Origin of the sequence: Allobranchiibius sp. GilTou38 (assembly GCF_017565325.1) — a bacterium.
GTDB lineage: Bacteria > Actinomycetota > Actinomycetes > Actinomycetales > Dermatophilaceae > Allobranchiibius > Allobranchiibius huperziae.
Genome location: NZ_JAGEKN010000012.1, coordinates 57440 through 113899 on the forward strand (window position 1 = coordinate 57440; position 56460 = coordinate 113899).

The 56460-nt window shown below is 70.1% G+C and carries 52 protein-coding genes, 2 tRNA genes and 1 other RNA gene (2 of these 55 only partly in view); 25 read left to right on the forward strand and 30 right to left on the reverse strand.

The features are described 5' to 3' along the window. Positions 1–689 carry the 3' portion of a GuaB1 family IMP dehydrogenase-related protein gene (locus tag JOB34_RS15075; protein ID WP_208053462.1) on the forward strand. The gene continues 772 nt to the left of window position 1, outside the view, so only the last 689 of its 1461 coding nucleotides appear in the window; the start codon falls outside the window, past its left edge; it ends in the stop codon at positions 687–689. Between the two features lie 9 nt (positions 690–698). Here JOB34_RS15075 and JOB34_RS15080 read toward each other — a convergent pair whose 3' ends face one another. From JOB34_RS15080 to JOB34_RS17930, 5 genes are all read right to left on the reverse strand, one after another. Beyond that, positions 699–950, reverse strand: a complete 252-nt coding sequence (locus JOB34_RS15080; protein ID WP_208053463.1) for a hypothetical protein — start codon at positions 948–950, stop codon at positions 699–701. Positions 951–1027: 77 nt separating this feature from the next. Continuing rightward, positions 1028–1436: RNase P RNA component class A (gene rnpB / locus JOB34_RS15085), an RNA gene on the reverse strand. 11 nt (positions 1437–1447) lie between these two features. Beyond that, on the reverse strand, positions 1448–2881 hold the full coding sequence (locus JOB34_RS15090) for an RNB domain-containing ribonuclease (protein WP_208053464.1): 1434 nt from the start codon (positions 2879–2881) through the stop codon (positions 1448–1450). A 57-nt stretch (positions 2882–2938) separates the two neighbouring features. Further along, positions 2939–3799: a sucrase ferredoxin gene (locus JOB34_RS15095; protein WP_243758185.1), complete on the reverse strand. Its 861-nt coding sequence runs from the start codon at positions 3797–3799 to the stop codon at positions 2939–2941. A gap of 95 nt (positions 3800–3894) precedes the next feature. Then, positions 3895–7284 carry a cupin domain-containing protein gene (locus tag JOB34_RS17930; RefSeq protein ID WP_208053466.1) on the reverse strand — a complete coding sequence of 1130 codons (3390 nt, stop codon included), beginning with the start codon at positions 7282–7284 and terminating at the stop codon, positions 3895–3897. Positions 7285–7527: 243 nt separating this feature from the next. On the opposite strand from JOB34_RS17930, the gene JOB34_RS15105 reads away from it, so the two are divergent. Both JOB34_RS15105 and JOB34_RS15110 read left to right on the forward strand, forming a co-directional pair. Continuing rightward, positions 7528–8274 carry a peroxide stress protein YaaA gene (locus tag JOB34_RS15105; protein ID WP_208053467.1) on the forward strand — a complete coding sequence of 249 codons (747 nt, stop codon included), beginning with the start codon at positions 7528–7530 and terminating at the stop codon, positions 8272–8274. A 7-nt stretch (positions 8275–8281) separates the two neighbouring features. Beyond that, entirely contained in the window at positions 8282–9361 is a 1080-nt protein-coding gene (locus tag JOB34_RS15110; RefSeq protein ID WP_208053468.1) for an SLC13 family permease, read from the forward strand. 6 nt (positions 9362–9367) lie between these two features. On the opposite strand, the gene JOB34_RS15115 is transcribed toward JOB34_RS15110, so the two are convergent. From JOB34_RS15115 to JOB34_RS15150, 8 genes are all read right to left on the reverse strand, one after another. Then, positions 9368–10267, reverse strand: a complete 900-nt coding sequence (locus JOB34_RS15115) for a GNAT family N-acetyltransferase (protein WP_208053469.1) — start codon at positions 10265–10267, stop codon at positions 9368–9370. 38 nt (positions 10268–10305) lie between these two features. Beyond that, the gene (locus tag JOB34_RS15120; RefSeq protein WP_208053470.1) at positions 10306–11517 is read right to left on the reverse strand and encodes a bifunctional RNase H/acid phosphatase; all 1212 of its coding nucleotides are present in this window, start codon (positions 11515–11517) and stop codon (positions 10306–10308) included. Between the two features lie 4 nt (positions 11518–11521). Further along, entirely contained in the window at positions 11522–12262 is a 741-nt protein-coding gene (locus JOB34_RS15125; protein WP_208053471.1) for a C4-type zinc ribbon domain-containing protein, read from the reverse strand. Next, positions 12252–13397: a Nif3-like dinuclear metal center hexameric protein gene (locus JOB34_RS15130; RefSeq protein ID WP_208053472.1), complete on the reverse strand. Its 1146-nt coding sequence runs from the start codon at positions 13395–13397 to the stop codon at positions 12252–12254. Before JOB34_RS15130 ends, JOB34_RS15125 begins: the two co-directional genes overlap by 11 nt. 35 nt (positions 13398–13432) lie before the next feature. Beyond that, positions 13433–13505: transfer RNA gene (locus JOB34_RS15135), tRNA-Val, on the reverse strand. A gap of 47 nt (positions 13506–13552) precedes the next feature. After that, positions 13553–14125, reverse strand: a complete 573-nt coding sequence (locus JOB34_RS15140; protein ID WP_208053473.1) for a hypothetical protein — start codon at positions 14123–14125, stop codon at positions 13553–13555. 55 nt (positions 14126–14180) lie between these two features. Beyond that, positions 14181–14651: a peroxiredoxin gene (locus JOB34_RS15145; protein ID WP_208053474.1), complete on the reverse strand. Its 471-nt coding sequence runs from the start codon at positions 14649–14651 to the stop codon at positions 14181–14183. Continuing rightward, positions 14648–15067, reverse strand: a complete 420-nt coding sequence (locus tag JOB34_RS15150; RefSeq protein ID WP_179480175.1) for a DUF3052 domain-containing protein — start codon at positions 15065–15067, stop codon at positions 14648–14650. Before JOB34_RS15150 ends, JOB34_RS15145 begins: the two co-directional genes overlap by 4 nt. A gap of 240 nt (positions 15068–15307) precedes the next feature. Here JOB34_RS15150 and aceE point away from each other — a divergent pair, with 240 nt between their 5' ends. Continuing rightward, positions 15308–18073 (forward strand): pyruvate dehydrogenase (acetyl-transferring), homodimeric type, encoded by a 2766-nt coding sequence (gene aceE, locus JOB34_RS15155; protein WP_208053475.1) that lies wholly within the window; start codon positions 15308–15310, stop codon positions 18071–18073. Between the two features lie 107 nt (positions 18074–18180). Here aceE and JOB34_RS15160 read toward each other — a convergent pair whose 3' ends face one another. Next, entirely contained in the window at positions 18181–19230 is a 1050-nt protein-coding gene (locus tag JOB34_RS15160) for a glycerophosphodiester phosphodiesterase family protein (protein WP_208053476.1), read from the reverse strand. A gap of 151 nt (positions 19231–19381) precedes the next feature. On the opposite strand from JOB34_RS15160, the gene JOB34_RS15165 reads away from it, so the two are divergent. The 6 genes from JOB34_RS15165 (at position 19382) to JOB34_RS15190 (ending at position 25974) form a co-directional block, all read left to right on the forward strand. Continuing rightward, positions 19382–20518, forward strand: a complete 1137-nt coding sequence (locus JOB34_RS15165) for a helix-turn-helix domain-containing protein (protein ID WP_233762539.1) — start codon at positions 19382–19384, stop codon at positions 20516–20518. A gap of 78 nt (positions 20519–20596) precedes the next feature. Further along, entirely contained in the window at positions 20597–21781 is a 1185-nt protein-coding gene (locus JOB34_RS15170) for an acyltransferase domain-containing protein (RefSeq protein WP_208053477.1), read from the forward strand. Continuing rightward, positions 21778–22857, forward strand: coding sequence for a beta-ketoacyl-ACP synthase III (locus tag JOB34_RS15175; RefSeq protein ID WP_347813889.1), 1080 nt, complete (start codon positions 21778–21780; stop codon positions 22855–22857). Before JOB34_RS15170 ends, JOB34_RS15175 begins: the two co-directional genes overlap by 4 nt. 101 nt (positions 22858–22958) lie before the next feature. Then, the gene (locus JOB34_RS15180; protein WP_179480165.1) at positions 22959–23207 is read left to right on the forward strand and encodes an acyl carrier protein; all 249 of its coding nucleotides are present in this window, start codon (positions 22959–22961) and stop codon (positions 23205–23207) included. Positions 23208–23305: 98 nt separating this feature from the next. Then, positions 23306–24550, forward strand: coding sequence for a beta-ketoacyl-ACP synthase II (gene fabF, locus JOB34_RS15185; RefSeq protein WP_179480162.1), 1245 nt, complete (start codon positions 23306–23308; stop codon positions 24548–24550). Further along, the gene (locus JOB34_RS15190) at positions 24550–25974 is read left to right on the forward strand and encodes a carboxyl transferase domain-containing protein (RefSeq protein WP_208053479.1); all 1425 of its coding nucleotides are present in this window, start codon (positions 24550–24552) and stop codon (positions 25972–25974) included. Before fabF ends, JOB34_RS15190 begins: the two co-directional genes overlap by 1 nt. Before the next feature lie 62 nt (positions 25975–26036). Here JOB34_RS15190 and JOB34_RS15195 read toward each other — a convergent pair whose 3' ends face one another. Then, positions 26037–26552 carry a DUF3145 domain-containing protein gene (locus tag JOB34_RS15195; RefSeq protein WP_208053480.1) on the reverse strand — a complete coding sequence of 172 codons (516 nt, stop codon included), beginning with the start codon at positions 26550–26552 and terminating at the stop codon, positions 26037–26039. 154 nt (positions 26553–26706) lie between these two features. Further along, a complete protein-coding gene (locus JOB34_RS15200) occupies positions 26707–28176 on the reverse strand; it encodes an LCP family protein (protein WP_208053481.1) in 1470 nt (489 codons plus the stop codon). Between the two features lie 306 nt (positions 28177–28482). On the opposite strand from JOB34_RS15200, the gene JOB34_RS15205 reads away from it, so the two are divergent. Further along, a tRNA-Ile gene (locus JOB34_RS15205) sits at positions 28483–28556 on the forward strand. 44 nt (positions 28557–28600) lie between these two features. Here the strand turns inward: JOB34_RS15205 and JOB34_RS15210 are convergent. Both JOB34_RS15210 and JOB34_RS15215 read right to left on the reverse strand, forming a co-directional pair. Further along, the gene (locus JOB34_RS15210) at positions 28601–29422 is read right to left on the reverse strand and encodes a trypsin-like peptidase domain-containing protein (RefSeq protein WP_208053482.1); all 822 of its coding nucleotides are present in this window, start codon (positions 29420–29422) and stop codon (positions 28601–28603) included. Between the two features lie 273 nt (positions 29423–29695). Continuing rightward, positions 29696–30316: a hypothetical protein gene (locus JOB34_RS15215; protein WP_208053483.1), complete on the reverse strand. Its 621-nt coding sequence runs from the start codon at positions 30314–30316 to the stop codon at positions 29696–29698. Positions 30317–30595: 279 nt separating this feature from the next. Here JOB34_RS15215 and JOB34_RS18200 point away from each other — a divergent pair, with 279 nt between their 5' ends. Beyond that, entirely contained in the window at positions 30596–31489 is an 894-nt protein-coding gene (locus JOB34_RS18200; RefSeq protein WP_208053484.1) for a M15 family metallopeptidase, read from the forward strand. A 53-nt stretch (positions 31490–31542) separates the two neighbouring features. Here JOB34_RS18200 and JOB34_RS15225 read toward each other — a convergent pair whose 3' ends face one another. Continuing rightward, on the reverse strand, positions 31543–32604 hold the full coding sequence (locus JOB34_RS15225; RefSeq protein ID WP_347813890.1) for a hypothetical protein: 1062 nt from the start codon (positions 32602–32604) through the stop codon (positions 31543–31545). 74 nt (positions 32605–32678) lie between these two features. On the opposite strand from JOB34_RS15225, the gene JOB34_RS15230 reads away from it, so the two are divergent. Both JOB34_RS15230 and JOB34_RS15235 read left to right on the forward strand, forming a co-directional pair. Continuing rightward, positions 32679–33116, forward strand: coding sequence for a MarR family winged helix-turn-helix transcriptional regulator (locus JOB34_RS15230; RefSeq protein WP_208053485.1), 438 nt, complete (start codon positions 32679–32681; stop codon positions 33114–33116). Positions 33117–33399: 283 nt separating this feature from the next. Continuing rightward, positions 33400–34785, forward strand: coding sequence for an HNH endonuclease signature motif containing protein (locus tag JOB34_RS15235; RefSeq protein WP_208053486.1), 1386 nt, complete (start codon positions 33400–33402; stop codon positions 34783–34785). A gap of 127 nt (positions 34786–34912) precedes the next feature. Here JOB34_RS15235 and JOB34_RS15240 read toward each other — a convergent pair whose 3' ends face one another. Next, complete coding sequence (locus tag JOB34_RS15240; RefSeq protein ID WP_208053487.1) at positions 34913–35764, reverse strand: hypothetical protein; 852 nt, start codon at positions 35762–35764, stop codon at positions 34913–34915. Between the two features lie 46 nt (positions 35765–35810). Further along, the gene (locus JOB34_RS15245) at positions 35811–36614 is read right to left on the reverse strand and encodes an ABC transporter permease (RefSeq protein ID WP_208053488.1); all 804 of its coding nucleotides are present in this window, start codon (positions 36612–36614) and stop codon (positions 35811–35813) included. Positions 36615–36661: 47 nt separating this feature from the next. Here JOB34_RS15245 and JOB34_RS18205 point away from each other — a divergent pair, with 47 nt between their 5' ends. After that, positions 36662–38026 (forward strand): HAMP domain-containing sensor histidine kinase, encoded by a 1365-nt coding sequence (locus JOB34_RS18205; RefSeq protein ID WP_208053489.1) that lies wholly within the window; start codon positions 36662–36664, stop codon positions 38024–38026. Here the strand turns inward: JOB34_RS18205 and JOB34_RS15255 are convergent. The 4 genes from JOB34_RS15255 to JOB34_RS15270 all read right to left on the reverse strand — a co-directional run bounded on the left by JOB34_RS15255 (position 38002) and on the right by JOB34_RS15270 (position 40982). After that, entirely contained in the window at positions 38002–38685 is a 684-nt protein-coding gene (locus JOB34_RS15255) for a response regulator transcription factor (RefSeq protein ID WP_179480140.1), read from the reverse strand. The two genes, JOB34_RS18205 and JOB34_RS15255, sit on opposite strands and share 25 nt — an antisense overlap. A 2-nt stretch (positions 38686–38687) precedes the next feature. Further along, complete coding sequence (locus JOB34_RS15260) at positions 38688–39407, reverse strand: phosphatase PAP2 family protein (RefSeq protein WP_208053490.1); 720 nt, start codon at positions 39405–39407, stop codon at positions 38688–38690. 79 nt (positions 39408–39486) lie between these two features. Further along, a complete protein-coding gene (locus JOB34_RS15265; protein ID WP_208053491.1) occupies positions 39487–40209 on the reverse strand; it encodes a GAF and ANTAR domain-containing protein in 723 nt (240 codons plus the stop codon). A gap of 44 nt (positions 40210–40253) precedes the next feature. Continuing rightward, the gene (locus JOB34_RS15270) at positions 40254–40982 is read right to left on the reverse strand and encodes a GAF and ANTAR domain-containing protein (protein ID WP_208053492.1); all 729 of its coding nucleotides are present in this window, start codon (positions 40980–40982) and stop codon (positions 40254–40256) included. Between the two features lie 392 nt (positions 40983–41374). Between JOB34_RS15270 and JOB34_RS15275 the strand changes: the two genes are divergently transcribed. Further along, positions 41375–41704: a hypothetical protein gene (locus tag JOB34_RS15275; protein WP_179480134.1), complete on the forward strand. Its 330-nt coding sequence runs from the start codon at positions 41375–41377 to the stop codon at positions 41702–41704. Next, entirely contained in the window at positions 41701–42504 is an 804-nt protein-coding gene (locus JOB34_RS15280; protein WP_279538965.1) for a sigma-70 family RNA polymerase sigma factor, read from the forward strand. Before JOB34_RS15275 ends, JOB34_RS15280 begins: the two co-directional genes overlap by 4 nt. Here JOB34_RS15280 and nagA read toward each other — a convergent pair. Beyond that, entirely contained in the window at positions 42501–43700 is a 1200-nt protein-coding gene (nagA, locus tag JOB34_RS15285; protein WP_208053494.1) for an N-acetylglucosamine-6-phosphate deacetylase, read from the reverse strand. The genes JOB34_RS15280 and nagA overlap by 4 nt on opposite strands. A gap of 111 nt (positions 43701–43811) precedes the next feature. Here nagA and JOB34_RS15290 point away from each other — a divergent pair, with 111 nt between their 5' ends. Continuing rightward, positions 43812–44189, forward strand: a complete 378-nt coding sequence (locus JOB34_RS15290; protein ID WP_208053495.1) for an MscL family protein — start codon at positions 43812–43814, stop codon at positions 44187–44189. A gap of 244 nt (positions 44190–44433) precedes the next feature. Here the strand turns inward: JOB34_RS15290 and JOB34_RS15295 are convergent, their stop codons facing one another. Continuing rightward, positions 44434–45729, reverse strand: coding sequence for a chloride channel protein (locus tag JOB34_RS15295; protein WP_208053496.1), 1296 nt, complete (start codon positions 45727–45729; stop codon positions 44434–44436). 211 nt (positions 45730–45940) lie between these two features. On the opposite strand from JOB34_RS15295, the gene JOB34_RS15300 reads away from it, so the two are divergent. From JOB34_RS15300 to JOB34_RS15330, 7 genes are all read left to right on the forward strand, one after another. Then, positions 45941–46735, forward strand: coding sequence for a crotonase/enoyl-CoA hydratase family protein (locus tag JOB34_RS15300; protein WP_208053497.1), 795 nt, complete (start codon positions 45941–45943; stop codon positions 46733–46735). After that, a complete protein-coding gene (locus JOB34_RS15305; protein WP_208053498.1) occupies positions 46732–48696 on the forward strand; it encodes an acetoacetate--CoA ligase in 1965 nt (654 codons plus the stop codon). The genes JOB34_RS15300 and JOB34_RS15305 overlap by 4 nt, the downstream gene beginning before the upstream one ends. Continuing rightward, positions 48693–49637 carry a 3-hydroxyacyl-CoA dehydrogenase NAD-binding domain-containing protein gene (locus tag JOB34_RS15310; RefSeq protein WP_208053499.1) on the forward strand — a complete coding sequence of 315 codons (945 nt, stop codon included), beginning with the start codon at positions 48693–48695 and terminating at the stop codon, positions 49635–49637. The genes JOB34_RS15305 and JOB34_RS15310 overlap by 4 nt, the downstream gene beginning before the upstream one ends. Further along, the gene (locus tag JOB34_RS15315) at positions 49634–51136 is read left to right on the forward strand and encodes a long-chain fatty acid--CoA ligase (RefSeq protein WP_208053500.1); all 1503 of its coding nucleotides are present in this window, start codon (positions 49634–49636) and stop codon (positions 51134–51136) included. The genes JOB34_RS15310 and JOB34_RS15315 overlap by 4 nt, the downstream gene beginning before the upstream one ends. Then, a complete protein-coding gene (locus tag JOB34_RS15320; protein WP_208053501.1) occupies positions 51133–52020 on the forward strand; it encodes an amidohydrolase family protein in 888 nt (295 codons plus the stop codon). Before JOB34_RS15315 ends, JOB34_RS15320 begins: the two co-directional genes overlap by 4 nt. Before the next feature lie 20 nt (positions 52021–52040). After that, positions 52041–52526, forward strand: coding sequence for a MarR family transcriptional regulator (locus JOB34_RS15325; protein ID WP_208053502.1), 486 nt, complete (start codon positions 52041–52043; stop codon positions 52524–52526). A gap of 83 nt (positions 52527–52609) precedes the next feature. After that, complete coding sequence (locus tag JOB34_RS15330) at positions 52610–54244, forward strand: MFS transporter (protein ID WP_208053503.1); 1635 nt, start codon at positions 52610–52612, stop codon at positions 54242–54244. A 6-nt stretch (positions 54245–54250) separates the two neighbouring features. Here the strand turns inward: JOB34_RS15330 and JOB34_RS15335 are convergent, their stop codons facing one another. The 3 genes in view from JOB34_RS15335 to JOB34_RS15345 are tightly spaced (each overlapping or abutting the next) and all read right to left on the reverse strand, a layout consistent with a single transcriptional unit that may run on beyond the window. After that, on the reverse strand, positions 54251–55213 hold the full coding sequence (locus tag JOB34_RS15335; protein ID WP_208053504.1) for a PDR/VanB family oxidoreductase: 963 nt from the start codon (positions 55211–55213) through the stop codon (positions 54251–54253). After that, positions 55210–55449, reverse strand: a complete 240-nt coding sequence (locus JOB34_RS15340; protein WP_208053505.1) for a hypothetical protein — start codon at positions 55447–55449, stop codon at positions 55210–55212. Before JOB34_RS15340 ends, JOB34_RS15335 begins: the two co-directional genes overlap by 4 nt. Then, positions 55446–56460, reverse strand: partial view of an aromatic ring-hydroxylating dioxygenase subunit alpha gene (locus JOB34_RS15345; RefSeq protein ID WP_208053506.1) — the 3' portion only. It continues 32 nt past the right edge of the window; 1015 of the gene's 1047 nt are visible here — the last part of the coding sequence; its start codon lies beyond the right edge, outside the window — the gene reads right to left on this strand; it ends in the stop codon at positions 55446–55448. The genes JOB34_RS15340 and JOB34_RS15345 overlap by 4 nt, the downstream gene beginning before the upstream one ends.

Sequence of the window (56460 nt, forward strand, 5' to 3'; positions counted from 1 at the left end):
TCGGACTTGTCCGGGCCGCCCGGGACGCGCACGACGACGCGACCGGCGTACGGATCCCGGTCGCGGCCGGCAACGTCGTGTCCGCACAGGGTGCGCGCGACCTGGTCGCGGCGGGCGCCGACATCGTCAAGGTCGGCGTCGGCCCCGGCGCCATGTGCACCACGCGGATGATGACCGGCGTCGGCCGGCCGCAGTTCTCGGCCGTGCTGGAATGTGCAGCTGCCGCAGATGAACTCGGTGCCTACGTGTGGGCCGACGGCGGCGTGAAGTATCCGCGGGACGTGGCGCTCGCACTCGCCGCGGGCGCGTCCTCGGTGATGATCGGTTCATGGTTCGCGGGCACCTGGGAGAGCCCGGGAGACCTCAACCGCGACGCCGACGGACGGCTCTACAAGGAGTCCTTCGGTATGGCGTCCGCGCGGGCGGTCGGCAACCGCAGCGCGGGCCGCAGCGCCTTCGACCGGGCCCGTCTCGGCATGTTCGAGGAGGGCATCTCCTCCTCGAAGATGTACCTGGACCCGCAGCGTCCGGGGGTCGAGGACCTGATCGACGGGATCGCTGCGGGGGTCCGCTCCAGCTTCACCTACGCCGGCGCGCGCACCATCGGCGAGTTCCGCGACCGCGCCGTGGTCGGCGTACAGAGCGCGAGCGGGTACGACGAGGGTCGCCCCCGCGAGACGTCCTGGTAGATCCGGCGGTCAGACCCAGCGGCCGGAACGGCGCTCGGCGCGCGCGGCGCGACGAGCCGAGCGCGGATCCATGGGGTCCTTCGAGGACGCCTCGAACTCGTCGGGGAAGAAGATGCGCCGCCCGAAGGACCAGTAGGCCGACGACAGCATCACCACGACCACGATCCCCCACCACGGTGCGCCCGCCAGCCCGATCAGCACCGCGTACACGGGGATCAGGAAGCTGATCGCGGATCCCACGGCGTTCGACCTGCTCATCATGTCCCCTCGCGAGCGAACGTCTGATGCAGCGACTTTAGCGGCGGCCGCGGCCCGAGGGCGCGGTATCGGCGAAGAGGTGGACGAGCTGGCCGGTACGCCGGATTCTGTCCGGCGCCGCTGTTACCGGCGGCGCCGTGGCGACCATCCATCTAGGGCCGTCGTTGCCGACGGCCTCGAGCGACCTACCCGCATGCTCGGGCGGGCCGCCCTCGAACGCATGCTGTCTGGTCTTGCTCCGGGTGGGGTTTACCGAGCCGCACCGGTCACCCGGCACGCTGGTGGTCTCTTACACCACCGTTTCACCCTTACCGCCACGCCGCGGCCGGGCCGAAGCCCTGCCGTGTCGCAGACGGCGGTCTGTTTTCTGTGGCACTTTCCCGCGGGTCACCCCGGGTGGCCGTTAGCCATCACCCTGCCCTGTGGAGTCCGGACGTTCCTCGGCGAACAGTCCTTGCGGGTGCTCGACGCGGCCGCCTGGCCAGCTCGTCCACGAGGGGTCACCCTAGCCGGAAGGTGACGGTGTGCGCGCCGACGTCCGTGGCCACCAGCACCACCCGTACGACGTCACCCGGAGCCGCGTCCCCCGGGCAGCTGGCCAGCACCGCGATATCGCGCAGCTGCACCTGGATCGCCTTGTCGTTCCTGGCGACCACGACCGCCTCGAACGTCTCGCCGACGCGCGCACTCAGCACGGCCGCCTCCACCGCGTCGTCGCACGCGTGACCGACCGCGGAGGCGACCTGGTCGCGCGACCGCATGATGTCCGGAAGGGTGGGCAACGCCTGGCGCGCCCAGTCCGGCGGAGCCTGACCGCTGCTGACCGCCTCGCAGATGGCCAACCCGAAGCGGTCCACGAGCCGGCGTAGCGGAGCCGTCACGTGCGCGTACGGCGCGGCGACGGCAGCCTGCCCGGTCTCGGCCGGCACCTCACCGTCGAACGGGGTGTACCCGGCGCCGCGGAACAGCGAGGTCGCGTCGTGGATGAGAGCGAGGTGCTTGGGGTCGGTGCGATCCAGGCCGGCGATGAACTCGCCGTACGCCTGACCCAGCGGCCAGATGATCCCGAGTGCTTCCCCGCGCCGACGGAACGTGTCGATCGCGTCCTGCGGCGGCGCGGGCATCGTGCGCAAGATCCCCACCTTGGCCTCGAGCATCATGGTGGCGGCGCACATCCCGGCGAGCAGGGAGATCTGCGCGTTCCAGTCCTCGCTCGGCACCGGCGGCCGGAACTGCAGGCGGTAGGTGCCGTCCTCGTCCTGTTGCACTTCCTGCTCCGGCATCGGCAGGTCAGCGCCACCGCGTTTGCGCTGCAACGCGATTCGCAGCTCGCCGATCTCCTTCAGCAGTCGCAGACCGTCGGGTGCGTCGGCGCCGATCTGCTGCTGGACACCGTCGTAGTCCAGGCGCGCGATGCTGCGGACCCGCGCCAGGTAGACCTGCGCGGCCCGTACGCCCCCCGACGCGTCCAGCTCGATGTCCCAGACGTACGCCCCGCGCACCTGGTCGGGAAGCAGGCTGGCGGCGTCCTCGCTCAGCACGGTCGGGTGCAGGGGCACCCGCATGTCGGGTAGGTAGACGGTCTCTCCGCGGGCGCGCGTCTCCTGGTCGAGCGCGCCGCCGGGGACGACGTAGGCCGCGACGTCGGCGATCGCGTACCGCACTCGGTAGCCGTCGTCGGTCCGCTCGAGATACATGGCCTGGTCCAGGTCGGTGGACCCGGGCGGGTCGATGGTGAAGAAGGGCACCGCCGTCTCGTCCCTTTCGGGCAATGTCGTTGCCGTGGCAGCTTTCTCGGCCTCGGCGAGAGCCGGCTGCGGGTAGTCCGGAGTCAGCTTGTGCTCGGCCCGGATCGCGGTGAACGCCTGCTCCAGCGGCCCGGGGTCCGCACTCGTCGGATCGGCCTGGGGTGCGCGGACGACACGGGGCAGCATGCCGGTCACTGTACGCAGCGCACCCCCCTCGAGTCCGGACCCGCAGACGCCTTCCGGTCACCCGGCCGACGACAGTGAGACGGCGCGATAGACCCGCGCCCGGGCGCTGGCCGGCCCCATGCAGGTGAGCCGATCCGGTGCCGACCAGGACATGACCACGCCGACCGCGACGTCGCCGTCCGGGCCGCTGACGGTCACGTCCGCGCGATCGTCGACGACCCGGCTGACGCGCCGTACGACCAACGCGCCGCTGGTCGGGAGTGACAGTTCGCGGTGGGCGTGCGCGAGCGCGGTCTGGGCGATCGGCGACATGCCGAACCATCCGCGCAACAGCTCCAGCGAGACCTCTCCGCGCAGGATCCGGTCGACGAGCCCGGGAGCGGCGTCCGGCGTCACTCGCCCGTAGAGCGCACCGGTCGGTAGCGCCAGCAGGTTGGCGGCGAACCGGTCACCTCCGACATGCGTGGTCTCCCACACCCGCCCCGGCAGCAGCCGGTGCAGCATGACGGCAAGTGGGCGACCCCGCAGAGCGCAGCAGGCGTCATGCCGTCCGTGGGTGCAGACAAGGAGCAGCGGATCGGTGTCGACGACCGCGTCGTCGGGGAGCCACCCGTCGTCGAGGGAGTCGGCCGATTCCAACTGACCGACGAGAGTGTCGAGAGAGTCGACCGACCACCAGGTCGTCCGCGCGACGCCGGACCGTACGTCGGCCACCGCCACCCGGTGACCGCCACCGTCGTCAGCGTGGCGACCGGGGCTGCGAATCGCCTGCAACCGCAGGCCCGCCGCTGCAGCGAGGTGATCGATACGGAATGCCACCGCAGGATCGGCATGACTCTCCCGCAGACCTTCTCGACCCCACGGGCCGGGCTGTTCCACGAGTAGGAGCCGAGGGGACGGCGGCGCCGTACCGATCATCGGGTCACCGCGCAGGTCCGCCTGGAGGGCGCATCGCTCGGGTGTCTCGCGCGGCACGGGTACCGCAGGCGGCACGGGCGTCAGCGGCGGCACAGTCACGAAGCGCCGGCGGGCACGACGAGTCCCTCGCGCAGCAACCGGCGCACCAGCGTCACCGCGTCATCTCCCGCCAGGTCCGGCACCTGTCCGACGGCCACGACGCGACCGGAGAGCAGTTCGTGCAGCCCGGCCTCCACCGACGCGGGCAGCGTCAGGGACCGGCCACCGAGGACGAGGGTGATCTTGTCGCCGGCCGGACGCAGCGACCACCGCAGCCCGTGTCGTACGACGACGGCGTCGCCGGGCCCGAGAGACTGCGCCGCCTCGATCTGAGCGAGCGGGGACAGTGGCTGCGGGCGGGTGCGGTCGGCGAGATGGCGACCGACGGCGGCTGCCACCCGCGCGACGTCCAACCGGTCGATCGCGCGGTGCAATGCGTCCTGGGTCGCCTTGAACTCGGTGTCCAACGCTGCCGGGTCGGACAGGTCGACGCCCATCGGCAGCGAACGGCGCAGCTCGACGTCGTCGACCAGGGTCGCCAGAGCCTGCTCGGCGAGGAAGGCGCGCGTGACGGGGTGGACACCCACCGTCAGATGACCTGAGACACCGCCGAGTGCGGTGGCCGAGTGCAGATAGCCGCGAGGCAGGTAGAGCGCATCGCCGGGTTCGAGCACCGTGTCGATGAGCGGCTCGTCGCTCGCACGAGCCTGCACGGCCGCGCGGCGCTGGTCCCATGGCTGGTCGCGCAGCGGCGCGTCGAGGACCGGCTGGTGGACCCGCCAGCGCTTGCGCCCGGCGAACTGCAGCACGAATACGTCGTGCACGTCGTAGTGCGGGGAGAAGCCGGTGTTCTGTGCAGGGGTGATGTAGGCGTTGACCTGGATCGGGTGACCGAGTTGCGCGGAGAGCGCGGCTCCGAAGTCGACGACCGGCGGCCATACCCGGTGCAGTCCCTGCAGCACGAGGGTCGCCCCGTCGGCGAACTCCGTGAGCACTCGGTCATCGGCCACCTGGTCGGCGATCTCAGCGCCCGCACCGCCCCCGCGCGTGAACCGACCGGCAGGGATCACGTCACCGTTCTTGGCCATCCGGAGGAACGGGGTACGCAGCCCCCGCCGCGAGACCAGTTCGTCGACGGCGTCGAGGTCGAGCAGGTCCGCGAACCCGTCACCCGGTAGCTCGGCCGCACGACGGAGAAGGGGCTGCCGCGCCCAGTACATCGCGGCGAACTCCTGCGCCGACAGGCCGGTCACGCGTTGCAGCGGATCGAGCGTCACGGCTGTCCTCCTTGTCGTGCGGACGTGCGTCGGGCGACGAGACGCTGTCCGTCCCGCCGCCCGACGTCCAGTATGAGCGGGCAGATCAGGCGGAGCCGTCCGCGCCGCCATCCTGCTGGCCCGGGGTGCCGGACGCGCCACCGTCAGCGGGGCCCTCGGAGCCACCGCCGCCTGCGCCACCATCGGCGCCGCCGTCCTGCTGGCCCGGGGTGCCGGACGCACCGCCGTCAGCGGGGCCCTCGGAGCCACCGCCGCCTGCGCCACCATCGGCGCCGCCGTCCGCGCCACCGTCGCCGCCTGCGCCACCATCGGCGCCGCCATCCTGCTGGCCCGGTGTGCCGGACGCGCCGCCGTCAGCGGGACCTTCGGAGCCACCGCCGCCCGCGCCACCATCGGCGCCGCCGTCCTGCTGGCCCGGGGTGCCGGACGCACCGCCGTCAGCGGGGCCCTCGGAGCCACCGCCGCCCGCGCCACCATCGGCGCCGCCATCCTGCTGACCCGGTGTACCGGACGCGCCACCGTCAGCCGGCCCCTCGGTCCCACTGTCGTCACTCGTGATGTCACTGTCCTCGAGCATGCCGATTCCTTTCCTCGAGCGTGGGTGCCGAATCCGACACCGCACTTTTCATATTCCCAGATCCGCGCTCTCGCAAACCGTGAACGGAGAAGGAACAGCAGGGGCATTCGCGACCGCGTCTCATGCCGCGCCCCGCCCGGCAACTCGGGTCGCCCCGGCATGAGTCCGGGGGTCGGGTCCCAGGTGACGCCGGTGGGTGTGACGGTGGCGGTGAGCAGGTCGCGGTGGACGATGGTGTGGTGGCGTGAGCAGAGCAGTGCGGCGTTGTTCAGGGTGGTTTCGCCGCTGGCCCACCAGGGGGTGATGTGGTGGTCTCGGGGTCCCCGCGAAGTATCGGAGCGCAGCGGAGAACTTCGTGGGGTGAGGTTCGCGTCGCACCAGTCGGGTGGTCGGTCACAGCCGGGGAAGGTGCAGTGCTGGTCGCGGTGGATGATCGCCGTTCTGAGGCCGCCGGTGAACAGGCGTTTGGTGCGTCCGACGTCCAGGGGTTCGGACTCGGTACCCAGTACTGCGGGGATGAGGTCGGCGTTGCATGCCATCCGGCGCAGGGTGCCCGCGTCGAGCAGGTCACCGTTGATGCTGCGCCCGATCCCGGGTAGGTGGCCGGCGGCCGTGTGCTGGTCGATGAGAGTCTGGTGATCGAGGGTCATGACGATCTTGGCCGATCCGCCGACGGTGCCGCTGTGGTGGGAGCGGTCCCCGTCCAGCAGGCGGGCCGCGGTGTCGGCCAGTTCCATCAGTGCGTCGGCGCGCCGCTTGCCGGGCGTGCGAGCGTCGCGCTCGGCCACCGGCGAGTCGGACTCGGTCGCGCAGGGTGCGGGTGCTGGGGCGGCAAAGGCCTGGATCGCGTGTTTGATGACCGCGGCGTGACCGGTGGACAGGTCCGCGGTCAGCCGGGTCAGTCCGTTGGGCAGGTCGGCCCAGGTCAGGGACTCGCAGGCCTGCTGGTGCTCTTCCTGCGCGACCAACACCTCGGGGGCGAACCGGCCGATGATCCGGGCCGACAAGTCCCGCAACGTGCGGGTCCCGGTATGGGACAGCGCCAGATACCAGCACAGCACCTCATCCCGGTCCGCGCCGGGGATCACCGGCAGCACCTTCGGGACCTCCCGTAACGCCACCCGCGCACAGTGCACGCTCACCACCCCTGCGGCCAACGCATCCGCGACGCCCCGGTTGCGCGGATCGGCACACCCCGTGGCGACCGAGCCGATGCGGCGGCAGACGGCCGGCTCGGCTGTCACGGGCGCACCCGTCATACCGGCGGCGTTGGCTTGGGTGACACACGCATCGACCCAGCCGCCCGCGTCGGTCGCGGTGGAGCTGGCCACGACCCCGCGGGTGACCGCCTCGGTCGTGGCGACCGCCGCGAGCGACTCCGCCCGGGTCGCAAGACCAACCACGCGGGCCACGAACCCACCGAGCTGCGCCTCGCTCAACTGATACAACGCGCCGGGCCAGTCTTCCAACCGGGCCGTCAGCACATCCAGATCCGCCAGCAACCCGGCAGTTGCGCCAGGACCCGCCGGCACCACCGAAGGGGAGGCGGGGAGCGGCGCATCAGGCACCCGTGAGATCCCCTTCACACTCACTCTCACCCACCCCCTCCCGATTTGTCTAGCGGGCCTGCGATCTAGACTCATCGTACGCGCGTTCGAAGCTCAGCGCAAGGGCAGATCAGGCGAATCTTCATATTTGTCAGTATCATTCGATCAACAGTCATCCACATCCCCTCCCCCTGGCAGAGCCTTTCCACACCCGCTCCAGCCACCTTTGACATCCGTGCCTCGTGCCCCTACTTCAGCACTCACGAGCAATCCCTCTAGGGTGCGGTCGTGCTCGCGCTGCTGCCCCCGTCGGAGTCCAAGCGCGGTCGTAGCCGTGGCGCCGCCCTCGATCTCGCCCGCCTCTCCTTCCCCGCTCTGAGCGCTACGCGCGACGCCGTCCTCGACGCTCTCGGCGAGGTCTCGGCCCGACCCGACGCGGCCACCGTGCTCGGCGTCAGCCCCAACCTCACCGACGACATCGCACGCAACGCTCGACTGCGCACCGCCCCTGCCACGCCCGTCGGGCAGCTCTACACCGGAGTCCTCTACGACGCGCTCGATCTGGCCTCGCTCGATCCCGCCGCGCTGCGCCGCGCACGTCGCTGGATCCTGGTGCAGTCCGCTGCCTTCGGCGCGCTGCGGCTCGGTGACAAGGTGCCGCCGTACCGGCTCTCGATGGGCGTGAACCTGCCGGGCCTCGGACCGCTGGCCGGTCTGTGGCGCGAGCCGCTGGAGGCCGAGCTCACCGCGGCGGCCGGGCGGCGGCTCGTCGTCGACTGCAGGTCGAGCACGTACGCCGCCGCGTGGACCCCACGTGGAGCCGTCGCGCGCCGCTGGGTGCGCATCGAGGTGCCGGGTGCGACCCACAACGCCAAGCACACCCGGGGGCTCGTCACCCGCGCTCTCTGCCAGTTCGACGACGAGCCGACCACCCCGCACGCCCTGCGCGAGGCCTTGCAGCCGAGCTTCGAGGCGGACCTCGTCGAGCCCGCATCCGAGGCGAGACCCTGGTCACTCCGGGTCACTGCGCGATGATCAGCCGGTGACGCATCTGATTCATGAGCTCGGGCCGGTGTGGCCGGTGCTCGCCTTCTTGCTCGCGATCAGCGTCGTCGCGGAGGTCTGTCAGACCGCGGGTCTGTTCGAGGTCGCCGCGTTCTGGGCGGCCCGCGCCGGCGGCGGCCGCAGTGTGCGTCTGTGGCTGCTGGTCGTCGCCCTCTGTGTCGCCTGCACCGCCGTCCTCAGTCTCGACACCACGGCGGTGCTCCTCTCCCCCGTCGCCGTGGCTCTGGCCCGCCAGTGCAAGCTGCCGCCTCTGCCGTTCGCACTCACCGCCGTGTGGCTGGCCAACACGGCCTCCCTCTTGCTCCCCGTCTCCAACCTCACCAATCTGCTCTCGTTGCAGACGTTCTCGCACCTCGGTGGCCAGTCGGCGTACTTCCGCACCGCCTGGCTACCCGCTGTGACGGCCGTCGTCGCCACCGTCGTGATGATCGCCGCGCTGCACCCCAGGGTGCTGCGAGGCGGGTACGACATCCCGCAGGCTCCCGCTCCGCGCGACAAGGCGCTCGTGATCCTCACCGGCGCCACCTGCGTGGTGCTGGCACCCCTCTTCGTCAGCGGGATCACCCCCGCGATCCCGGCCGTCGTCGCCGCCATCGTGCTGGTGGCCGCCCTGGCCGTCCGGGACCGCTCCTCGTTGCGCGACCTGACGGTGCCCTGGACCCTCGCCCTCGGGGTGCTCGCGCTCTTCGTCGTCGTCGAGATCGCCCGCCAGCACGGGCTGGACAAGGTCCTGGCGGACCTCGTGGGCGCCGGTCATGGCGTATCGGCCGACTTGCGTCTGGCGGGCGTGGGTGCGGTGACGGCGAACGTCGTCAACAACCTTCCGGCCTACCTCGCGCTGCGCCCCACGGCCGCCGACACTTCGCAGCGCGCACTTGCGCTCCTGGTCGGGGTCAACACCGGCTCGATCGTGCTGCCCTGGGGGTCGCTCGCCACCCTGCTGTGGCGGGATCGTTGCAAGCGGGCCGGTCTGCAGATCAACACACTCCGGTTCATCGGCGAGAGTGCCGCCGTGGCCCTGGTCACGGTCGTGGCGACCACGCTGGTCATCCATTGAGCCGACTCAGAGCGCGCGTCGATAGAAGTCCTCCACGGTCCGGTAGCCGAGCTGGTCGTAGAGCGCGCGTGCCCCTGTGTTGGGTGCGAAGACGTTGAGGCCCAGTCCGGTCCGTCCACTCGCCCGGCAATGTGCGGCTCCGGCCTGCATGATCGCGCGACCCAGGCCACGACGTCGGTGGTCCTCGGAGACCTGCACGTCGTAGACGAAGGCATGCGGCAGGTGCGCGCCGATCCACAGCAGACCGACGGGCACGTCACCGTCGTACGCCGTCCAGAGCCACTGCCCCTCGGAGTCGAGGCCGTCGGGAAGCAGCCGCTCGTACGACTCGCGGGCGTTAGCGGTCGCGACGTCCGGCGGCTCGCCCGCGTCGGCGCGTTCCTGCGCGTAACCCTCGACGGCCTCCGTCCGGTATTCCTCGAACTGGGCGTCCGTCATCGGCCGCAGCTCGACGCCACCACTCACCGGCGGGCCGTCCACTCCGAAGGCCAGGTCCATCTGCGACGCGGAACGCTCAGCGCCGAGAGCGCTGACGAAATCGCCGCCGTGCACGTCCCCGGGCCAGCACACCGCGGTGATCATCCGGGTGCCCACGCGATCCGCGTACGCGGTCACTGCCGTGACAGCCTCCGCCAGGCGACCGATCGGCAGGGTGCAGTCCCCCACCCGCACGCCGCCGTCGCGCGGATCGCGCCGCAGCCAGAGCCAACCACTTGCGAGCGAATCGCCAGCCACCAGAACTTCGTTCGCGAGCGGATCAGATCCCCCCAGCGTCCAGGACGTGTCGACGAAATCGGCCGCAGCCGCTCGTGCGCTGTCGGCATCGTGACCGCGCACCGCGAACTGCCACTGCGCGCGGCGACGCACCTCCGCGTCGCGCCATGACGCGAACTCATCGCTGCGCAACGGGCGCAGAGGGCCTGGCCCACGACTCGCCGACCCGCTCACGGCAGGTGATGGGTCACGTTGAGGTTCTGCACGACAGCACGCCCGTCGGCCCAGACCTGCAGCGTGGTCAGGGACGCGGGATCGGCCTGCAGCATCCACGCGGTCTCTCCCGAGATGCCGAGGATGAGGGCGAGGACGACCATCAGCGGCTTGCGGTGGGTGGCCACGACCACCGTGCCACCGGGGCCCGCCGCGTCCACGGCCCGCCGGAACGCTGTGGCGACGCGAGCGACGAGCTCGGTGTGCGACTCGCCGCCGTCCGGGCGGAAGTCCGCGTCCGACCGCATCTGGGACAGCTCGCCCGGGTGCGCCGCCTCGATCTCGGCGAACGTCAGGCCGTCCCAGGTGCCGACGTCCTGCTCGTCCCAGTCCGCATCGACCTGCAGCGCCACGCCGAGCGCTCGGGCAGCCGACTCCCCGGTCTCTCTGGCCCGTGTGAGCGAGGAGGACACCACGTGCACCGCTCCGGTGAGTCGGGCGGCCAGCTCGTCCGCCGCGGCGGCCGCCTGACGGCGACCCTGCGCATTCAGGCTCGGGTCGGCCCCACCCCGCCCGTCCAGCTTCTGCCCGACCGTGAAGTCCGTGACACCGTGCCGCAGCAGGACGACGGCGGTCGCCGTGGCGGCATCCGGTCGGCGTGCGGTCGTGGGCGCCTGCGGCGCGACGGGTTCGGTGTCGAAGAGCGTCCCGGTGTTGTCCGCCGTGTCCCCAGCGGCCGCAGGGGTGCCTGCCTCGGCAGCGGGTGCGGCATCGATGCCGTCGGGGCTCCACAGATCCCGTACGACGCGCCGACCGTCCATCCCGTCGTTGCTGAGCTTGTCGGCGTCCTTGTTGATCTCGCGCGGTATCCACGTCCAGGTGACGTCGCCGCCCAACTCCCGCCGCCGGCGTACGAAGGAGTTCGCCTCCAGCGCAAGCCTCTTCATGTCCTCGTGCTTGATCTTCCAGCGACCGGCCATCTGCTCGACGACCAGCTTGGAGTCCATCCGCACGGCGACCCGCGCACCGGGGTCGATCGCCTCGGCGGCCTCGAGCCCGGCGATCAGACCGGAATACTCCGCGACGTTGTTGCTGGCCTTGCCGAGAGGTGCGGCCCGCTCGGCCAGCAGCTGCCCGGACGCGGCGTCCCGCACCAGCGCGCCGTACCCGGCCACACCGGGATTGCCCCGTGAACCGCCGTCCGCCTCAACGATGAGTTCGCGCGCCACCGGCTCACAGTCCCGATTCCGCGGTCCGCACCAGGATGCGGCCGCACTCGTCGTGCCGCAGCACCTCGTCGTCTGCCGCCCCGCGGATGCGCGCCAGCTCGGACTGATCGATCTCCAGTCCGCAACCACCGCAACGACGTTGGCTCAACGCGGCCGCACCGATCCCGCCCCGCTGCTCACGGATCCGGGTGTAGAGCTCGAGCAGGTCCTGGCCGACCCCGGCCGCGACATTGGAGCGGTCCGCGGTGATGCGCTCCCGCTCGGTGGTGAGCTCGCGCAGCTCTCCCCCACGCTCGCCCTCCAGCTTGTCCAGGCGGGCGCGACCCGTCTCCAGCTCCTCCTCGCGTCGGGCCAGCGTGGCGCGCAGCTCCTCGGCGCGCTCCATGACCTCCAGCTCAATCTCCTCCAGGTCCCCCTGCCGACGCGCCAGTGCCTCCAGCTCGTGCTGCAGCGCCTGCAGGTCCTTGGCGGTGCCCTGGCCGGCGTCGAGCCGGGACCGGTTGCGCGCCGCACGGTCGCGGACCTGCTGCACGTCGACGTCCGCACGGGTGATCTCACGGTCGACGTCGGACAACGCCGTGCGCGCGAGCACGACCTCCTCCTCGGCGGTGCGGACCTGCTGCTGGGCCTGCTCGACCTCGGCGTTGAGCGGGAGGGTGCGCTCCCGGTGCGCGATCTGGTCCAGGCGGGTGTCGAGCTTCTGCAGGTCGAGCAACCGCCACTGGCGACTGGTGTCAGCTTTCACGGGAGCTCCTGGAGTATTGAGGTGTGCGATCCGGGGTCGGACGTCCCACGGTGAAGTCCCACGGGTCGGTCCGCAGGTCGGAGACGTGCGTGACGATACGTGCCTGCAGCGCCTCCGCGAGACGCGACGCCGCCGCGGCGAGCCACAACTGCTCTGTCGCGTAGTGCCCGGCGTCGATCAGGTACGGCGGTCCGTCACCCGCCTCCTCCCGCGCTTCGAGCGCCGGGTGGTGGCGCAGGTCGGCCGTGACGTAGACGTCGGCGCCGTGGGCGCGTACGTCGCCGAAGCGGTCGTCGCCCGCCCCGCCCATGAGCGCCACGGTCTGCACCAGGGCGCTCGGATCCCCTGCGACACGTACGCCGACCGGCGTCGCCGGCAGCGCGTCGGCCAGGCGGGTCGCGAACTCTCGCAGCGTCACAGCCTCAGGCAGACGGCCGACGCGCCCGATCGGCTGGCCGTCCTCCATGCCCAACGGCGCGCAGTCGTCGGGCAGTCCGGCCGCAGCCGCCAGGGCGTCGTTGACGCCGGGCCGGGCGATGTCGGCGTTCGTGTGCGCGCAGTAGATGGCCAGGTCGGCGACGACGGCCGAGGTGACGACGGCACCCTTGGCGGTGGTGGTGGCGACCGAGTGCACCCCGCGCAGCAACAGCGGATGGTGGGTGACGAGCAGATCGGCCCCGGCCTCGACGGCCTCGTCGACGACCGCCCGGGTCGGATCGACGGCGAAGTGCACGCGGCGTACGGGTTGCGCCGGATCGCCGGTGACCAGCCCGACCTGGTCCCACGACGCCGCCGTCTCCGGCGGATAGAACCCGTCCAGCACCGCCACCACCTGGGCCAGGCTCATGTCGTGCGCACTCGTCGTCATGGCGACCATTCGTACCAGCAGCAGGCCGGGCGGGCGATGCAGGACGTCGGCCCGTCCTGCCGGCAGGTTGTTCGAAGGGAACGCGTGCTCGGCATCGGCTACCTCGGATCCCCCAACCGGCAGAGCATGCTCGACTTCCGGGGCCGCGACCTGGACGCGATGCTCGCGCAGCTGCGCGAGCGTCGAGCCGACGTCACGAATGAGGTGCAGGAGGTGGAAGGGATCGGCCGGTTCGGGTGGGTCACCGACCCCGAGGGGCCACCGCATCGAGCTGTGGCGGCCCGCCTGGGACGAACGATGGGTGGGCCCGGCCGGGCTCGAACCGACGACACCCGCGGTGTAAACGCGGTGCTCTACCAACTGAGCTACAGGCCCCGAGCGACGGAGCGTGGTGATCCTAGACGACCCGCCGCTCGACGGGTTCAGGCGTACTGCTGCTGCCGGTCGTCGTTCCGGTGGTAGTACGCCGAGCTCTCCTTGCGCCAGATCAGAATGACCACGGCGAGCCCGATGGCGAAGGTGAGGACGCTGGTGACGATCCCGATCGACCCGCTACCGCGTACGAGGGTGGAGGTGAGGGCCGAGACCAGACCCAGCGCAGAGAACGCGAACAGCACAGTGGCCACGATGCGTGCCCAGTTGAGACCTTTGCGATTGAGGATCGCCATGACGACCCACAGTGCCACTCCGAGCAGACCGACCACGATGACAACCGCGACCATTACGTGGGCGAGCGTGTCGACGGTACTGGCACTGAGGTGCGCGCTGCCCGTCTTCTTGGCGTTGCTCTTCTCGAGGGCGTCCCGGAAGTTGCTCGTGCTGAACGCGTTGTAGATGACCGTCGCCAGTGCCACCACTGCCCCCAGATACATCAGCTTGACCGCCGTGTCCAGCGGCTTCGGCACGGTGGTGACCGGCTTCTGCCCGCGGACGCCCTCCTGCGGCATCGATGCGTATCCCTCGGCCGAACGGCCCTGTTCCCCTTGATGACTCATGGGCCGAAGCTTCCCAGATCGGACGCCGAATCGAGCGGACGAACAGCGGATCTGTTCAGAGCGTCGCGAGCACCTCGTGGAACACGCTGAAGTCGCGTGCCTCGCCCGGCCCGTTGACCAGGGTCCAGCGCACGACACCGTCGGTGTCGATCAGGAAGGTGCCCCGCACCGCCATACCGGCCGGCTCCAGGAAGACGTCGTACGCGCGCGCGACCTCGCCGTGCGGCCAGAAGTCCGACAGCAGCGGGAAGCTGAATCCCTGGTCGTCGGCCCAGGCCCGCTGGGTGTACATCGGGTCGCACGAGATCCCGGCGACCTGCACGTCGGGGTTGACGAAGCGGGAGATGTCGTCGCGGATCTCGCACAGTTCACCGGTGCAGATACCTGAGAACGCGAAGGGGTAGAAGACCAGCAGCACGGCCCGGTCGGCGTGCAGGGACGCCAGCGAGGTGTCCTGGCCGAACTGGTCCTTGAGGGTGAAGCCCGGAGCCTTCGACCCGACTGCAATGGTCGTGGGGTCGCTCATCGCTGTTTCGCGGTGCCGCCCTGGACGAGTTTGGTCGCGATCCAGTCGGCGCCCGCCTTCACCGGCGCGGACGCCTTGAGACCGGCGGTCTGCGCTGCTTCCTCGATGTCCGCCGGCTCGACGGTGTCCGGGTGCCCGCTGCGGGGAGAGAGCAGCACGACGAATCCCTTGTCGGCCAGCCCGGACAGGGCGTCGACGCAGTCGTCGATCAGGTCACCGTCACCCTCGCGCCACCACAACAGCACGGCATCGACCACACCGTCGAAGTCCTCGTCCTCGATCTGCGAGCCGATGACGCCTTCGATCGCCTCGCGGAAGCCCTCGTCGGCGTCGTCGTCCCAGCCGATCTCCTGCACGATCTGTCCGTCGGTGAATCCGAGGCGTCCGCCTAGCGTCGCCTCTCCATCTCGGGCCACAGCCGTCCTTTCTGCGCCAGCCCAAGGGGCCTGCTGTCGGTGATGTCCTGCACGGTTCGGGGATGTCGCGGCTTAGTCCACCTGCAACGGCCTGCATTTGCAACCGATCCGCGATACGTGGACGGCGCGAACCGCCCTGATGGCCCCCACCCGCTCGTACCCGAAAGTAACCGACCGCGAGTCGCAGTCGGTGACTGCGCAGGTAGAAGATGTCGGTTACGCACATGAGAGGAGCCACTCGTGGCACGCGAAGAAGCAGGCCCGATCCTGAACGGGATTCCCAGCCAGCTGCCGGACATCGACCCCGAGGAGACCGCCGAATGGCTGGACTCCCTGGACGCCGTGATCGATGAGGGCGGACAGGCGCGGGCACGCTACGTGATGCTCAAGATGCTTGAGCGCGCCCGCGAACGGCAGATCGGGGTGCCGTCGCTGACGGCGACCGACTACATCAACACCATCCCCGCCGAGTCCGAGCCGTGGTTCCCCGGCGACGAGGAGGTCGAACGCCGCTACCGCGCCTGGATGCGCTGGAACGCCGCGATCATGGTGCACCGCGCGCAGCGGCCGGACGTCGGTGTCGGCGGCCACATCTCGACGTACGCCTCGGCCGCCACGCTCTACGAGGTCGGCTTCAATCACTTCTTCCGCGGCAAGGACCACCCGGGCGGCGGCGACCAGGTCTTCATCCAGGGACACGCGTCCCCGGGCATCTACGCCCGCGCGTTCCTCGAGGGGCGCCTCACCGAGGACCAGCTCGACGGCTTCCGGCAGGAGCAGTCCCACCGGATCGACGGTCGGCGGATGGGCCTGCCGTCCTACCCGCACCCGCGCAACATGCCGGGCTTCTGGGAGTTCCCGACGGTGTCAATGGGCATCGGCCCGATGAACGCCATCCACCAGGCGCAGTTCAACCGTTACCTGCACGGCCGCGGCATGAAGGACACCAGTCAGCAGCACGTCTGGGCCTACCTGGGCGATGGTGAGATGGATGAGCCGGAGTCGCGCGGCCTGCTGCAGCTCGCGGCGGTCGAGGGCCTGGACAACCTGACCTTCGTCATCAACTGCAATCTGCAGCGCCTCGACGGACCGGTGCGCGGCAACGGCAAGATCATCCAGGAGCTGGAGTCGTTCTTCCGCGGCGCCGGCTGGAACGTCATCAAGTGCATCTGGGGCCGCGGCTGGGACACCCTGCTGGGTGCCGACCGTGACGGTGCGCTCGTGCATCTGATGAACACCACCCCGGACGGCGACTACCAGACGTTCCGCGCCAACGACGGCGCCTACGTGCGCGAGCACTTCTTCGGTCGCGACCCGCGCACGCGCGACATGGTCAAGGACTGGTCCGACGACGACATCTGGTGGAAGCTCAAGCGCGGCGGACACGACTACCGCAAGGTGTACGCCGCGTACCGGGCCGCCATGGAGCACCACGGTCAGCCGACGGTGATCCTGGCGCATACCATCAAGGGCTACTCGCTCGGCACGCACTTCGCAGGGCGCAACGCCACGCACCAGATGAAGAAGCTGGCGCTGGACGATCTGAAGAACTTCCGCGACTCGCTCGAGATCCCGGTGACCGACCAACGGCTCGAGGACGATCCCTACCTGCCGCCGTACTACCACCCCGGCGAGAAGGACCCCGCGATCGAGTACCTGCGCGAGCGGCGTACGAAGCTCGGCGGCGGGGTGCCGAGCCGGCGCACCGAGGGCGTCTCGCTCAAACTGCCCGGCGACAGCGCCTACGCGTCCTCGAAGAAGGGCTCGGGCAAACAGCAGGTCGCCACGACCATGGCGTTCGTCCGCGGGCTGCGAGACCTGATGCGCGACAAGGACTTCGGCAAGCACATCGTGCCGATCATCCCCGATGAGGCACGCACCTTCGGGATGGACAGCTTCTTCCCGACCGCGAAGATCTACAACCCACACGGGCAGAACTACACCTCGGTGGACGCCGAGCTGATGCTGGCCTACAAGGAGTCCACCGACGGGCAGATCCTGCACCTCGGCATCAACGAGGGCGGCTCGGTCGCGGCGTTCACGGCGGTCGGCACGTCGTACGCCACGCACGGCATCCCGATGGTGCCGATCTACGTCTTCTACTCGATGTTCGGCTTCCAGCGCACGGCCGACTTCATCTGGGCGGCTACGGACCAGATGGCGCGCGGCTTCCTCATCGGAGCCACCGCCGGACGCACCACGCTGACCGGTGAGGGCCTGCAGCACGCAGACGGCCAGTCGCACCTGCTGGCGTCGACGAATCCCGCTGTCGTCGCTTATGACCCGGCGTACGCCTACGAGACGGCGCACATCATGCAGGACGGCATCCGTCGGATGTTCGGCGACAACCCCGAGAACGTCATCTACTACCTCACGGTCTACAACGAGCCGATGCAGCAGCCGGCCGAGCCGGAGGACGTCGACGCCGAAGGGATCCTGCGCGGCATGCACCGCATCACCGAGGGCGGCAGCACCGAGGGCGTCGGCGACGACGCTCCCCGGGTGCAGCTGCTCGCCTCCGGTGTAGGTGTGCCGTGGGCGCTCGAGGCGCAGCAGTTGCTCAAGGACGACTTCGGCGTCGTGGCCGACGTGTGGTCGGTGACCTCGTGGAACGAGCTGCGCCGCGACGGGCTGGACTGCGACGAGCACGCCTTTCTGCATCCGGACGAGGAACGCCGCGTCCCCTACGTGACGAAGCGGCTGCAGGACGCACCCGGCCCCGTCGTCGCGGTCTCGGACTGGATGCGTGCGGTGCAGGATCAGATCCGCCAGTGGGTGCCGGGCGACTACGTGACGCTGGGCGCCGACGGGTTCGGCTTCAGCGACACCCGACAGGCGGCTCGCCGCTTCTTCCACATCGACGGACCGTCGATGGCGGTGCGGGCGCTGCAGGCCCTGGCCGACCGCGGCGAGATAGATGCGTCGAAGGCACGCGAGGCCGCCGAGAGGTACAAGCTGCTCGACGTGACGGCGGGTGCCTCGGGCAACGCGGGCGGCGAGGCCTGATCGCGCAGCCGCGACGGTGACTCAGGTATGACCGAGAGGCACAGGCCGACCTGTGCCTCTCGGCTCCTACTGCGCCACCGTCACCGTGCGCATCGGCGTACGCCGTCTCAGGACGGCTGGCGGCTGAGCACCTCGTCGCGCGCGAGCACGGCGATGTCGGGCTGATCGCAGATGAGCGCGTCGACCCCGGCGCGCAGGAACCTGCGCATCTCACCGAGTACGTCGCCCCAGTCCGCCTCGCGCCAGCCGCGCCGCATGTCCTCGGCCAGGAAGGCGTTCTCGGCGCGGAAGGTCCAGACGTGCACGCGCAACCCGGCGGCGTGCGCGTCCCGGATCAGCCGGCTCGGCATCCCGAGCGTGCCGTCGGGCCGCCGAGGGAAGACCCTCGCCTTGCTCGGTCCGATGCCGTCGATCCAGCTCGACAGCAGCCGCAGCCCGCGGGCGGTCAGCATCTCGTCGTACGTGCCGTGATCCGCGCCCTCGCCGAAGCCGGGCGGCACGCCGCCGTTCTCCAGCAGGAAGATCAGCGGCAGCGTCACCCCGAGCTCGTCGCGCAGCCGGATCAGGCTGTGCAGCTCGAAGGACTGCAGGTAGACCGGCACGCTGCCGTCGACCGCCCCGCCGCGTCGTAGCCCGTCGAGCACGGCCCGCTCCATGTCCATGCCCATCGCGCGGTAGTGCGAGGGGTGCTTCAACTCCACGCTCAGGCCGATCTCGCGGCCGAGCTCGCGCGACACCTGAGCGCGCACCCGCAGCAGGTCGTCGAACGACGCCACCCGGCACCGACCGTGGTAGATCGTGTTGGACGGTCGCAGCTGCGCGAGCCGCTCGGTCGCCCACAGCGTCCCGATCTCGGCCAGCGTGAAGTCGTCGGCGAACCACCCGGTGACCTCGATGCCGTCCACCTTGCGCGTCGTACGCCGGTCGGCGAACTCGGCGCGGTTGGCCACGTCCGTCGTACGGGACAGCTCCGGCTCGTGGCGGCAGATCAGCTGCCCGTCGGAGGTCATCACCAGATCGGGCTCCAGGGAGTCCGCGCCGAGTCGGGCGGCGAGCCGATACGACTCCACCGTGTGTTCGGGGCGGTAACCGCAGGCTCCGCGGTGACCGACGATGAGGGGTTCACGTCCACCGGCGCCGCCGGCCTCGAGGCTCATGCCCCCACGCGATCACCCGCGTACGACGTGCCGGTGGAAGCGACATGCCGGGCCCGTGTCGAGGTCGTGAACGGCGGGCAAACCGGCCCCGCGGCACATCGCGGCGACCGATTGTCCTCGGTTATCGAGGTCATACAAATACCCTGGGCACGTGAGTACCCCCACACACCGTCGCCTGGAGCAGCACGCGGGTGAGCTGTCGACCGCCGCCGTGCACCAGATGGAGACGTCCTACCAGTGGTACCAGGAGCTGTCGGCGTCCGACCGGTCGTGGGTGGGCCTGGTCGCGCAAGCGGGCATCGCGGCGTTCATCTCCTGGCACAGCGATCAGTCGGAGGCGCCGTCGGTGGCCACCGACGTCTTCGGCAGCGCCCCGCGCGACCTGATGCGCACCGTCACCCTGCGGCAGACCCTCGACCTGGTCCGCACGGTCATCGACGTGGTCGAGCAGCATGTCGGCATGCTCGCGGCACCTGGCGAGGAGACCCGGCTGCGCGAGGCAGTGCTCACCTACTCCCGCGAGATCGCCTTCGGCGCGGCGCAGGTGTACGCCGCTGCCGCCGAGAGCCGCGGCGCCTGGGACGCGCGCCTGGAGTCCCTCGTGGTCGACGCGATCCTGCGTGGTGAGGCCGATGAGTCGCTCACCTCGCGGGTGTCGGCCCTGGGGTGGGACGAGGTGCACGACATCGTGGTCGTCGTGGGCACAGCACCTGCCGGTCCCGGTGCCGAGACAGTGGATTCGCTGCGCAGAGAAGCTCTACGACGCGACCTGCCGCTGCTCGCCGCGGTCCAGCGACGACGGCTGATCGCGATCATCGGCGGGGTGGACGACGTCCTGGCCGCCGTCAGCGCCATCACCTCGCAGTGGGCCGACGGCCCGGTCGTCATCGGGCCGAAGGTGCCGCACCTGTACGCCGCCGGCCGCAGCGCGCGCGCCGCGCTGGCCGGGCAGAGCGCCGCACCTGCATGGCCCGAGGCGCCGCGACCCTGTCTGGCGGACGAGCTGCTGCCGGAGCGGGCCCTCGCCGGTGACACGCGGGCGCGGCGCCGCTTGGTGGACAAGGTCGCGCACACCCTGGCCGACCACCCGGCGCTGCACGAGACCGCCACCGCCTACCTGGACCAGGGCAGCCTCGAAGCCACCGCGCGCCTGCTCTTCGTGCACCCCAACACGGTGCGCTACCGCCTCGGCCGGATCCACGGCCTCACCGACTGCGACCTGACCCGGCCGCGCGAAGCCTTCACGGTACGGCTCGCCCTGGCCATCTCGCACCTACCGGACTTGTAGCAAACCTCCAAAACCAGGGGGGCAACTTGGTCCGATGGGCACCCAGGATCTCAGGCCCCGTCGCGGCACGATGAACGAGTGCTAGCGATCGTGTGCCCCGGACAAGGCTCGCAGACCCCAGGATTCCTCGCCCCGTGGCTGGAGGTGCCGGGCTTCCCCGAACGACTCGCCTGGCTCTCCGCGGTGGCCGGGATGGACCTGGTGGCCCACGGGACCACCTCCGACGCCGAGACCATCAAGGACACGGCCGTCGCCCAGCCCCTGATCGTGGGGTCCGGGCTGCTGTGCCTGCTCGCCCTCTTCGACCACCCCGCCGACGGCTTCCGCCTGGTCGGCGCCGGCGCGGGCCACTCGGTGGGCGAGATCACCGCCGCCGCCGCGGCCGGTGTGCTCTCCGCCGAGCAGGCCATGGTCTTCGTCCGCGAACGCGGCGCCGCGATGGCGCAGGCGAGCGCGGCACGCCCGACCGGCATGAGCGCGGTCCTCGGTGGCGACCCCGACGAGGTGCGCGCGTCGCTCGACCAGCACGGCCTCACCGCGGCCAACATCAATGCCGCCGGCCAGGTCGTGGCCGCGGGCACCATGGAGCAGTTGAGCGAACTGAAGGCGGCGCCGCCGACCAAGGCACGCGTCGTGCCGCTGCAGGTCGCCGGGGCGTTCCACACCGAGCACATGGCCTCGGCCGTCGACCGCCTCGCTCACCTCGCGAACGCGATCTCCACCCACGACTCACGAATCCCACTGGTGAGCAACAAGGACGGCCAGGTCGTGCACCAGGGCCGCGAAGTGCTCGGCCGGATCGTGTCGCAGGTGCGCAACCCCGTGCGCTGGGACCTGACGATGGACACGCTGGCCTCTATGGGGGTCACCGGACTCATCGAGATCCCTCCGGCCGGCACGCTCGTCGGCCTGGCCAAGCGCGGGATGCCGGGCGTCGAGACGCTGGCCCTGAAGACGCCCGACGACATCGACAAGGCGATCCGGATGGTCGGCGAGCACGGCGAACCCCACGACGGCGGGATCGCACCGTCCTGGCGCCTCGTGATCTCCCCCAGCAAGGGCACGGTGTCGCTCGACACCAGCGCGGTCGGCACGACCGTGCATCCTGGCGACACGATCGCGCAGATCTCGACGCTGCGCGACAGCTACCCGGTGCTGTCGCCGCACGGCGGTCAGGTCGTCGAATGGCTGGCCGAGGACGGCGACCCGGTCGCGCCCGGGCAACCGCTGCTACGCCTGCACCCGACCGAGGCCTCCCGGTGAGCACGGTCCCCAAGGGCACCGGCACTCTTCAGCCCTCGGTCGGTGCGCGGTACGCCGGCATGCTCGGCGTCGGCGGTTACCGCCCCGAGCGGGTCGTCACCAACGAAGAGGTCTGCACCTGGATCGACTCCTCCGATGCGTGGATCCGCGAGCGCACCGGCATCATCTCCCGCCGCTGGGCGGGCGAGCACGAGACGATCGTCGACATGGCCGCTCAGGCGGCCGCTCCGGCACTCCAGATGGCCGGTATCACCGCGGATCAGCTGAGTGCGGTCATCGTGGCGACCGTGACGCACACGATGCAGACCCCCGCCGCAGCACCGATGCTCGCTACCCGCCTGGGCGTCAAGGACGCGGCGGCGTTCGACGTCTCGGCCGCCTGCGCCGGCTACTGCCACGGCATCTCGCTCGCCTCGGACATGGTGCGCGGCGGCAGTGCGGAGTACGTCCTGGTGGTCGGCGTGGAGAAGCTGTCCGACATCACCGACAAGCGCGATCGCGGATCGGCGTTCATCTTCGCCGACGGGGCCGGCGCCGCAGTGATCGGCCCGACAGACACCCCCGGCATCGGCCCGACCGTGTGGGGCTCGGACGGCGAGAAGTGGGAGGCCATTTCCCAGCGGGTCCCGTGGGACCGGATCGTCGCCCTGCAACTGGAGGAGGCGACCACCGGGAAGCCGGCCGACTGGGCCGCTGCCGGGGCGATCGACGCCACGGAGGCCTCGACCCTCAAAATGGCCGGTCAGACGGTCTTCCGCTGGGCCGTCTGGTCGATGGCGCCGGTCGCGCAGCGGGCCATCGAGGCCGCGGGCATCACCGCCGCCGACCTCGACGCGTTCATCCCGCACCAGGCCAACATGCGCATCACCGACGCGATGATCAAGCAGCTCAAGCTCCCCGCCGACATCCCGGTGGCACGCGACATCGCCGAGACCGGCAACACCTCCGCGGCCTCCATCCCGTTGGCCACAGAGCGCATGCTGCGCGAGCAGGAGGTGCCCCGGGGCGGGCTCGCCCTGCAGATCGGCTTCGGCGCCGGACTCGCGTACGCAGCCCAGGTCGTCCGGCTGCCCTAGGCCGACCACAGATATCCAACAGAACACCCGAGGCTCGGCGGGAAATCCGGGTCAGCCCAGATGAAAACCGTTGTAGCACAGCCCAATCAAAGGAGAACAGCATGGCGCAAGACGAGCAGCAGGTCCTGTCCGGACTCGCGGAGATCGTGAACGAGGAGACCGGGGTGGACGCGGCCGACGTGCAGCCGGACAAGTCCTTCACCGAGGACCTCGACATCGACTCGCTGTCGATGATGACGATCGTGGTCAACGCCGAGGAGAAGTTCGGCGTGACCATCCCCGACGACGAGGTCAAGAACCTCACCACCGTCGGCGACGCCGTCAAGTACATCCAGACCGCACAGGGCTGACCACGACCTCCGGGTGGCCCGCCGACGCGGGCCCCCCGGACCGGTCGCACCCTTCGCGCGCCTTTCGAGCAGCACTGATCTTCAAGGAGTTTCATCCCATGACCGCAGACCGGCGCATCGTCGTCACCGGACTCGGTGCGACCACTCCCCTGGGTGGCACCATGACGCAGACCTGGGAGGCGCTGCTCGCCGGCGAGTCGGGCGCCCGCCCGCTGCCGCAGGAATGGCTGGACCGCTACGACCTTCCCGTCACCTTCGCCGCGACCATCAAGCAGCACCCGTCCGAGGTGCTGAAGAAGGTCGAGATCCGCCGGATGGACCCGTCGGCGCAGTACGCGATGATCGCCTCCCGTGAGGCCTGGGCCGACGCCGGCACACCGGAGGTCGATCCCGAGCGTCTCGGTGTCGCGATCGGCACCGGCATCGGCGGTGTGCACACCCTGCTCGACCAGTACGACGTGCTGAAGGAGAAGGGTCCGCGCCGGATCTACCCCCTGACCGTCCCGATGCTGATGCCCAACACCGCCTCCGGAAACGTGTCCCTCGAGCTCGGCGGTCGCGCCGGGGCCCATACCACCGTGTCCGCGTGCGCCTCCGGCGCAGAGGCCATGGGCTACGCCGCCGCCATGATCCGCGACGGCCGCGCCGACGTCGTCGTTGCCGGCGGCACCGAGGCCGCGATCCACCCGCTGCCGATGGCCGGCTTCGCCGCGATGCGCGCGCTCTCACCCCGCAACGACGACCCGACCCACGCCTCGCGTCCCTACGACGTGGACCGCGACGGCTTCGTCATCGGCGAGGGTGCCGGCGTCCTGGTGCTGGAGTCCTACGAGCACGCCACGGCCCGCGGCGCCCGCATCTACGCGGAGCTGGCGAGCATCGGTATGTCGGCCGACGCGTTCCACATCACCGCCCCCGAGCCGGAGGGCGCGGGGGCCTCCCGCGCGATGCTCGAGGCCGTCGAGCGGGCCGACCTGTCGCCGCGCGACATCATCCACATCAACGCGCACGCCACCTCCACCCCGGTGGGCGACATCGCCGAATCCAATGCCATCCGACGGGCGTTCGGCGACGCAACCGACGACATCTCGATCACGGCGACCAAGTCGATGACCGGGCACCTGCTCGGTGCGGCGGGCGCGTTGGAAGGGCTGATCACCGTGCTCAGCCTCTATCACCGGATCATCCCGGCGACCACGAACGTCGACAACCTCGACCCCGAGATCTCGCTCGACGTCGTGCGCGGTGAGCACCGCAAGCTGCCGGACGGCGACATCGCCGCCCTCAACAACTCCTTCGGATTCGGCGGCCACAACGTGGCCCTGACAGTGAAGAGCATCTGATGACGTCCACCGACCACGCACCCGCCCCGGCACCCGTCGAGGAAGCGGACCCGCGCGACCCCCTGACCCGGCTCACGACCTTCTTGGACGACGGCTCGCTGCAGCTCATCTCGGCACAGGACCGCAGCGGCATGCTCGCTGCCACCGGCACGGTGCGCGGCGTCCCGACCGTGGTCTTCGCCGCGGACCCCCGCATCCAGGGCGGAGCGCTCGGCGCCGAGGGCTGCGGCGTGATCGTCGCGGCGTACGAGCGTGCGCTGGCTGATGATTCGCCGATCGTGGGCCTGTGGCACTCCGGCGGCGCGCGGCTGGCCGACGGCGTGGTCTCCCTCAACGGGATGGGCGAGATGTTCGCGATCATGACCCGCGCATCGGGCAAGATCCCGCAGATCTCCGTAGTGCTCGGCGCGGCCGCCGGCGGCGCGGCGTACGGCCCGGCCCTGACCGACATCGTCATCCTCGGCCCGGACGGGCTGATCTTCGTTACCGGGCCGGACGTCGTGCGTTCGGTGACCGGGGAGAACGTCACCGCCGCTCGGCTCGGCGGCGCCGAACCGCACGGCCGCCGTTCGGGCGTGGTGCACGTGGCCACCGAGACCACCGAGGAGGCGTACGACCGCGGTCGGCAGATGGTCAGCCTGCTGTCCGACCAGGGCCGGATGGACGTCGCCTCGGTGCAGGACCGCGATCTCGCCGCGACCTTCCCGGAGTCGGCCAAGCGCGCGTACGACGTGCACCCCCTGATCGCGGACGTCGTCGACGACGTCGAGGACTGCATCGAGCTGCACCCGCGCTGGGCCCCGTCCATCGTGACCACCCTCGGTCGCCTCGGCGGCCGCACGGTCGGCGTCATCGCCAACAACCCGCTGCGCCTCGGCGGCTGCCTCGACGCGACGTCCGCGGAGAAGGCCAGCCGCTTCGTGCGGATGTGCGACGCGTTCGGCATCCCCCTCGTGGTGCTCGTGGACGTGCCGGGCTACCTGCCCGGTGTCGGCCAGGAGTGGGACGGCGTCGTGCGACGCGGCGCCAAGCTGCTGCACGCGTTCGCCGAGGCCGTGGTGCCCCGGGTGACGCTGGTGACCCGCAAGACGTACGGCGGCGCCTACATCGCGATGAACTCCCGCTCGCTCGGTGCGACCCGGGTCTTCGCCTGGCCGACGGCCGAGGTCGCGGTCATGGGCCACGTCGCCGCCGTGCGGATCCTGCACCGGCGCCGCCTCGCGGAGGTCGACCCGGCCGAGCGCGTGACGGTCGAGAACGAGCTGGCCGAGGAGCACGCGGTCCTCGCGGGCGGTCTGCCGCGCGCGGTCGAGATCGGCGTGGTCGACGAGGTCATCGAGCCGACCAGCACCCGCACTGCTCTCGCCACCGCCATCGCGGCAGCCCCGCAGCGACGCGGGGACCACGGCAACATCCCGCTCTGATCCCGCACCCCTCCGTCGAGGGGTACGGAAACGCCACCCCTCGATGAGCAGGTGGCGCCGGGTCAGGACACCCGGTGCAGCCAGCGCACCGTGGCGCCGTCTCCGGCGTACCGGAAGGGCTCCAGCTCCTTGTCCCACGCGGTCCCGAGCAGTTCGGCCATCTCGGCACGGAACACCTCAGGGTCTCCCCCGCACTGCGCGAGGGCCGACCGGAGCCGGTCCTCGTGGATGACCGCGTCCCCCGACGTCGAGGTCCAGGTGTGGTGGATCCCGAGATTCGGGGTGTGCGCCCAGCGTGAGCCGTCGACTCCGGGGCTGGCTTCCTCGGTGACCTCGTATCGCACGTGGTCCCAGCCCCGCAGCGTGCTGGCCAGCCGGGCACCGGTGCCCGGATCGGCCATCCAGGACAGCTCGGTGCGCACCATGCCGGACGCGACCGGCTGCGCGGTCCATTCGAGCGCGACGGACTGGCCTAGCACGCTCTCCAGCGCCCAGGCGATGTGCGGGCACAGCGCGGTGGGGGCCGCGTGGATGAACACGACCCCGCGCGCGACGGCGCGACTACTTGCCACGGACATCCGAGCCTCCTTCACCATGAGGGACGTCTTCCCCAACGACCTACGGTGAAACGAGCCGACGGCATGCGCGGCGTACTGCGGATTCAATTGCCGCTCATTGTGCCCCATTCGTCACATGAGCACCAGGTTTAACGTCCGCTCGTTCTCCGGGCGGTCACGGCGCCGAATCGGGCACGTTCGGTGACGCGGCGTACGCCTGGATGGGAGTCATCGCGATTCCGTTGATCTGCACGGTCGCCACTTGGGCCACCTGGGCGCAGCCCACCGCCTTGTCGACCGTGGTGGCGTAGTCGGTGCCGCTGCCGGTAGCGCCCGTGGTGGGCGTCGTGCCCTCTCCAGGCGTCGTGCCACCGCCCGGCGACGGGGTCACGGTCGATGAGGATCCCGGCGTCGATGAGCTGCCACCCGTCGGGGTCTTCTCCGGCGAGGCGGTGAGCGACGTGTCCGACTTGATTTTCGCGAAGAGTGCGGCCGCGTTGCTCGCCGGCAAGACCTCGGCCTGGTTCTGCGGGTCGGGGATGTTCGGCATCGTGGTGAACGTGATGCGCTTACTGGGGATCTTGTTCAGCTCCTTGGCCAGCCCGGTGAGCTTGCCGATGTCGCCCAGACCGTTGTCGACCGTGACTGCCTTGGTCGCCGCATTCGCGAGGTCGTAGAGACGGACCGGGTTCGCCAGGGTCGACGCGCTCTCCATCTGACGCAGCATCGCGGACAGGAAGAGATGCTGGGCCACGGTGCGACCGATGTCGCTACCGTCGCCGAAACCGTGCCGCGTCCGCAGGAACTCCAGGGCCGACTTGCCCTTGAGGGTGTGCGAACCCTTCTTGAGCTTCAGGTGGGAGTAGGTGTCGTAGACGTCGTGGTTGACGCACACGTTCACTCCGCCGACCGCGTCCGACATCGTGACGACGCCGGAGAAGTCGATGACCGCGAAGTGGTCGATCGGCACCCCCGTCAGGTTGTGCACCGTCTTCAGCGTGCAGCTCGGGCCGTACTGCAGGGAGCTGTTGATGCGCTCCCGGTGTGCGGCGACGGGCTGCCCGGTCGCTGGGTCCGTGCACTCGGGGATGTCGACCACGGTGTCCCGCGGGATGCTCATGATCGTGGCGTTGCTGCGGTCGGCGGAGATGTGCACGAGCATCTCGACGTCGGCGTTCGCTGCCAGCGACGTGGCGCTCTTCCCCGACGCCGTGCTCGTCGATGCCTGACATCCCCCACCGATGGCGCAGTCGGCCGAGCTGCCTCTGGTGTCCGACCCCATGACGAGGACGTTGATCGGGGCGCGGCCCTTCGCGTCAGTGGTCTCGGTGCCCACCAGGCCCTTGGGGATCGCGACCGTGCGGATGTTGCCGTTCAGATGATGTACGACGAGCGCACCGGCCGCGACGATGACGACCATGACCGCGGCCAGACCGAGCAGGATGCGCCGCCTCAGATGGGTACGCCGCAGCGCGGCCCGCTCAGCCGCCGCGGACCGATTACCGGTGGCGCCGGCGGGCCGGTCCTCCCGCCGTACGCCGTCTCGCGGTGCACCGCTCGGCCGGCCCGCCGACTCACCGCGGGGGCGGGGCAGCCGCGCGCCCGGCCCCTGGGCGTCCGGTCCCTTGCGTCCGTCGTCACTCATCGGCGACCCACCGCCGTCGGCAGCGGGTCAACGAGATGTCCGCGTGGGCGCGGGCGGGAGATCATGAATGCGGTGCTTCCTGGCAGAGGTCGATGAGCAGTGGCGTGAGCCCTGGGCACGATAACCATCGAACCTTTCCGTGGCTCTCAGGTTGGCGGCGGTTCGCGAACGCTTCGTGCGCGATGCCGCGGGATTACGCAGGAGCGAGGGTGACAGGGCTCACTCCCGAAGCCCTGTACGCCCGCCGTGCGCACCCTGAGCACGGCCACCGCGTCGGGTGCCCCGCCGGGTAGGGTGCGTGCGCTGGGGGCGGTAGCTCAGCTGGTCAGAGCAGCGGACTCATAATCCGTCGGTCCTGGGTTCAAGCCCCAGCCGCCCCACTCGGATGTGCGCGCAGAACAGATCCCACCTGCGCGTCGGGCTGTCAGCAGCCGTCGCTGCCGGCTGGCGTCACCGTGTCGGGCGCCGAGCCGGAGACGGCGCGGTTGTACACCGCGTACACCTCGGACGTGAAGGACGAGCTGTAGGACGTGTAGGAGTAGCAGCCACCCTGGTGCAGGCCGCCGATGACACCCCGGACCGCCTTCAGCTGTGAGCCGGGGATGGCGGACAACCACGGGCTGCCACTGCTGCCGCCGACGTAGCCGTCACAGTCGAAGGCGGGATAGCCGTCGGTGAGATAGGTCGGCACGGTGCAGCTGACCGGTCGGCTGGCTCCGCCGTTGTAGGCCACATCGGTGATCTCGGTGCCGGGTTGCGGAGCCGTGGAGAGCACGTTGCCGCCGGTGAGGTCCTGCACCTGCACAGTTCGCCAGCCATGGCGCTGCCCCGCGACCTGCAGGATCGCGTAGTCGTACTGCGTGTCGTGCACGCTCTTCCAGCGCGGTGCGACGTAGGCGCGCTCGACTCTCCACACGCCGTACGGCGCCGGCCGGATCGCGGACGTCCCGTCGTAGGCGGGCACGAACAGCCACCCGGCCGCGGTGCCAGATACGCAGTGGCCGGCCGTCAGCAGCAGGTCATGGGTCGGGCTGGCGATGACGCTCGCCGTACAGCTGTGGCCTCCAGGGAATCCGTCGGTGAACAGCGTGCCGACGGTGGGTACGCCCGGGGAGGTGCTCGCCGTCGGCGTCGTGGAGCGTGCGGAGGGCACGGAGGGCGCGGCGGACGCCGGTGCGGTCGCCGCACCGAGCACAGTCCCCGCGGCGCCGAGCCCGGCCGCGATCGTTGCGATCACACGCTTCATCGGTGTGCTCCTGTTCAGGTACACGGACGGCCGCCCCGACTCGGGCTGCCCCTGAGGGCAGTCGGGAGTACTCATCGAGCAATGGGCATGACGAGGCGAGTCTCCCGCAGTCTGCGGCCGAAGCGTGGGAAATGGGCAGGTTGATCGCGCCTGAAATCGCGAGGAAGAGTTCTCGACGCCGGCTTGTCCGACGTGCACGTCGCGACCGAGTCGTCGATGTGGTGGCAGAGCAGCCCATGTTCCGGGCTGCTGCTCGGCGTTTCGCGCGGGGGCTCAGCCCTGCGAGGCCTTGCTCTCGTCGGTGGATTCTGTGATCCCGAGGCCATGCTTGTTGCCGGTGCTCAGGATGCCCGAGAGCGTGCTCTCCAGGGTGGTCAGCGATCCGTAGTCACCGCTGGTGATCTTGCCTTCGAGGTTGGTGAGACTGGTGACCGCGCTCTGGATCGGCGCGGCCAGGTCCTTGCACAGGGTCGGGTTCGCCTCGACGTTCTTCTTGGCGTTGTTCATCAGATGCAGGTCCAGCCCGGCCACCGCGGCGCCCTTGACGACCGCCCGGATCCGGCCATGGGAACCCTTGTTGAACGTCCCGGCCTTGTACGGCTTCCAGATCCAGCGGTGGAAAGTGCCGACGGTCAGGCCGATATCGGTGACGAAGCGGGTCTTGGCGAACGAGCGTGTGTTGGAACTCGGACAGCTGGCAGCCGCATTCGTGGGGCTCGCCGCTGAACTGGCGGCAGTGCTCGAGCCGCTGGAGCTCGTGCTCGACGCGGCCGAGGAGCTGGTGGACGAGTCAGCTGCTCCCCCGGAGGACGACCCGGAGCTCGAGTTGTTGCAGCCGGCGACCAGGGCGAGGCCGAGGAGGGCCGGTACGGCGACGACGCGGGAAAGAGGCATGATCAGCTCCCTGTTCGGCCTGGACTTGTTCGAACCGCACTGCGTAGGTGCTTCGGACGTTAGAAGTCACCCCTGAGCGAAAGCTGCGAACGGAGCAGTCGGCCGGTGGCAATCCGGGCCCGGGGACACAGACCGGTTGGGCAGGACCCGCCCAGTCGATCGGTGCCGTCATGAGGCGGAGACGTCCGATCGGTCTACCGTGTCGTTGGTGACGGCCTCCTGCCGAGGCCTGATGTCCGGTCATCACCCTGACCGGGTCGCATGAAAGGTCCAGCAGTCGTGAAGCGTCGACTCACCACATCCCTCCTCGCGGCGCTCATCGCCGTCCCCGCCACCCTGGCCGTGTCGGCACCGAGCGCCCGAGCCGCGAGCACCCTGCCGTCGATGTCGGTGGCCCCCTACGCGCTCCTGCCGACCAAGACCGCTCTCTGGGTGAGCGTGCCGTCCGGCACAGTCGTGACGGTGCGGCACGCGGGCGGCTCGGTCATCGGATCCAGCACCTCGGTGACAGGCCACGCCCTGCTCGTCCTCTGGCAGCCGACCGGGTCGCGCAGCTCGTACGTCGTGACCGCGCCGGGCTACGCCCCGTCGACCGTCGAGGCGAGTACGTCGGCCACGTCCTTGGCGGGCGCGCTGTGGCGAATGACCAACAAGCGCAACGCGTTGCCGTCGACCTACGTGCCGTCAGGGCTGCAGACCGTCGGCTCGCGCCAGCTCACCGCCGGCGCGGCGACCGCCGTGAGGCAGCTCATCGCCGGCGCCGCGGCCGCGGGGCTGACCACGGGGGTCAACAGCGGGTACCGCTCCTACGCATCGCAGCGCTCGCTCTACGACCAGGACGTGAAGCAGTACGGACAGAAGGTGGCCGACGACCTCGTTGCGCGCCCGGGGTTCAGCGAGCACCAGCTGGGCCTGGCCGCCGACCTCACCAATGCCCCGTGCACGAATGCTTCATGCACCACGACCACCGCCACGGGTCGGTGGATCGCGGCCAACGCGTGGCGGTACGGCTTCATCCTCAGCAACGCGGTGGGGAAGACCGCGATCACCGGATGGCAGTCCGAGCCGTGGCACGTGCGATACCTCGGCACTTCCCTGACCGCCTACGTGCACGCACGCCAGATCCTGACCGAGGAGGACCTGTTCGGACTGCCGGCCGCCCCGACGTACTGATCCCGACGCGCCGGGATCGGCACGTCGGGGTCGGGGATAATGGAGGTCGAAGCTCAGACGGCGACGTCCTCTTCCAGCTCCTCCTCGGTGGCGGAGTCCAGCCGACCGGTGGAGCGGTCGACGTCCGTGCCGGTCGCCGTACAACGCGCCCGGCGCTGCTCCACGGCGTACCCGAGGCCCAGGCAGGCGATGCCGAGCACGAGCCATCCGAACAGGATCGCCAGCGGACCGCCGAGGCCGACGGCCGGGAAGTAGAACATCCGGCGCAGCGTCTCCACGAACCCGGCACCGATCCAGAAGTGGTGCAGCCAGCCGAAGAACGCCGGCTGCAGGACGGGTGAGAAGACTCCCCCGGAGCTCGTGAAGTTCAGTGCGACGAAGACGGCGGAGTAGAGCAGCGTGCTGAACCGTCCGACCAGCGGGTGCAGTCCGACGCCGACGAACATCACGGCCGCCGTGTAGAGGATCGACAGACCCCAGACGGCCGGGACGTGACCGCCGAACATGTCGTAGCCGAAGTGGGCGACGGCGAGCTCGGCCGTCGAGAGCACGACGGCGGCACCGGCGGCAAGGCCGACACGGTCCCGGAAGCGCCGGGAGGCGGCTGCCGCACCGATGGCGATCGAGGTCGCGTAGGCGCCGACGGTGAGCGCGACGAGGAAGAAGAAGCCGTTCTGACCGATCGGGTCGCCCGCGGTCACGGGTGCCACGTCCTTGACCGACAGCGGCACACCCTGTTTGAGAGCGACCGGCGAGAAGACCTGCGTCACCACGGTCTTCGTGCTGTCTGAGGCGGCCGACCCGGTCAGGAGGACTGCCTGGTGAGCTCCGGGCACGTACGCGCCGGAGAGGTCGAGGTGCTGGATCTCGCGGGTGGCTTCGGCCGTGTTCGGCACGACCCGCACCGTCGCCGCGTCACCGACAGCATGCTGCAGCGCGTCGGCGATCGGCTGCGCCTGCTGCGTCGTCCCCACGACGGCCAGCGGCACGTTGTGAGGTGCTGGCTTGTGGAAGCCGCCGAGGTACGCCGCCGCCATCACGAGGCCCATCACGATCGGCACCAGCACATGGGACAGCACCGTCTTCATCGGCACCACCTGCTGCGGTCTGCTCACCTTCACCGTTCTCCTTTCTACTACCGTCCGAATCTGAAGTTGGTAGATGCAACTTCTGTATCTATAGTAAGCCTATGGAGACGGAGAGCAAATCGCGCGACGAGCCATTGCGGGTCGTGCTCGTCGAACTACGTTCGTTCGCAAGGAGATTGCGGCGCGAGTGGAGCATCAACGTGCCGGAGATCACATTCGCGGAGGCCACGTTGATGTCGGCGGTCACCGCACGACCGCACCCGACCGCAGTCGACGTGGCGGCCGATCTGCAGATCGACAAGTCCACGGCGAGCCGGCAGATCGCCGTCCTCGAGCAGCGCGGACTCATCGAGCGGGAGGCCGCTCCCGGTGAACGCCGCGCGCAGTGGCTGAGGCTCACCCCCGAGGGCCGCAACATCCTGCAGCAGTCGGACACGGTGCGGATCGAGGCGATCCGGGACCGTGTGGGTGACTGGACGGACGCCGAGGTGACCCAGTTCGCCGACCTGCTGAGGCGGTTCAACGCGCGGCCCAGCTGACCGTCAGCATCCGCGATCGGCCGACTGCGCATTTTCATGTACCCCAGATGGCACACCCGTCACATCCGTCTCGCACCATGCGCAGTCGGCGGGTGGGGGCGATTGGTGCGGTGTGGACAGCCCATAGAACCCATACCGCGGAGGAGGGGATGTGGACAACCTCGGTTCGAATAAGCAACATTCGCAGTTATATTCGGCGAATTCACCCTTGCACTTCGGTTCGAACACGCGTATGATCCATGGTATACGGATGACGTGAGGATCAGCAGCTCGAGGAGGGGCCATGGCGCAGTCGACAACCGACACACAGGCGCCCGCCGGGCCGGGGACCGGTGCCCGGTTGATGGGCCTGCTGAGTGAGTTCAAGACCGCGTTGGATGAGTGGCCCGGTGCGCTGTACCAACTGGATGAGACCGAGCTGGGCGAGGTCGTCGGTTCGATGCTGCAGATCGGAGCACGGGGAGAGAACGTCGCCGCCCTAGCGACTGCGGACGCCCTCGGTCGGGGCACGGTCGCCAACTCCACCGCCACCGGGGCACCGGCCTGGGTGGCCCAGCAGGCCCGCGGTGTCGACCCCGTGGTCGTGCGCCGGGTCGGGACTGTCGGGGTGGACTGCGCCGACCCCCGCAACACCGTCGTCGCCGACGCCCTCGCGAGCGGGGCGGCGACGGTCCCGGTGGCGGCGGCCGCACTGCGGGAACTCCCCCAGATCCTGCCGCAACTGCCGTGCGCGGACCGCGAAGACCTGCTGGGCCGGTACCTGTCGCTGAGCAGCTTCGGACCCCGCGCCCTCCGCGAGCTCAGCACCCGGATCCGCGGCGAATACGCCCCCGACCACCTCGTCCGCGATGAAGAACGACAACAGGACTGCGAATCGGTGCACTGGGCCGACCTACCCGGTGGACTGACGAGGTTCGTCGCCGAACTGTCCGGCGGGCACGCCGCCGCCGTCAAACACGCCCTCCGCGCCTTGTCTGCGCCGACAGCGCAGCCCTGCCCGGACGCACAAGACCTTTGCAGCCCTGACCGCGACTTGCGGACACCGGCCAAACGACGCGCCGACGCCCTGGTGCGGCTGATCGACACCGCGGCCGGCGTGCTGGACAGCACCGCACCACGACCGGTCGGGGACTTCGGCGGGACCGCGAAGATCCTGGTCACGATGGACTACGCGACCTTGTACGAAGGTCTTCAGGCCACCGGCCGACTCGGCCAACACAGTTCGAACAACGGCCAATCCGCACCGACGTACCTCCCAGGCATCGGAATGACCACCGACGGGGAGTACCTCGACGCGGGCACCCTGCGCAGGCTGGCCTGCGACGCCGACCTCATCCCCATCGTCTTGGGTGGGGAGTCCGAACCATTGGACGTCGGCCGCGCGAAACGCCTCTTCACCGGAGGCCTACGGACCGCGATCATCCACCGAGATCAGCACTGCACCTTCCCCGGCTGCGACCGACCGCCCGACTGGTGCGACGCACATCATGTGACGCCCTGGTGGGCCGGCGGAGAAACAATCCTGACCAACGCGGCGCTGTTGTGCGCACGGCACCACACCATCGTCCACCGCGACCTGCTCACCGCCCAGGTCACCACCACCGGCGTCACCTGGGACCCCACCCCAGGCAAGATGCCCACTCGACCCGGCCAAGACCCGGCAGCATGACCGGCCAGCACTGCCGGACCGAACGACCTCCGGCAGGGTTCACACCCAGCGGTCCGCCGATCGTGGTCGGGCGGAGCAGCCATAGCGATCACCACGCTGCCGCTGTCCATGGTGGGCGCCTCGGGGATCAGACGGCGTCGCCCTCCGCCACGGCGTGGGCGACCGGCAGGTCCTGGGCGGCGGTCGCATCGAGCTGGCCGGCCTGCACGTCACGCCGACTCGCCGCGAGATAGGCGACCAGCACCACGATGAGCAGGGTGAGCATTCCGGTGACGACGCCGTCGCCGTACCCCAGGCCGGCACCGAACGAGTGCGGTTTGCCGAACCAGTCGGCGAAGGACGCCCCCAGCGGGCGGGTGAGGACGTACGCCGTCCAGAACGCCGCGATGGCGCCCAGCCCGAGCCGCCACGCCAGCAGCACCACGAGGATCGCGGCGCCGAAGAGCACACCGGACGCGAAGAACCCGAGATGCATCGTGGTCGCGGTCAGGTCACCGGCGGCGGTCCCGAGGGCGAAGGTGAGCAGCACGGTCACCCAGTAATAGGTCTCCCGTCGCTTGGTGGTGATGCTGTGGATCGACAGCGTCCCCTCGCTGCGTTGCCACCGGAGGAAGACGAACGCGAGCGCGAGCGCGTAGACCGCCGTGGTCACCGTGTACGGCAGCGCCAGGACGATGTGCAAGCCGTCGGCCGCCATCGTGCCGAACAACGCGACCATCGCGACCGCGAACCAGTACGTCCACGCGCGGTAGCGGGTGCTGCGCAGCTGCAACGTCATGCCCAGCGCGAATCCTCCGACCCCCAGCACACCGGCGAGGACGAGGCTGATGCCGCCGAACCAGTCGGACGCGGCCTCCCCCATGCCGGTGGTGAGTACCTTCACGACCCAGAAGAGTGCGGTGATCTCGGGGACCTTGGCGGCGATCGGATCGGGCCTGCGGAAGACGGTCGGTCGCGTACGGGGCTGCGGTGTCGGCACGCGCAGAAGGTAAGCGGCCCCGACTGAGAGATCACTGGGTGATCTCTCAGTCGTGCGGAGCCGCCGGAAGCACCTGCGGGGCGCCGATCAGCCAGGCGAGCAGCGTTGCGGTGATCGACTGCGCGCACAGCAGACCCACCAGGACGACGATCTGAAACCGAGCGGCGCTCTCGGCGCTGGCTCCGCCGAGCAGCGCGCCGACGAAGGCGCCGGGCAACGTCACCAGACCCACCGTGCGGGTCTGGTCCAGGGCGGGCACCAGCGCCTCGTAGACAGAGGTACGCGCGACGTCCCGCGCCGCCTGTCGCGGTGTCGCGCCGATGGACAGCCACGCCTCCACCTCGTCGCGCCGATCGTGCAGCCCGCGGGCGAACCTGCGCCCGGTCAGCGTGGCCACGGTCATCGCGCCGCCGATGACGATCCCGCAGACGGCGACCAGGGTGCGCACATCGCGGGTCAGCGTCGGCATCCCCACGATGATGGCGACCGCCACGGACACCCCCGCGCCGATCGAGGCGACGACAGCCCGCATCGCGTTCAGCTGGCCTCGCAGACGACGTCCGGCCGTCCAGCAGGCCACCGTGAACATCACTGCTATCACACCGATCACGGTGATCGGCGCCGCGAAGACGCCACGCAGTGCCAGTGCGATGAGGGCCAGCTGCACGACCGCCCGCGCGGACGCGGTCACCACGCCGCGGACGTGTGGGATCGCAGCCTGTCGCAACACGACGCACGCGATGGACAGCAGCAGGATCAGGCCGAGCGCGAGTCGCCCGTACTCCCCCACGTAGGAACCCGGCGTGCCCAGGACGAGGTGTGGCAATCCCTGCAGGGTCTGCAGCGTCATGCGGCGATCTCAGCCGATGCGCAGGCGCACCACGCGAAGATGGTCCGGTGATCCGGTTCCCGCGTGGCATCCGCAGCCGCCTGACGATCCTGGCGGCCGTCGTCACCGCGCTGCCGCTGCTGATCGGTGTCCTGGTGGTCGCCAACCTGCTGCAGCGGTCCCTGACCGCCAACCTGCAGCACGAAACCCAGCACACGGCTGCCGCGGTCACCTCGGCCGTCGCCCGGTCGGGGCCATCCGGGGTGGCGGGAACGACCTCGAGTGTCAGCCCGGGCACCACCGTGCACGTCTTCGGCTCCGACGGTCGCGTGGTGGCGGAGTATCCCCGCGAGAGTCGCTGGACCGGCGAGGTCGTCCCGGGCGACGGCACCATCGTCCGGGGCAACAAGGGCTACTGGCTGCCCGGTGATCTCGATCAGCCGCTCAGTGTGCAGGCACGCACGACGTACGGCGGGCAGCAGTTCACGGTCCTGGTCCAGGCGTCGCAGGAAGCTCAGCACGAAGCGGTCAGCGAGGCGGCCAAGCTCGTCCTGATCTGCATCCCGTTCCTCGTCGGTGGGGCGGCCGCCCTGGCGTGGGTGCTCACCAGCCGGACGCTGCAGCCGGTCGAGGCAATCCGGCGGCAGGCCGAGCGCATCACGGCCCGCAACCTGGACGAGCGCCTGCCCGTCGGACCGGTCAAGGACGAGGTCGCGACCCTGGCCACGACCATGAACGAGATGCTGCACCGGCTCTACACCGCGCAGGAGTCGCAGCAGCGGTTCGTCGCGGACGCCAGTCACGAGCTGCGCTCCCCCGTCGCGACGCTGCAGGCCGCACTGGAGATCGCCGCCACCGACGGCCACCGGGTCTCGACCGAGAACGCCGGTCTGATGCGCCGCGAGGCGGACCGTCTGCAGGAGCTGATCGACGGGTTGCTGCTGCTGACCCGCAGCGACAACAGGGGTCTCGTGCTGCGCGATCGCGACGTCGACCTGGACGACATCGTCTTCCACCACGCCACCCGGCTGGCGTCGACGACCGATCTCACGGTGGAGTCGCAGCTCTCTCCGGCGCGGCTGCAGGGCGACCCCGAGCGACTCGACCAGGTCGTGCGCAACCTGACGGACAACGCGGCCCGGCACGCCCGCTCCTGGTTGCAGGTGCGGACGGTGGCCGGCGACGACCACGTGCTGCTCACGGTGGGCGATGACGGCACGGGCATCGCAGAGGAGGATCGCGCACGCGTCTTCGAACGCTTCGTGCGTCTGGACGAGAGCCGCACCCGCGAGGTCGGCGGCTCCGGGCTGGGACTCGCGATCGTCCGGGAGATCGTGCGCGCGCACGGCGGGACCGTGCAGGTCGATCGCAGCGCGCGCGGCGGGGCGCAGTTCACCGTGCGGTTGCCCTATACGTCGGCGACGAGGCGGTAACCGACGCCGCGCACCGTCTCCAGGGTGTGCAGGTCGAAGGGTGTGTCGATCTTGCGACGCAGGTAGCCGATGTAGACCTCGACGATGTTGCCGTGGTCGGCCAGCGGCAGATCCCACACGTCGTCCAGGATCTGCGACTTGGTGAGCAGCTGCCCAGGGTGCCGCATGAAGAACTCCAGGAGCGCGAACTCTCTTGGCGTCAAGTCGATCTCGCTCTCCGCGCGGTGTACCCGATGCTGCGCGGAGTCCAGGCGCAATCCGCCGACCCGCAGCGGCGCGTCCACCCCTGCACCGCCGCGCCGGGCCAGGGCGCGGAGCCGGGCGACCAGCACCACGAAGCTGAACGGCTTGGTCAGGTAGTCGTCGGCCCCGAGCTCGAACGCGTCCGCCTGATCCCACTCGCCGTCCTTGGCCGTCAGCATCAGGATCGGCGTCTGCGCATCGTGCTCGCGGATCGCGCGCACCACGTCGTACCCGTTGAGACCGGGCATCATGATGTCCAGGACGATCACGTCGTACGCCGTCTCGCGCGCCCGCCAGACCGCGTCCCTGCCGTCGTGCACGGTATCCACGGTGAAACCGCGTTCGCGAAGTCCGTTGGTGACGACGGTGGCGAGGCTCTGTTCGTCCTCGGCGAGCAGCACGTGGAGGTGGGGCACCGTCACATCCTGGACCCACGCGGCAACCGGGCGCCGTCGAAACGACCACGGACCCGATCTTCGACCGGCCGCAGCAGACCGGCCGCGAGCAGGACCGCGCCACCGGCGATGAGCGGAGACCCCACCACATCCCCGAGATAGTGCGCACCCAGCAGCAGTCGGGTCAGGCCGACCAGCGCGATCAGTGGGATGCCGACCAGCGGCACCCACGACCGAACGGCGCGGTTGCCGCGCACGGCGACCGCTGCGCCGACCACGATCCCGGCGGCGAGAGCGGTGTGACCGCTGGGGAAGCTGTCGGCGCCGTGCTCCACGACCAGCGCGTGGATCGCGGCAGTCGGTGGCCGGTGGCGATGGAAGGCCACCTTGCACACCGTGACCGAGAACCAGCCCACGATCGCCAGTCCCAGGAACCAGGCGGCGGTGCCGCGATCGATCAGCCACCACAGGACAGCCGCGAGTGCGAGCAGCAGGAACGGCCCCACCAGGGGCGAACCGACGACGTCCACCAGTCGGGCGAGCGCGACTCCGGCGACGTTGCGGTGCCGGGACAGGTCTGCATCCAGCGCGTATTCGCCGGTGTGCCGCGCACCGGTCGAGGTCACCCAGACGCCGATCAGCAGACCGAGAGCCACCATCGAGGCGCCCCAGGCCAGGAGCCTGCGGTCGATACGCTCCGGCGCGGGGCCGGGGCGTCGACGAGCGGGGACGAGGAGCAGCACTCCGTCAGATTGCCCCGGTGCCCCTGTGGGGTACCTGAGCATCCTCGGGGTGACGACCGACGACCGGGAAGGGCGAAGGTCAGGTGACCCGCAGCTGCGCCTCGTCCAGGCTGCCGTCGATGATCTCGACGGCGACATGCGATAGCGACCGGCCGTTGCGGCGGGCATACGTGCGCATGGCCGCGAAGGCGTCGAGCACGGACACGCCGTGGCGTGCGGCGAGCATGCCCTTGGCCTGCTCGATCACGACGCGGCTGTTGAGCGCCCCCTGGAGCTGCTCGGCGAGGATCTGCTGCTGCTGTACGGCGCGTTCCTGCAGCAGTCCGATGGTGGCGATGTCCGCCAGACCCTGGCCCAGTAAAAGGTCCGCATTGGACAGATCGCCAGGTCTCGCCAGGAAGAGGTTCATGGCGCCGATCACCTCATCGCGCAATCGCATCGGAATGGCGTGGACCGAGGTGAAGTTGCCCGCCCGTACGGCGGCCCCGAATGCCGGCCAACGCTCCTCGGCCGTTGCGGGGTCGATGTTGGTGACCGGCTTGCCCTCGCGATAGGCATCGAGACAGGGGCCCTGATTGTGCTGCAATTCGAACAGTTCCAGGGTGCGCGTCTCGTCCGATGAGGCGGCGAGCAGGTGCAGCTCCCCCCGCTGGTCGGCCAGCATCAGACCTGCTGCGTCCGCGTCGAGGAGTTCGACGGTCGTACTGGCCAGAGAATGCAGGAAGTCGATGACGTCGAACTCTGCCACCAACGTATCGGCCAGATCGACGAATGCCTCGACGAGGCGTTCCTGGGTGACCATGGGGGGCCGCCTTTCATGCGGGGTACGCGGTTCAATGATCTCACTCATGAGTCCTCGCCATCCGGCTCGAAGCGAAGGTTTCCGGAGACGACGTCGCGTGCGAGGTCCACGATGCTGCGTCCGTCGCTGTAGGCCCGGGCGCGGAGAACGAGCAGCGCCTCGGCGAGACCCACTGCGGCCTGGACGGCGATCATGCCGGTCGCCTGATGCACCTCGGGACGGTTGTGGTGGGTCAGCAGCAGATCGGGGTGCAGTTCGCCCTGATCGTTCATCTGCTCCTGCAGGTAGAGCAGCAACCTGGTGGCGGCGTCGCTGAAGGAGAGGGCGTCCCGGAGGGTCTCGGAGCTGAGCGGACCGGGGACGTCGCGGTAGAGGTCGAGCACACCCAGGCGGATCGCACCGACCTGCAACGGGAACGCGAAGATCGCCTCGATGCCGGCCTCCAGCACCGCGGGCCCGAACGCCGGCCACCTCGCGGACGCGGTCTTGCGCAGGTCGGGTTGCAGCACCGGACGCATGGCGGCCGATGCGTCGACGCAGGGCCCCTCGCCAAGGTCGAACTGCAGGTCCTCCATCGTCTTCGCCAGCCCGTCGGTGGCCGCGACCAGGCCCTCCGGACCGCGCTCACTCATGAGGGCCAGTCCGACGCCGGTGACCTGCAGTGATGTCGCGCAGGTGGCGCAGAGGGCCTCCGGAAGGGTCGCCCTACCGTCGACGGTGCTGGCGGTGGACTGCAGGTCGGCCAGGATGCGCTGCACCTTGTCCATCTGCACCCCAGTCTTCTATCGGCGTCATCTGTTCCGGTCGAACCGACGCCAAGGACCGGGGTCGTCACTACGTGCCCCGGAGACTAGTCCGCTCACTATGTTTGTCGTGGCTCGGGTGGGTCCTTCCTGGATCAACGGTTGACACACCCTGGATGCGGTGCAGACTTGACAGCGAGGTCACATATCGCGTGGCCTTCCTGCCCCGGACCCGGCAGCCCTCTTTCCACGGCAAGCCAGACGGGGAATCGCCGATCCTTCGACCGAATTCGTCATTCAATTCGGTGCCTTCGACGCGTCTATCCATCCGCTGACTGCCGCGGCAAGGCGCCTCTCGACGAAGGACAGTCCATGACAGAGCACTGGCTCACGACATCGGCTCCACCACCCCGCCCGTCACCATGAGCGGCCAGTCCGTGCAGGTCCTCACCCCCGGTGCGAGGAACGGACCACAGCGGGTCGAGGTCATCGCGCAGGCGGTGCTCGCCACCCCTGGCGTGCAGGGGCTGCACGCCGGCAAGGAACACGTCGTCACCTACCTTCCGACGCGCCAGGTGCGGGGCATCCGCGAGGTCGAGTACGGATACGACGTGCACGTGGTGCTGGCCCGGGACTGCCACCTGCTGCTCACGGTGGAGGCCATCCGAGCCGCGGTGCAGGCGCTGGCTCCCGGTCGCGTCGACGTGACCGTCGAGAACGTCACCGCGCGACGTCGGGCGTCGTCCCGATGAGGTGCCCACCGGCGTCTGCTCATGCCTCACGTGAACGCGAGGTGCGCACCTTCGCGTTGCTCCAGCGTGCGTCCAGGACGGCCAACACCCGCGTAGCGGAGAGACTGCGGTCGGATGCGATCCAGGAGAACCTTGCGTTGGCGCACGCGATCGCCCGCCGCTACACGGGGCTCGGTGCCGAACTGGAGGATCTGCAGCAGGTCGCGTCGCTGGCCCTGGTCATGGCGGTGGCACGCTTCGAACCGTCCCGAGGGTCACCGTTCGCGCCGTACGCCCGGGTCACCATCGACGGGGAGCTGAAGAGATATCTGCGCGACCACGGCTGGGCGGTGCGCCCGCCCCGCAGCCTGCACGACACCTACCACGAGGTGCGGCGTGCGACCCAGGACCTGACCCAGTCTCTTGGCACGACACCGACAGTAGGGGACATCGCCGAGCATCTGCACATCAGCCCCGAGGTCGTGCGTGACGCGCAACGGGTGGGATCGTCCTACACCGCCACCTCGCTCGACGCACTCCTCGGTGTGCACCCGGACTCCCAGCCCGGCGGCCAGCTCAACCTGGGCAGCGTCGGCACTGTCGACGCCCTGCTCACCGCGCTGGTGCTCAGGCAGAGCATTCACGAGCTGCCGCCCCGCGACCGGTTGATCCTGCAGCTGAGGTTCGAGCAGGAGATGACCCAGTTGCAGATCGGGAATTGTCTGGGCATCAGCCAGATGCAGGTCTCGCGCACGCTCGCCGCGATCATCGAGAGGCTGCGGGTGTGCCTGGACGAGGACGCGGAGCGGGTGCCCGCCTAGCGACGCCCGCCGGGGTCGACATCGACGGGTGTCCCGACCCAGCGGGCCGCTTCGCCATCGCCGAACGGCGTTGCGACGTTGAAAGATCCGAGGTGCAGCAGTCGGCCGTCGGCACCCGGCTCGATACGTCCGTACGCATCCAGTCCCGCGGCGGCCGACGGACTTCGGGTCGCCGCCCGCACCGCGACCGGCACGGACATGCCTGCCTCGACACACCGGCGTACGGCCGCCCGCATGGTGAGGGTGCTGCCCGCCAGCGAGGCATCGCGCGCGAGCCGGGCCGTCCCATCGGTCACGACGACGGCCTGCCCGCCGAGTTCGTGTCTGCCGTCCGGCAGTCCGGCCGCGCTGATCGCGTCGGTGACCGCCACGAGCCGGTCGGACGCTGCGCGTGCGGCCATCCGCAGGACGGCGGGGTGCAGGTGGATGCCATCGACGATCACCTCGCACCACAGCCCCCGGTCCAGCGCCGCCCCGACGGGGCCGGGCTCGCGGTGGTGCAGCGGCCGCATGCCGTTGAAGAGGTGTGTGGCGACCGTGGCGCCCGCCTCGATCGCCGGCAGGCACTGCTCGTACGTCGCGTCGGTGTGCCCCAGCGCCACGGTCACGTCCCGACGCAGCGCCGCGCGGACGAGGTCCAGCGCCCCGGGGAGTTCGGGCGCGACCGTGATCATCCGCAGCGTCCCGCGCGCGGCCTCGACCAGCCGCTCGAACGCCGCCACGTCGGGGAGGATCAGGTGGGCAGGGTTCTGCGCGCCGCAGCGAGCGTGGGAGAGGAACGGGCCCTCCAGGTGGGCGCCGCGAACGGCCGTGTCGCCCGCCTCGACCACCTCCACGACGGCCTTCAGCTGTGCGCACAGGTCGTCCAACGATGCGGCGACCAGGGAGGCGAGCATCGCCCCGGTGCCGTGTCGCGCGTGGTAGCGCGCCGCGCGGCGGATCGACTCGGGATCGGCGGACGCGAAGTCGCCGCCGCCCCCGCCGTGGCAGTGGATGTCCACGAAGCCGGGTGCCACCCAGCCGTCCGCGAACTCGAGATCGGCGCGTCCCGACGGTGCGCCCGCGCCGACCGCGCGTACGCGAGCGCCCTCGATCCGCACCCAGCCCTCGGCCCCGTCGGGCACCGCGTCGCCCGCGCCGAGAAGGCGCGCCGCATGCACGAGGAAGTGGGGTCTGATGTCCGCACTCTGCAGCACAGTGAGAGGGCCGTCAATGCCGGAACGAATGTGTTGCTCCCGTGACTGGTGTGGCGATATCGTCGAACGCAGATTCGTGCAAAAATCGTCCACAGCAAAAGGGGACTTGACATGCAGGGTTTCAAAGACTTCATCATGCGCGGAAACCTCGTCGAACTCGCCGTCGCATTCGTCATCGCGACGGCTTTCGCCAGAGTCGTTCAGGCATTGGTCGTCGTCATCATGGACATCGTCGGCAAGATCGGCGGTTCGCCCAGTTTCTCCAGCTACCAGCCGAGTGGGATCCACGTCGGCGACTTCATCACCGCGCTCATCGGATTCCTGCTCCTGGCGGCAGTCGTCTACTTCTTCGTGGTCGTGCCCTACAACAAGGCGACCGAGCTGGCCCTGCGCCACCGCAAGGGCGATGTCGAAATCGAAGACGTCCCGACCGAACTGGACCTGCTGGTGCAGATCCGCGACGAGCTGCGGGCAGGACCGCGCGCCTGATCCTCGACGGGCGAATGCGCTCCTGGGGGCCCGCCCGACTTTGCTCGAGCACACGGGGAGTGGGACACGTCGGATGCGACGTGTCCCCCTCCTTGTTCCACGGCGCCGGCGCAAGGATTTCCTGCACCGCAATGCGGTTGCAGGAATTCCGCTCCCACTCCGCATTGAGCAGATCAATGCCCGCGTACGACGTTCGGACGCGAATCCGCCCGTACGGCGTCGCCCTGAAGCGAAGGCGAGATTCCTACACCCTCGCCGGCGCGGAGAGGCGTGCCGAGTAGATCGAATATCCGTCGATCCAGCGGGTGATCGCTGTCGCGATCACCGTGGCGACAATCATCGGCACCATCAGCCCGAACCCGCCGTGCGTGAGTTCGAGCAGCAGCGCCAGCGCCGCAAGGGGGGCCTGCATCCCGGCGCCGACCATCGCGGCCGCACCGATCAGCGCGTACGCGCCGACGGGCGACCCCGGCCATACGTCGCTCCAGAGGATGCCGAGGGCGGCGCCCAGGGCGGCCCCCGTGCTGAGCACCGGAGTGAACAGACCACCCGAGGCGCCACTGCCCAGACAGAGCAACGTCACGAACGGTTTCAGCACTGCCAACGCAACGAAGAGCGCCAGTGATCCGCCGCCGATGAGGCCGAGGCGGGCGATGTCCGACCCGTTCCCGTAGAGCAGCGGGTAGCGCAGCGCCAGCACACCGAGCACGGCGAACGCCACGAACGGTGCGATCAGCATCCATCGCCCGGTGACGCGGTAGTGGGACACGATCCCGATCAGCCGCACGTACCCTGCGGCTAGCACGCCCACGACGGGCCCGAGCAGGAGGGCCCAGACCAGCAGCCGCGGGTCGTAGGAGAACTGTGGGATGCCCACGTACGTCGCGTGGTCCGACAGACCGACCCATGCCGTGACGGTCGCCACGCCCGCGCACGCCAGCGCCGGTAGCACGATGGGCAGGTTGACCGCGCCGACCAGCACCTCCGCCGTGAAGAGCGCACCGCCGAGCGGCACGTTGTAGACGCAGGCCAGACCGGCACCGGCGCCGCATGCCACCAGCAGGCGCAGCTGCGCCGGGGTCAGCCTGAGCCACCCGGCGACCACGTTGCCCGACACCGCGCCCATCAGCTTGGGCGCGGCCTCGCGGCCGAGCGACGCGCCGAGGCCCACGACGATCTCGGACAGCACGGACGTGCCGGCGCTGCGGCGTACCGACAGGCGCCCTTCACCCGTCCAGAGGACGTCGTCCACCTCGGATGTGCGTCCGGGGGTGAACCGGCGCAGCAGATACCACCCGACCCCGCCGATGACACCGGCGACCAGCAGCGGTGTGAGTCGATGCCAGGGGCCTGCGGCGGCGACCTTGTCGGCGAAGTCCCCGAACCCTCTGGCACCGAACGCGATGCGCGACACGAGCCGCAGCAGGCCCATGAGCAGATCACCGATCAGACCGGTCAGCACACCGGTGAGGACGATCGCACCCCAGAAGCGCAGGGTCAGGGCCGCGTCGCCGTCGTGGGTGACGTTCGGCTGCATCATCGCTCCGCGGCCCGACGGCAGGCGCCTCTTCAACAGTGGCGGCGGTACCCGCTCGCGTTCACCCGACCTCATCGCCCACTCACCCTAGCCAGGCGAACGGGCCAGCAGTCGACGGCCGAGGCTACGGTCGACGGCATTGTCGCGGCGCCGCACATCTGGTCTAATCATCAGGAATCCTGCTCGTTATCTCAGCTCACCCCCGGAGGCGCCCGTGCCGGATCAGACGTTCCCCGATCTGCCGCCCTCGCTGGTCGTCACCCGGCACGGGAAGGTCGCCGTGCTGACCCTCAACCGCCCGGAGAAGCGCAACGCCCTGGACGACGCGACGGTGCTCGGCATCGAACGGTTCTTCACCGATCTTCCCGACGACGTCGCGAGCGTGGTCATCGCGGCCGAGGGCGACCACTTCAGCGCGGGCCTGGACCTGTCGGAGATGGCAGAGCGGGACACCATCTCCGGCGTGCGGCACTCACGGATGTGGCATCGCGCGTTCGAGCTCATCGAGTTCGGCCCCGTGCCGGTGGTGTGCGCCCTGAAGGGAGCGGTCGTGGGCGGAGGCCTCGAACTCGCCGCGGCCACCCACCTGCGCGTCGCCGAACGCTCGACGTTCTACGCCCTGCCCGAGGGGATGCGCGGCCTGTTCGTCGGCGGCGGAGCATCGGTGCGACTGCCGCGGCTCATCGGCGTGGCCCGGATGGCCGATCTGATGCTTACCGGCCGTCGGTACGACGCGCAGGAGGGTGCCGCGGCCGGACTGTCCCAGTACGTCGTCGACGACGGTGCCGGCCTCGACGAGGCGCTGCGCCTGGCCGCCCGGATCGCCGACAACGCTCCGCAGAGCAACTACGCCGTCATCCAGGCACTCCCCCGCATCGCCGAATCCGGCCGGCATGAGGGCTATCTCATGGAGGCCATGATGGCCGCCATCGCTCAGGGCACCGACGATGCGAAGGGTCGCATGCAGGACTTCCTGCAGGGCCGCGCGCCGAAGGTGACCGACCGATGAGCGTGCACACCGGCGACGTGCTGTGGCGCCCGCCGGACGACGTCCTCGACACCAGCGAGGTCGGCCGCTTCCTGACGTGGCTGCATACGCACCGCGGACTCGACCTGAGCGACCACGACGCCCTGTGGCAGTGGTCCGTCGAGGACCTCGACGGCTTCTGGTCCGCGATCTGGGAGTTCTTCGGGATCCACGACCGCGGCACGCGCACGTCCGTCCTCGCGGAACGGGTGGTGCCCGGCGCGCAGTGGTTCACCGGGTCGCTGCTCAACTACGCCGAGCACGCGCTGCGCGGCGCCGGGGCCCAGGACTCCGCCGTGGCGATTCACGCCCGGTCCCAGAGCCGCGCCGACCGCGACCTCACCTGGGGCGAGCTGCGCGATGCGGTCGCGCGCGCCGCTCGCGCCCTCACCGACCTGGGCGTCGGTCCCGGCGACCGGGTGGCGGGGTACCTGCCGAACTGCCCGGAAGCCGTGGTCGCCTTTCTGGCGACCGCGGCCCTGGGCGCGGTGTGGTCCAGTTGTGCGATCGAGTTCGGCCCGCGCAGCGTGATCGACCGGTTCGGACAGATCGAACCCGTCGTACTGCTCGTCGCGGGCGGCTATCGCTACGGCACCAAGGACGTCGACCGCGGTGACCAGGTCGCGGCCATCACCGCGGGCCTGCCCACGCTGCGCCATGTGGTCGACATCGAGTACGGCGCATGGCGGGTCGACGGCGCGACCTCCTGGTCGGCAGCACTCGCCGGGGCCGAACCGCTCGACCGGACGGCACCGGTGCCCTTCGACCACCCGCTGGTGGTCCTCTTCTCCTCCGGCACCACCGGCCGCCCCAAGGCCATCGTGCACGGGCACGGAGGGGTCCTGGTCGAGCACCTGAAGAACCATGCGCTGTCCTGGGACCTGCGTCGCGGTGACGTCATCGCGTGGTACTCCACCACCGCCTGGATGATGTGGAACGCGCTGGTGTCCGGGCTGCTCGTCGGAGCGGGCATCGTGACGATCGACGGCGACCCGGCATACCCCGACCTGACGTGGCAGTGGCGTCTGGCGCAGGAGACCGGGGCCACGCTGATGGGCGCGAGCCCTGGATTCATCATGGCCTGCCGCTCGGCCGGGGTGGACCTGAGCGGACTGGACCTGCGGATCCGGGTCGTCGGCTCCGCGGGTTCGCCGCTGCCTCCCGAGGGCTACGCCTGGATCGGCGAGCAGCTCGGGCCGCGGGTGCAGCTCAACGTCGGCAGCGGAGGCACCGACGTATGCAGCGGGCTGGTGCAGAACAACCCGCTGCTGCCCGTGCGCGCGGGGATGATCTCCGGTCGGGCACTGGGTGTCGACGTCCACGCGTACGACGACGCGGGCCTGGAGGTGATCGGCGAGCCGGGCGAGCTCGTGGTGACCTCGCCGATGCCGTCGATGCCCGTGGGGCTGTGGGGCGACGCAGACGGATCGCGGCTCCGGGCAACGTATTTCGAACGCTTCCCCGGTGTGTGGCAGCACGGGGACTGGATCGTCTTCGAGTCCGACGGCAGCTGCGTCGTCACCGGTCGCAGTGACGCCACGCTCAACCGCGGCGGCGTACGGCTCGGCACAGCGGAGTTCTACCGCGTCGTCGAGGAGCTGCCCGGAATCGCCGACAGCCTGGTCGTGCACCTCGAGGATCCCGCGGGCGGCAACGGCGAACTGATCCTCTTCGTCACCACGACCGCCGGCGTCGAGGTGGACGACGCCCTGATCGACACCCTGCGCGCCGCGCTGCGTACGTCGCTGTCCCCCCGGCACGTACCCGACCGCGTCGTGGGGGTTCGCGCCGTCCCGCGCAACCTCACCGGCAAGAAGCTGGAGCTCCCGGTGAAGCGGATCCTGCAGGGCGCGACACCGCACGACGTGGTCAGCCGGGACGCGCTCGCGGACCCGGAATCCCTGGACCCGTTCATCGCGCTGGCGGCGGAGGTGAGCGCATGAGCGCCGACCTTTCCCCCGTCGCCGTCATCGGGGCCGGCTCGATCGGCGGCAGCTGGGTCGCGCTCGCGCTGTCCCGCGGGCTCGAGGTGCACGCCGCCGACCCCGCACCGGGCGCCCAGGACGCACTGCGCGCAGCGGTGGCCGACCATCTGACCGAGCTCGACTGCACATCGCAGCCGCTGGAAAGGCTGCATTTCCACGCCGACCCCGCAGCCGCGGCCACCGGCGCGGCGTTCGTCATCGAGTGCGGCCCGGAGCGGGTGAAGGTGAAGCGCGAGCTCTTCGCGGCGCTCGACGAGGTCACCGACCCGGGCGTCGTCCTTGCGAGCAGCTCGTCAGGCATCGGCCCGTCCGCCTTCCAGGACGCCTGCCGGCACCCCGAACGCGTGGTCGTCGCGCACCCCTTCAACCCGCCCCACCTGGTGCCGCTCGTGGAGGTGGTCGGTGGGCGTCTCACCTCCGCGCAGACCGTCGACGCCACGATGGCGGCGATGCGCGCATTGGGACGCAGCCCGGTCCATGTCCGGGCCGAGCTGCCCGGGCACGTCGTGAACCGGCTGCAGGCGGCGCTCTGGCGAGAGGCCTACGACCTCGTCCGCCGTGGCGCGATCTCGGTCGCGGACCTGGACCGTGCGGTGGCCTCCGGTCCGGGTCTGCGGTGGGCGCTGCTCGGCCCCATCGCCACTCAGCACCTGTCCGGCGGCCCGGACGGGCTGGCGCACGTGCTGGAGCATCTCGGACCGCCGATGGTCGACTGGTGGGCCGACCTCGGCGATCCCGAACTGACGCCGGAGCTGACCATGCAACTGGTCGCCGGGGTCACCGAGGAGCTCGGCGGGCGAGAGCCCGAGGTGCGCGCCCGGCGCGATCGCGGGCTGCGGGAGCTGCTCACCACGAAGGAGCGTCTCGGCCTCGACACCGTCGGCGAGGAGACGCCATGAGGGACCAGGGGCTGGGCTCCTGGACCCGGCGGCGCGCCCGGATGACCCCGGACCGGCCCGCGCTGGTCCAGGACGGCCGCGCCACGACGTACGCCGACCTGCACCGGTCGAGCACCCGGCTCGCACACGGTCTGCGGGAGCGCGGCATCACCCGCGGTGACCGGGTGGCGTTCCTCGGCCTCAACGGCGTGGAGATGGTCCTCGCGATGTTCGCCACCGCGAAGCTCGGCGGCGTCTTCGTGCCGGTGAACACGCGACTGGCCCCGCCCGAGCTGGCCTACGTGCTGGGCCACAGCGGCGCGCGGCTGCTGCTGATCGAGGACGCGCTCGCCGCGTCGGCGTCGACCCCGGAGGTCGACGAACTCGCCCTGGACATCGTGACGTTCACGCGCGACACGGGCGCCGGACTCGACGCACTGCACGCCCCGGACGACGGGGAGGTCGACGAGCTCATCGCCCTCGACGACCTCTTCATGATCCAGTACACGTCGGGCACCAGTGGTCGCCCGAAGGGCGTGATGCTCACCCACGCGAACGTGGTGTGGAACGTCTACAACCTGCTGGTCGACATCGACCTCGGCAGTGACGAGGTGGCGCTGGTGACCGCCCCGCTCTTCCACACGGCGGCGCTCAACCAGGTGCTCTTCCCGACGATCCTCAAGGGCGGGACGGCGCTGCTGGAGGCCCGCTTCGACCCGGTCGCCGCGGTCGACATCATCGAACGCGAGCGTGTGACGCTGCTCTTCGGGGTGACCTCGATGTACCTCGCGCTCGCGGCGGCACCGCGCTTCGACGCGGCGGACCTGGCCAGCCTGCACCTGGCACTCAGCGGCGGGGCGCCGATCCCGGAGTCGCTGCTGCACACCTGGCTGGACCGCGGGCTGATGATCGTGCAGGGGTACGGCCTGACGGAGGCCTCGCCGGGCGCGACGATGCTGCGGGCAACGGACGGCGTCCGCAAGCTCGGGACCGCGGGCACCGCGTGCTTCTTCGCCGACGTGCGGGTGGCCGCCGGTGACGAGGACGTGCCTGCGGGCGAACCCGGCGAGGTGCTCGTCAGCGGGCCGAACGTCAGCCCCGGCTACTGGCAGGACCCGCGCGCCACCGAGGCGGTGTTCACCGACGAATGGCTGCACACCGGAGACGTCGCCACCGCGGACGGCGAGGGCTATCTGCGGATCGTGGATCGCATCAAGGACATGTACATCTCCGGCGGTGAGAACGTCTATCCGGCCGAGGTCGAGCAGGCGCTGCACGAGCACCCGCAGATCGCCGAGTGCGCGGTGATCGGAGTGCCGGACGAGAGGTGGGGCGAGGTAGGGCGCGCGTTCGTGGTCACCCGGCCTGGAGCGCACCTGTCGGAGTCCGACGTACTCGCTCATCTGGACGAACGGCTCGCCCGGTACAAGCGGCCCGCGAGCGTCGTCTTCCTGCCCGAACTTCCCCACAACGCCTCCGGAAAACTCGTCAAGTCCCGACTCAGAGAGACCACCCGATGACCCGCTACGAGCCCGCCGTCGACCTGGACGCGATCACCGCGCTCGACGTCCACGTGCACGTCGAATCCGACGGCCACGGCCACTTCGCCCTGGACGAGGAGCTGCTGGACGCGTCCGCCGCGTACTTCAAGGGCAGCGAGAACCGCACCCCGTCGGTGCAGGACCTGGCCCGGCGTTACCGCGACGCCGGGATGGCGGCCGTCGTCTTCACGGTCGACGCCACCACCGCGACCGGTCACCCCGCGATCTCGAGCGAGGAGATCGCGCAGGCCGCGGCCGAGCACGCGGACGTGCTCATCCCGTTCGGCTCCGTCGATCCGCACCAGGGTGCGGCGGCCGTGCAGCGCGCGCGTCACCTGGTGCAGGAGTACGGCGTCCGCGGGTTCAAGTTCCACCCCAGCCTGCAGGCCTTCTCCCCCGACGACCCGGTCTTCCAGCCCCTGTGGGCTGCGCTGGAGGAGCTCGGCGTGCCCGCCCTCTTCCACACCGGTCAGAACGGCATCGGCGCCGGCCTCCCGGGAGGACGAGGGATCAAGCTGCGCTACTCCAACCCGCTGCTGCTCGACGACGTGGCCGCCGACTTCCCCGGCCTGACGGTGATCCTGGCGCACCCATCGGTGCCGTGGCAGGCCGAGGCCATCTCGATGGCGACCCACAAGGCCAACGTCTATATCGACCTGTCGGGGTGGCGGCCGAAGTACTTCCCGCCCGAGCTGGTGCGCGCCGCCGGCGGGCTGCTGCGCCGCAAGGTGCTCTTCGGCAGCGACTATCCGCTGATCGCGCCCGAGCAGTGGTTGGCCGACTTCGACGACCTCGGGATCGACCCCGCGCACCGGCCCGGCATCCTCAAGGAGAACGCCGCCCACGTCCTGGGTCTGCGCTGACGCTGCCTAGCATGGCGCCCATGAAGAGCGAGCGGGCGCGGGACGACGACGTCGCGCCGCCGATCGCGCGGACGGCGCCTCCGACGCTGCTCTACCTGATGAAGCAGGTCGAGCTGTCGGTGCGCGCCGCACTGGACGACCTCGCCCGCCCCGAGGGTCTGACCGCCCTGCAGTACACCGCGCTCACCGTGCTCGAACGCCATCCCGATCTCACCGCCGCACACCTGGCGCGCCTGTCGTTCGTGACCGCACAGAGCACGGCCGACATGGTGGGCACCCTGCTCGACAGGGACCTGATCGAGCGGCACCGCGACCCCCGCGACCGTCGTCGCCTGGTGATCGCCCTCACTCCCGAGGGCGGGCGCGTGCTGGATCGGATGCGGCCGCAGGTCACCGCGCTCGAGGAGCGCATGCTCGCCCGCGCCAGCACCGCGCAGTCGGCCGCGCTCCGGCAGACCCTGGAGCTGTGCCGCCGGGCCCTGCACGAGGACCCCTCCGCCGACTGAGCCCGTGTACGACGTCCGCCGGGCCGTGATTAATTGATCAGGAAACCTGTACATATTGGTCGGCCCTGTGCTTTGCTCTGCCGATGACTACATCCGCAGCATCGGAGCCGCACGGCGGCCTTCCGAGGTTGACGAGCGGCACGCTGCTCGCCTCGGTCTTCGCCTGTTTCGTCGCTCAGATCGGGCTCAGCATCCCCGCGGTCATCAACGGCTACATCAACAAGGACCTGGGCACGACGTCCACCCAGCTGACCTGGGTCTCCGACGCCTTCCTGGTGCCGGTGACCCTCTTCGAGCTGACCTTCGGCGTGGTCGGTGACCTCTTCGGCCGCAAGCGGCTGCTCACCACGGGCGCGGGCCTCGTGGTCGTCGGTGGGCTCATCGCGTTCTTGACCCCGTCCGGCGGCGTCGGCGTGCTGCTCACCGGCCAGGTCATCGCCGGCGTCGGCGCCGCAGCGATCTTCCCCACGTCGGTGGCCATGATCGCGGCCGGGACGCACACCGTGCGCGAACGCGCGCACTCCATCTCGATCTGGGCCGCCGCCCTGACCGCCGGTGGGTTCATGTCCCCCGTGATCGGCGGTGTGCTCGCCCGGATCCACCACTCCGGCAGTCCCGAGGCCAGCTGGCGTTACGCGTTCCTCGCGATGGCGATCCTCGCCGCGCTCAGTCTCGCGACCACCCTGGCACTCGCCCAGAACTCCTCGGCCCCGCAGGGTCGGTCGCTGGACTGGCCCGGCCAGATCACCATCGCGGTCGCGCTGTTCGCGTTGTTGTACGCCGTGATCCAGGGCGCCGAGGACGGCTGGGCAAGCCTCACGGTCATCGGCGGGTTCGTGATCGCCGTGGTGTTCCTCGTGCTCTTCGTGCTCGTCGAGCAGCGGGTCGACAAGCCGCTGCTGCAGCTCGACCTCTTCGCCAACCGGATGTTCACCATCTCCGCCGTCGTGACGGTGCTCGGCATGTTCGCCTACCTCGGCACGGCGTACGACACCAGCATCCGGCTCTCGGCGATCCAGGAGTACACGCCTCTGAAGACCTCGATCGGCTTCGTGCTGCTCAACATCATGGGCGTGATCCTCTTCCCGGTGAGCAGCCGCATGCTGCAGCGGTTCAACCCCGGCTGGGTGCTCGCCGGCGGTATGGCGCTCATCGGTATCGGCGACCTGGTGCTGGCGGCGATCCCGGCCACCAACCTGTCCATCGCCGCGGTCGCGGTGCCCCTGCTGGTCATCGGTGCGGGCTTCAAGACGGCTGTCACCGCCATCACCGTCGTGGCCGTCAACAGCGTGCCCACCCAGAAGGCCGGGATGGCCAGCGGCGCGACCAGCATGCTGCGCGACTTCGGACTGACCCTCGGTCCGGCGATCATCGGGGCCATCGCCCTGACGAACGCCGCCGACGCGATCGCGTCGAAGGTCTCGTCCTCCCCGTCCCTCGGCAGCGCGCTGCAGCAGTTCAACGCATCGTCCAAGGTGCCGCCGCCGGTGAAGGGGGCGGTGAACTCCGGCCCACTGGGCGCGAACGCCATCCCGAATCCGCCGAACCCGCTGAAGGACACCGCCTTCCACGCGTTGTCCCATGCCTACTCGATCGGGTACCTGGTCTGTGGCATCGCGGCGCTCGTCGCGGCGGCGATCGCCGCGGTGATGATCGGCGGACGTCAGCACGAGCACGCGTTCGTCGCGGCGCCGGAGCCCGAGCTGGTCGTGGACTGAGCGAGTTCAGAGCTCCAGCACGAGCCGCGCTGACCTGGCGCGCGAGACGCACACGAACATCACATCGTTCGCGTCCTGCTCCTGCTGGCTGAGCAACGAGTCACGGTGGTCGACGACCCCGTCGAGCACACCGGTCTCACATGTGCCGCAGGTCCCCTCGGTGCAGGACGACAGGATCGGCACGTCGGCCTCTTCCAGCACCTGGAGGATCGACTTGTCGGCGGGGACGCTGAGCACCGTGCCGGACTCCGCGAGCTCGACCTCGAATTCGCTGGCATCGCCCTGCAGTTCGAGCGCCTTCGGAGCGAAGCGCTCCGTCCGCAGCATCTGGGGGCGATCGGCACAGCGTTGCTCGACAGCGGCCAGCAGCGGCTCGGGACCGCAGCAGTAGACGAGCGCGTCCGCGATCCCGGGGTCGCCCAACAGGGCGTCGAGGTCGATCAACCCGACCTCGTCCTGCGGCACGAGACGGATCCGGTCGCCGTATTGCTCGACAAGCGTGCCGGCGTACGCCATCGACTCCCGGGTGCGCCCGCCGTAGGTGAGGGTCCAGTCCGCGTCGGCACTCTGCGCGGCGGCGAGCATCGGGATGATCGGGGTGATGCCGATCCCGCCGGCGACGAACACGTAGCGCGCCGCGGGTGCCAGCTCGAAGTGGTTGCGCGGGCCGCGGACCTGCACCGTCATGTCGGCGGTGAGGGTGTCGTGCAGGTACGCCGATCCGCCGCGCCCGTCCGGCTCGCGCAGCACGGCGATCGTCCACGAGGTGGCGTCGGTCGGGTCGCCGCACAGCGAGTACTGCCGGACGTGGTCGATCGTGACCACGTCGATGTGCGCACCTGCGCTCCACGGAGGCAGCTCGGCGCCGTTCCCCTGACGCAGGACCACCTCGAGCACCCCGGTGGCCGGAGTCGCGACGCGTTCCACCACCAGGTCGAGGGTCGTCTCCTGCTCGTCCCGGCCGGTCATGCCGGCTCCAGGACCTGCGGCCGACCGGCCGACGGGCTCTCGCCGCCCCTGCCGGAGGAATGACCGTCCGGATGCTCCAGCAGCCACGTCCACAGTGTGATCGGGTCCTCGGACTCCTGTGCCTCACCGCACCAGCAGTAACCCACGAGGATGTCGGTGTTGAGCTTGGACACCACCCGGAAGACGTGCTCGCCGCGCAACATGCGAGCGGGAGTCAGATCGACGTCCGCTGTCATGCCGTCACAGCCTCCCCCTGCGTGAGCTGCCTCGCGATGATGCGCCGGGCAGCGAGACCGCCGGTGTCGATGTTGATCGACAGCTCCTGGTAGTTCTCCTTCTCCCCTTCGACCACGACCTCGAGCACGTCGAGTGCCTCGACGTCCTGCAGGACCACCGTGCGGTTGCTCTCGGCCAGAAAGTCCGAGACACCCTGGTCCTCGAGCGCGAAATCGCGCGCCACCATCCAGAAATCGTGCGTCGAGTGCTCCGTCTCGGGCGTGATCGCGTAGACCACCTCGACGTGGAACGCCGGCTCGTCCCGCCCGTCCTCGGCCGGATCCGGCGTGCCCACCGGAGCGACCCGGCTGTGCAGCAGATAGAGGCACGGCGGGTGGTACTCGATGTCCTGCCACCGGGTGATCCGGCCCTCGATGCCGGTCGACGTCGCGTAGAACGGCGGGCACGCGGCGTCGTCCATGTGGCGACTGACGTAGATCACCTGCGCCTCGTCGTCCACCTCCGTCGTGATCGGCGTCTCGGCGACTTCGGGCGTGCCGATGTAGCCGCCGTGCAGGTAGGTCTCGTGCGAGAGGTCCATGAGGTTGTCGACGAGGAGCCCATAACGCGCCTTCAGCGGTTCCAGCCCACGCACCGTCGTGTAGTCCGGCGAGTCCAGCCACGGTGCGCGGGGGACGGTCGACTCGTCGGCACGGTCCGTCTCGCCGATCCATACCCACACCAATGAGTCCTGCTCCACGAGGTGGAAGGCAGGCACCCGCGCGGTCCGCGGAATGCGCTTCTGGCCCGGCGCGGCGAGGCAGGTGCCGGTCCGGTCGTAGGTGAAGCCGTGGTAGCCGCAGATGACGTTGGCGTCCACCAGGTGGCTCTTGGACAGCGGGAACCGGCGGTGCACGCAGCGGTCGGCCAGGGCGACGGCCTCCCCGTCGGAGGCGCGGTAGAAGACCATCGGCTCGCCGCAGATCGTGCGCGCCATGAGCTCGTCGGTCACCTCCGCCGCGTACGCCGCG

What these genes read in the sequence shown, in the direction of transcription:
- JOB34_RS15325 (WP_208053502.1), top strand. Translation starts at nt 52,041, where the DNA reads ATGAAGAGCGAGCGGGCGCGGGACGACGACGTCGCGCCGCCGATCGCG.
- fabF (WP_179480162.1), top strand. Translation starts at nt 23,306, where the DNA reads ATGACCGCAGACCGGCGCATCGTCGTCACCGGACTCGGTGCGACCACT.
- JOB34_RS15180 (WP_179480165.1), top strand. Translation starts at nt 22,959, where the DNA reads ATGGCGCAAGACGAGCAGCAGGTCCTGTCCGGACTCGCGGAGATCGTG.
- JOB34_RS15305 (WP_208053498.1), top strand. Translation starts at nt 46,732, where the DNA reads ATGAGCGTGCACACCGGCGACGTGCTGTGGCGCCCGCCGGACGACGTC.
- JOB34_RS15320 (WP_208053501.1), top strand. Translation starts at nt 51,133, where the DNA reads ATGACCCGCTACGAGCCCGCCGTCGACCTGGACGCGATCACCGCGCTC.
- JOB34_RS15190 (WP_208053479.1), top strand. Translation starts at nt 24,550, where the DNA reads ATGACGTCCACCGACCACGCACCCGCCCCGGCACCCGTCGAGGAAGCG.
- JOB34_RS15245 (WP_208053488.1), bottom strand. Translation starts at nt 36,614, where the DNA reads ATGACGCTGCAGACCCTGCAGGGATTGCCACACCTCGTCCTGGGCACG.
- JOB34_RS15280 (WP_279538965.1), top strand. Translation starts at nt 41,701, where the DNA reads ATGAGGTGCCCACCGGCGTCTGCTCATGCCTCACGTGAACGCGAGGTG.
- JOB34_RS15230 (WP_208053485.1), top strand. Translation starts at nt 32,679, where the DNA reads ATGGAGACGGAGAGCAAATCGCGCGACGAGCCATTGCGGGTCGTGCTC.
- JOB34_RS15200 (WP_208053481.1), bottom strand. Translation starts at nt 28,176, where the DNA reads ATGAGTGACGACGGACGCAAGGGACCGGACGCCCAGGGGCCGGGCGCG.
- JOB34_RS15335 (WP_208053504.1), bottom strand. Translation starts at nt 55,213, where the DNA reads ATGACCGGCCGGGACGAGCAGGAGACGACCCTCGACCTGGTGGTGGAA.
- JOB34_RS15315 (WP_208053500.1), top strand. Translation starts at nt 49,634, where the DNA reads ATGAGGGACCAGGGGCTGGGCTCCTGGACCCGGCGGCGCGCCCGGATG.
- JOB34_RS15210 (WP_208053482.1), bottom strand. Translation starts at nt 29,422, where the DNA reads ATGAAGCGTGTGATCGCAACGATCGCGGCCGGGCTCGGCGCCGCGGGG.
- JOB34_RS15290 (WP_208053495.1), top strand. Translation starts at nt 43,812, where the DNA reads ATGCAGGGTTTCAAAGACTTCATCATGCGCGGAAACCTCGTCGAACTC.
- JOB34_RS15235 (WP_208053486.1), top strand. Translation starts at nt 33,400, where the DNA reads ATGGCGCAGTCGACAACCGACACACAGGCGCCCGCCGGGCCGGGGACC.
- JOB34_RS15140 (WP_208053473.1), bottom strand. Translation starts at nt 14,125, where the DNA reads ATGAGTCATCAAGGGGAACAGGGCCGTTCGGCCGAGGGATACGCATCG.
- JOB34_RS15265 (WP_208053491.1), bottom strand. Translation starts at nt 40,209, where the DNA reads ATGGTCACCCAGGAACGCCTCGTCGAGGCATTCGTCGATCTGGCCGAT.
- JOB34_RS15095 (WP_243758185.1), bottom strand. Translation starts at nt 3,799, where the DNA reads ATGATCGGTACGGCGCCGCCGTCCCCTCGGCTCCTACTCGTGGAACAG.
- JOB34_RS15130 (WP_208053472.1), bottom strand. Translation starts at nt 13,397, where the DNA reads ATGCGGTGGCCCCTCGGGGTCGGTGACCCACCCGAACCGGCCGATCCC.
- JOB34_RS15090 (WP_208053464.1), bottom strand. Translation starts at nt 2,881, where the DNA reads ATGCTGCCCCGTGTCGTCCGCGCACCCCAGGCCGATCCGACGAGTGCG.
- JOB34_RS15310 (WP_208053499.1), top strand. Translation starts at nt 48,693, where the DNA reads ATGAGCGCCGACCTTTCCCCCGTCGCCGTCATCGGGGCCGGCTCGATC.
- JOB34_RS15340 (WP_208053505.1), bottom strand. Translation starts at nt 55,449, where the DNA reads ATGACAGCGGACGTCGATCTGACTCCCGCTCGCATGTTGCGCGGCGAG.
- JOB34_RS15295 (WP_208053496.1), bottom strand. Translation starts at nt 45,729, where the DNA reads ATGATGCAGCCGAACGTCACCCACGACGGCGACGCGGCCCTGACCCTG.
- JOB34_RS15215 (WP_208053483.1), bottom strand. Translation starts at nt 30,316, where the DNA reads ATGCCTCTTTCCCGCGTCGTCGCCGTACCGGCCCTCCTCGGCCTCGCC.
- JOB34_RS15160 (WP_208053476.1), bottom strand. Translation starts at nt 19,230, where the DNA reads ATGAGCCTCGAGGCCGGCGGCGCCGGTGGACGTGAACCCCTCATCGTC.
- JOB34_RS15080 (WP_208053463.1), bottom strand. Translation starts at nt 950, where the DNA reads ATGATGAGCAGGTCGAACGCCGTGGGATCCGCGATCAGCTTCCTGATC.
- JOB34_RS15145 (WP_208053474.1), bottom strand. Translation starts at nt 14,651, where the DNA reads ATGAGCGACCCCACGACCATTGCAGTCGGGTCGAAGGCTCCGGGCTTC.
- JOB34_RS15195 (WP_208053480.1), bottom strand. Translation starts at nt 26,552, where the DNA reads ATGTCCGTGGCAAGTAGTCGCGCCGTCGCGCGCGGGGTCGTGTTCATC.
- JOB34_RS15275 (WP_179480134.1), top strand. Translation starts at nt 41,375, where the DNA reads ATGAGCGGCCAGTCCGTGCAGGTCCTCACCCCCGGTGCGAGGAACGGA.
- JOB34_RS15330 (WP_208053503.1), top strand. Translation starts at nt 52,610, where the DNA reads ATGACTACATCCGCAGCATCGGAGCCGCACGGCGGCCTTCCGAGGTTG.